Source organism: Marivita cryptomonadis (assembly GCF_002115725.1).
GTDB classification, from domain to species: Bacteria; Pseudomonadota; Alphaproteobacteria; order Rhodobacterales; family Rhodobacteraceae; genus Marivita; species Marivita cryptomonadis.
This window is the reverse complement of the sequence record NZ_JFKD01000017.1, coordinates 1-56,267: the sequence shown is the minus strand read 5'-3', so window position 1 is coordinate 56,267 and position 56,267 is coordinate 1. Positions and strand designations below refer to the sequence as shown.

At 60.4% G+C, this 56,267-nt stretch carries 55 protein-coding genes (1 of these 55 running past the window's edge); 22 read left to right on the top strand and 33 right to left on the bottom strand.

Going from position 1 to position 56,267, the window contains the following annotated elements:
• Together MCRY_RS17355 and MCRY_RS17350 are read right to left on the bottom strand one after the other, a co-directional pair.
• On the bottom strand, positions 1-810 hold the 5' portion of the coding sequence (locus MCRY_RS17355; RefSeq protein WP_085632282.1) for a phosphoadenosine phosphosulfate reductase. The gene continues 138 nt to the left of window position 1, outside the view; only the first 810 of its 948 coding nucleotides appear in the window; its start codon is at positions 808-810; its stop codon lies beyond the left edge, outside the window.
• A 101-nt stretch (positions 811-911) separates the two neighbouring features.
• Positions 912-1,967 (bottom strand): glycosyltransferase family 2 protein, encoded by a 1,056-nt coding sequence (locus tag MCRY_RS17350; protein ID WP_085632195.1) that lies wholly within the window; start codon positions 1,965-1,967, stop codon positions 912-914.
• 152 nt (positions 1,968-2,119) lie between these two features.
• Here MCRY_RS17350 and MCRY_RS17345 point away from each other — a divergent pair, with 152 nt between their 5' ends.
• Both MCRY_RS17345 and MCRY_RS17340 read left to right on the top strand, forming a co-directional pair.
• Positions 2,120-3,028 (top strand): AAA family ATPase, encoded by a 909-nt coding sequence (locus tag MCRY_RS17345; RefSeq protein WP_085632193.1) that lies wholly within the window; start codon positions 2,120-2,122, stop codon positions 3,026-3,028.
• 61 nt (positions 3,029-3,089) lie between these two features.
• Positions 3,090-4,340, top strand: a complete 1,251-nt coding sequence (locus MCRY_RS17340) for a vWA domain-containing protein (RefSeq protein ID WP_085632191.1) — start codon at positions 3,090-3,092, stop codon at positions 4,338-4,340.
• 59 nt (positions 4,341-4,399) lie between these two features.
• On the opposite strand, the gene MCRY_RS17335 is transcribed toward MCRY_RS17340, so the two are convergent.
• The 4 genes from MCRY_RS17335 to MCRY_RS17320 form a co-directional block, all read right to left on the bottom strand.
• On the bottom strand, positions 4,400-4,816 hold the full coding sequence (locus MCRY_RS17335; RefSeq protein WP_085632189.1) for a VOC family protein: 417 nt from the start codon (positions 4,814-4,816) through the stop codon (positions 4,400-4,402).
• A gap of 24 nt (positions 4,817-4,840) precedes the next feature.
• A complete protein-coding gene (purL, locus tag MCRY_RS17330) occupies positions 4,841-7,000 on the bottom strand; it encodes a phosphoribosylformylglycinamidine synthase subunit PurL (RefSeq protein WP_085632187.1) in 2,160 nt (719 codons plus the stop codon).
• 134 nt (positions 7,001-7,134) lie between these two features.
• Positions 7,135-7,704: a DUF6151 family protein gene (locus MCRY_RS17325; RefSeq protein ID WP_138487915.1), complete on the bottom strand. Its 570-nt coding sequence runs from the start codon at positions 7,702-7,704 to the stop codon at positions 7,135-7,137.
• 193 nt (positions 7,705-7,897) lie between these two features.
• A complete protein-coding gene (locus tag MCRY_RS17320; protein WP_085632183.1) occupies positions 7,898-8,818 on the bottom strand; it encodes a LysR family transcriptional regulator in 921 nt (306 codons plus the stop codon).
• Positions 8,819-8,983: 165 nt separating this feature from the next.
• Here MCRY_RS17320 and MCRY_RS17315 point away from each other — a divergent pair, with 165 nt between their 5' ends.
• The 5 genes from MCRY_RS17315 (at position 8,984) to ccmE (ending at position 15,910) form a co-directional block, all read left to right on the top strand.
• Entirely contained in the window at positions 8,984-12,406 is a 3,423-nt protein-coding gene (locus tag MCRY_RS17315; RefSeq protein WP_085632181.1) for an indolepyruvate ferredoxin oxidoreductase family protein, read from the top strand.
• Positions 12,407-12,565: 159 nt separating this feature from the next.
• A complete protein-coding gene (locus MCRY_RS17310; RefSeq protein WP_085632179.1) occupies positions 12,566-13,378 on the top strand; it encodes a lysophospholipid acyltransferase family protein in 813 nt (270 codons plus the stop codon).
• A 31-nt stretch (positions 13,379-13,409) separates the two neighbouring features.
• The gene (locus tag MCRY_RS17305; protein WP_085632177.1) at positions 13,410-14,222 is read left to right on the top strand and encodes a glutamate racemase; all 813 of its coding nucleotides are present in this window, start codon (positions 13,410-13,412) and stop codon (positions 14,220-14,222) included.
• Between the two features lie 49 nt (positions 14,223-14,271).
• Positions 14,272-15,300, top strand: coding sequence for an N-acetyl-gamma-glutamyl-phosphate reductase (gene argC / locus MCRY_RS17300; protein ID WP_085632175.1), 1,029 nt, complete (start codon positions 14,272-14,274; stop codon positions 15,298-15,300).
• Between the two features lie 160 nt (positions 15,301-15,460).
• A complete protein-coding gene (ccmE, locus tag MCRY_RS17295; RefSeq protein ID WP_085632279.1) occupies positions 15,461-15,910 on the top strand; it encodes a cytochrome c maturation protein CcmE in 450 nt (149 codons plus the stop codon).
• A 94-nt stretch (positions 15,911-16,004) separates the two neighbouring features.
• Here ccmE and eno read toward each other — a convergent pair whose 3' ends face one another.
• From eno to MCRY_RS17270, 5 genes are all read right to left on the bottom strand, one after another.
• Entirely contained in the window at positions 16,005-17,282 is a 1,278-nt protein-coding gene (eno, locus tag MCRY_RS17290) for a phosphopyruvate hydratase (RefSeq protein WP_085632173.1), read from the bottom strand.
• Between the two features lie 78 nt (positions 17,283-17,360).
• Positions 17,361-18,254 (bottom strand): DMT family transporter, encoded by an 894-nt coding sequence (locus MCRY_RS17285; protein WP_085632171.1) that lies wholly within the window; start codon positions 18,252-18,254, stop codon positions 17,361-17,363.
• 55 nt (positions 18,255-18,309) lie between these two features.
• Positions 18,310-18,720: a Fur family transcriptional regulator gene (locus MCRY_RS17280; RefSeq protein ID WP_085632169.1), complete on the bottom strand. Its 411-nt coding sequence runs from the start codon at positions 18,718-18,720 to the stop codon at positions 18,310-18,312.
• Positions 18,721-18,796: 76 nt separating this feature from the next.
• Entirely contained in the window at positions 18,797-19,642 is an 846-nt protein-coding gene (locus MCRY_RS17275) for a DMT family transporter (RefSeq protein ID WP_085632167.1), read from the bottom strand.
• Between the two features lie 15 nt (positions 19,643-19,657).
• Positions 19,658-20,443 (bottom strand): DUF533 domain-containing protein, encoded by a 786-nt coding sequence (locus tag MCRY_RS17270; protein ID WP_085632165.1) that lies wholly within the window; start codon positions 20,441-20,443, stop codon positions 19,658-19,660.
• 142 nt (positions 20,444-20,585) lie between these two features.
• Between MCRY_RS17270 and MCRY_RS17265 the strand changes: the two genes are divergently transcribed.
• A complete protein-coding gene (locus MCRY_RS17265) occupies positions 20,586-21,515 on the top strand; it encodes a DMT family transporter (RefSeq protein WP_338087194.1) in 930 nt (309 codons plus the stop codon).
• Here the strand turns inward: MCRY_RS17265 and MCRY_RS17260 are convergent.
• Positions 21,491-22,909 carry a protein adenylyltransferase SelO gene (locus tag MCRY_RS17260; protein WP_085632163.1) on the bottom strand — a complete coding sequence of 473 codons (1,419 nt, stop codon included), beginning with the start codon at positions 22,907-22,909 and terminating at the stop codon, positions 21,491-21,493. The genes MCRY_RS17265 and MCRY_RS17260 overlap by 25 nt on opposite strands.
• Positions 22,910-23,008: 99 nt before the next feature.
• Here MCRY_RS17260 and MCRY_RS17255 point away from each other — a divergent pair, with 99 nt between their 5' ends.
• On the top strand, positions 23,009-23,548 hold the full coding sequence (locus MCRY_RS17255) for a CBS domain-containing protein (RefSeq protein WP_085632161.1): 540 nt from the start codon (positions 23,009-23,011) through the stop codon (positions 23,546-23,548).
• A gap of 3 nt (positions 23,549-23,551) precedes the next feature.
• Here MCRY_RS17255 and MCRY_RS17250 read toward each other — a convergent pair whose 3' ends face one another.
• Both MCRY_RS17250 and MCRY_RS17245 read right to left on the bottom strand, forming a co-directional pair.
• On the bottom strand, positions 23,552-23,998 hold the full coding sequence (locus MCRY_RS17250; RefSeq protein ID WP_085632159.1) for a GNAT family N-acetyltransferase: 447 nt from the start codon (positions 23,996-23,998) through the stop codon (positions 23,552-23,554).
• Positions 23,995-24,936 carry a nucleoside hydrolase gene (locus tag MCRY_RS17245; protein WP_085632157.1) on the bottom strand — a complete coding sequence of 314 codons (942 nt, stop codon included), beginning with the start codon at positions 24,934-24,936 and terminating at the stop codon, positions 23,995-23,997. Before MCRY_RS17245 ends, MCRY_RS17250 begins: the two co-directional genes overlap by 4 nt.
• A 215-nt stretch (positions 24,937-25,151) precedes the next feature.
• Here MCRY_RS17245 and zwf point away from each other — a divergent pair, with 215 nt between their 5' ends.
• Genes zwf through pgi form a run of 3 tightly spaced genes read left to right on the top strand, consistent with a single transcriptional unit; the run spans position 25,152 to position 28,869 of the window.
• Entirely contained in the window at positions 25,152-26,606 is a 1,455-nt protein-coding gene (zwf, locus tag MCRY_RS17240) for a glucose-6-phosphate dehydrogenase (RefSeq protein ID WP_085632155.1), read from the top strand.
• Entirely contained in the window at positions 26,603-27,280 is a 678-nt protein-coding gene (pgl, locus tag MCRY_RS17235) for a 6-phosphogluconolactonase (RefSeq protein ID WP_085632153.1), read from the top strand. The genes zwf and pgl overlap by 4 nt, the downstream gene beginning before the upstream one ends.
• A 5-nt stretch (positions 27,281-27,285) precedes the next feature.
• Positions 27,286-28,869 carry a glucose-6-phosphate isomerase gene (gene pgi / locus MCRY_RS17230; protein WP_085632151.1) on the top strand — a complete coding sequence of 528 codons (1,584 nt, stop codon included), beginning with the start codon at positions 27,286-27,288 and terminating at the stop codon, positions 28,867-28,869.
• Between the two features lie 30 nt (positions 28,870-28,899).
• On the opposite strand, the gene MCRY_RS17225 is transcribed toward pgi, so the two are convergent.
• Positions 28,900-29,394, bottom strand: a complete 495-nt coding sequence (locus tag MCRY_RS17225; RefSeq protein ID WP_085632149.1) for an acyl-CoA thioesterase — start codon at positions 29,392-29,394, stop codon at positions 28,900-28,902.
• Between the two features lie 12 nt (positions 29,395-29,406).
• Positions 29,407-29,856 carry a cupin domain-containing protein gene (locus MCRY_RS17220; RefSeq protein ID WP_244897925.1) on the bottom strand — a complete coding sequence of 150 codons (450 nt, stop codon included), beginning with the start codon at positions 29,854-29,856 and terminating at the stop codon, positions 29,407-29,409.
• 88 nt (positions 29,857-29,944) lie between these two features.
• Here MCRY_RS17220 and MCRY_RS17215 point away from each other — a divergent pair, with 88 nt between their 5' ends.
• The 5 genes from MCRY_RS17215 (at position 29,945) to MCRY_RS17195 (ending at position 34,513) form a co-directional block, all read left to right on the top strand.
• Positions 29,945-30,568, top strand: coding sequence for a holin-associated N-acetylmuramidase (locus MCRY_RS17215; RefSeq protein WP_085632147.1), 624 nt, complete (start codon positions 29,945-29,947; stop codon positions 30,566-30,568).
• Entirely contained in the window at positions 30,559-31,083 is a 525-nt protein-coding gene (locus MCRY_RS17210) for a holin family protein (protein WP_085632145.1), read from the top strand. Before MCRY_RS17215 ends, MCRY_RS17210 begins: the two co-directional genes overlap by 10 nt.
• 124 nt (positions 31,084-31,207) lie before the next feature.
• Positions 31,208-33,175, top strand: coding sequence for a heme lyase CcmF/NrfE family subunit (locus MCRY_RS17205; RefSeq protein ID WP_085632143.1), 1,968 nt, complete (start codon positions 31,208-31,210; stop codon positions 33,173-33,175).
• Positions 33,172-33,663 (top strand): cytochrome c-type biogenesis protein, encoded by a 492-nt coding sequence (locus tag MCRY_RS17200; RefSeq protein ID WP_171046091.1) that lies wholly within the window; start codon positions 33,172-33,174, stop codon positions 33,661-33,663. Before MCRY_RS17205 ends, MCRY_RS17200 begins: the two co-directional genes overlap by 4 nt.
• Before the next feature lie 73 nt (positions 33,664-33,736).
• Complete coding sequence (locus MCRY_RS17195) at positions 33,737-34,513, top strand: enoyl-CoA hydratase-related protein (RefSeq protein WP_085632141.1); 777 nt, start codon at positions 33,737-33,739, stop codon at positions 34,511-34,513.
• A gap of 35 nt (positions 34,514-34,548) precedes the next feature.
• Here MCRY_RS17195 and MCRY_RS17190 read toward each other — a convergent pair whose 3' ends face one another.
• The 3 genes from MCRY_RS17190 to gltX all read right to left on the bottom strand — a co-directional run bounded on the left by MCRY_RS17190 (position 34,549) and on the right by gltX (position 37,889).
• Positions 34,549-35,058, bottom strand: coding sequence for a GNAT family N-acetyltransferase (locus MCRY_RS17190; protein ID WP_085632139.1), 510 nt, complete (start codon positions 35,056-35,058; stop codon positions 34,549-34,551).
• A 38-nt stretch (positions 35,059-35,096) separates the two neighbouring features.
• Positions 35,097-36,392, bottom strand: coding sequence for a citrate synthase (gltA, locus tag MCRY_RS17185; RefSeq protein WP_085632137.1), 1,296 nt, complete (start codon positions 36,390-36,392; stop codon positions 35,097-35,099).
• Positions 36,393-36,476: 84 nt separating this feature from the next.
• The gene (gltX, locus tag MCRY_RS17180) at positions 36,477-37,889 is read right to left on the bottom strand and encodes a glutamate--tRNA ligase (RefSeq protein ID WP_085632136.1); all 1,413 of its coding nucleotides are present in this window, start codon (positions 37,887-37,889) and stop codon (positions 36,477-36,479) included.
• 78 nt (positions 37,890-37,967) lie between these two features.
• Between gltX and MCRY_RS17175 the strand changes: the two genes are divergently transcribed.
• Positions 37,968-39,998 carry a ComEC/Rec2 family competence protein gene (locus MCRY_RS17175; RefSeq protein ID WP_085632134.1) on the top strand — a complete coding sequence of 677 codons (2,031 nt, stop codon included), beginning with the start codon at positions 37,968-37,970 and terminating at the stop codon, positions 39,996-39,998.
• Here the strand turns inward: MCRY_RS17175 and lexA are convergent.
• From lexA to MCRY_RS17140, 7 genes are all read right to left on the bottom strand, one after another.
• Complete coding sequence (lexA, locus tag MCRY_RS17170; RefSeq protein WP_085632132.1) at positions 39,992-40,690, bottom strand: transcriptional repressor LexA; 699 nt, start codon at positions 40,688-40,690, stop codon at positions 39,992-39,994. The genes MCRY_RS17175 and lexA overlap by 7 nt on opposite strands.
• 86 nt (positions 40,691-40,776) lie before the next feature.
• Positions 40,777-41,946, bottom strand: coding sequence for a molybdopterin molybdotransferase MoeA (locus tag MCRY_RS17165; protein ID WP_085632130.1), 1,170 nt, complete (start codon positions 41,944-41,946; stop codon positions 40,777-40,779).
• A complete protein-coding gene (moaC, locus tag MCRY_RS17160; RefSeq protein WP_085632128.1) occupies positions 41,943-42,419 on the bottom strand; it encodes a cyclic pyranopterin monophosphate synthase MoaC in 477 nt (158 codons plus the stop codon). Before moaC ends, MCRY_RS17165 begins: the two co-directional genes overlap by 4 nt.
• Positions 42,416-43,219, bottom strand: coding sequence for an indole-3-glycerol phosphate synthase TrpC (trpC, locus tag MCRY_RS17155; protein WP_085632126.1), 804 nt, complete (start codon positions 43,217-43,219; stop codon positions 42,416-42,418). The genes moaC and trpC overlap by 4 nt, the downstream gene beginning before the upstream one ends.
• Positions 43,216-43,863 carry a uracil-DNA glycosylase gene (locus tag MCRY_RS17150; RefSeq protein WP_085632124.1) on the bottom strand — a complete coding sequence of 216 codons (648 nt, stop codon included), beginning with the start codon at positions 43,861-43,863 and terminating at the stop codon, positions 43,216-43,218. The genes trpC and MCRY_RS17150 overlap by 4 nt, the downstream gene beginning before the upstream one ends.
• A gap of 124 nt (positions 43,864-43,987) precedes the next feature.
• Positions 43,988-45,004 (bottom strand): anthranilate phosphoribosyltransferase, encoded by a 1,017-nt coding sequence (trpD, locus tag MCRY_RS17145; protein WP_085632122.1) that lies wholly within the window; start codon positions 45,002-45,004, stop codon positions 43,988-43,990.
• Positions 45,001-45,582: an anthranilate synthase component II gene (locus tag MCRY_RS17140; protein WP_085632120.1), complete on the bottom strand. Its 582-nt coding sequence runs from the start codon at positions 45,580-45,582 to the stop codon at positions 45,001-45,003. Before MCRY_RS17140 ends, trpD begins: the two co-directional genes overlap by 4 nt.
• A gap of 152 nt (positions 45,583-45,734) precedes the next feature.
• Here MCRY_RS17140 and MCRY_RS17135 point away from each other — a divergent pair, with 152 nt between their 5' ends.
• Positions 45,735-47,477 carry a divergent polysaccharide deacetylase family protein gene (locus tag MCRY_RS17135; RefSeq protein WP_085632118.1) on the top strand — a complete coding sequence of 581 codons (1,743 nt, stop codon included), beginning with the start codon at positions 45,735-45,737 and terminating at the stop codon, positions 47,475-47,477.
• A gap of 60 nt (positions 47,478-47,537) precedes the next feature.
• Here MCRY_RS17135 and MCRY_RS17130 read toward each other — a convergent pair whose 3' ends face one another.
• The 3 genes from MCRY_RS17130 to MCRY_RS17120 all read right to left on the bottom strand — a co-directional run bounded on the left by MCRY_RS17130 (position 47,538) and on the right by MCRY_RS17120 (position 49,133).
• Complete coding sequence (locus MCRY_RS17130) at positions 47,538-48,179, bottom strand: DUF1638 domain-containing protein (RefSeq protein WP_085632116.1); 642 nt, start codon at positions 48,177-48,179, stop codon at positions 47,538-47,540.
• Entirely contained in the window at positions 48,163-48,336 is a 174-nt protein-coding gene (locus MCRY_RS22980; protein WP_171046092.1) for a hypothetical protein, read from the bottom strand. Before MCRY_RS22980 ends, MCRY_RS17130 begins: the two co-directional genes overlap by 17 nt.
• 95 nt (positions 48,337-48,431) lie before the next feature.
• Positions 48,432-49,133 carry a corrinoid protein gene (locus MCRY_RS17120; protein ID WP_085632112.1) on the bottom strand — a complete coding sequence of 234 codons (702 nt, stop codon included), beginning with the start codon at positions 49,131-49,133 and terminating at the stop codon, positions 48,432-48,434.
• A gap of 183 nt (positions 49,134-49,316) precedes the next feature.
• Between MCRY_RS17120 and MCRY_RS17115 the strand changes: the two genes are divergently transcribed.
• Positions 49,317-50,402, top strand: coding sequence for a PA0069 family radical SAM protein (locus MCRY_RS17115; RefSeq protein WP_085632270.1), 1,086 nt, complete (start codon positions 49,317-49,319; stop codon positions 50,400-50,402).
• A gap of 127 nt (positions 50,403-50,529) precedes the next feature.
• Here the strand turns inward: MCRY_RS17115 and MCRY_RS17110 are convergent, their stop codons facing one another.
• From MCRY_RS17110 to MCRY_RS17100, 3 genes are all read right to left on the bottom strand, one after another.
• The gene (locus MCRY_RS17110; RefSeq protein ID WP_085632110.1) at positions 50,530-50,787 is read right to left on the bottom strand and encodes an N-(5'-phosphoribosyl)anthranilate isomerase; all 258 of its coding nucleotides are present in this window, start codon (positions 50,785-50,787) and stop codon (positions 50,530-50,532) included.
• A gap of 50 nt (positions 50,788-50,837) precedes the next feature.
• Complete coding sequence (gene bmt, locus MCRY_RS17105; RefSeq protein WP_085632108.1) at positions 50,838-51,854, bottom strand: betaine--homocysteine S-methyltransferase; 1,017 nt, start codon at positions 51,852-51,854, stop codon at positions 50,838-50,840.
• 146 nt (positions 51,855-52,000) lie between these two features.
• Positions 52,001-53,209 (bottom strand): bifunctional alpha/beta hydrolase/OsmC family protein, encoded by a 1,209-nt coding sequence (locus tag MCRY_RS17100; RefSeq protein ID WP_085632107.1) that lies wholly within the window; start codon positions 53,207-53,209, stop codon positions 52,001-52,003.
• A 129-nt stretch (positions 53,210-53,338) separates the two neighbouring features.
• On the opposite strand from MCRY_RS17100, the gene MCRY_RS17095 reads away from it, so the two are divergent.
• Complete coding sequence (locus tag MCRY_RS17095) at positions 53,339-54,190, top strand: endonuclease/exonuclease/phosphatase family protein (protein ID WP_171046093.1); 852 nt, start codon at positions 53,339-53,341, stop codon at positions 54,188-54,190.
• On the opposite strand, the gene dddP is transcribed toward MCRY_RS17095, so the two are convergent.
• Positions 54,187-55,533, bottom strand: coding sequence for a dimethylsulfonioproprionate lyase DddP (dddP, locus tag MCRY_RS17090; protein ID WP_085632103.1), 1,347 nt, complete (start codon positions 55,531-55,533; stop codon positions 54,187-54,189). The two genes, MCRY_RS17095 and dddP, sit on opposite strands and share 4 nt — an antisense overlap.
• A 195-nt stretch (positions 55,534-55,728) precedes the next feature.
• Between dddP and MCRY_RS17085 the strand changes: the two genes are divergently transcribed.
• The coding region (locus MCRY_RS17085) for a heme-dependent oxidative N-demethylase subunit alpha family protein (RefSeq protein ID WP_176234521.1) at positions 55,729-56,267 on the top strand (539 nt) is incomplete at its 3' end.

The window sequence follows — 56,267 nt, the reverse complement described above, 5'->3', positions numbered from 1 at the left end:
TGTTGCAAACAGTTTCTTGCAATACAGCGCATGTGACCGGCGGTGTCGGTACAGCTGGGCGAAAAGCGCAGTGTCGAGCGTTCCGTTCGCAGCCGCTGTCACAAGCGGTTCGATCACACCCATCTGGGTCAGGCTCTGCTGCATGCCGCCACCCAGATGCCGCGCCCGGAACCGGGTGACACCCGAGCGTTGAAACAGCGCCGCATGCATCGCACCCAGCCGGTCGGCAGGATCGTAAATGACATAGGCGGCCGCGGCCGCTTCGAGCATATCCGGCGCAAAGCCGTAGCGGTCGGTAAAGTTGCTCCGACGCATGTGGACAAAACGGTCATCCCATTCTGTCAGGCGCGGGTCCAGCGTGGCCTGCGGTTCCAGCGCGAAAACCGTGGCACCGGGAGAGGCAACGGAAAAGGCACAGGCCGCATAGCCGCAGGGGCCAGCGCCGAAAAAGATAACCTGTTCAAAATCGTCGAAGAACCCGTCATCGGTCATCTGGTCGAAGAACCCGTAAATCTCGCCTTCGCGAAACCATGTGTCGCGGTTGCTGATCACGGTCAGGCAGGACCAGTCATTGGCCTTGGCCAGGTCAAATCCGATTGGTCGCGCATCTTCGGACAGCGACTGAATCGCGGGCAGGGATTCAAACGTGACCAGCAGCGTGTCGCCTTTTTCGATAAAGGCCGCGTTGTGACGAGGGCCAAGAGGTTCGAAGAAACCACAGGTCTCGCCGATATCCCGCATCTCCTCCAGCCACTGAGCCGGGCTCAGATCGCTTAGGGAAAGTGTATACGGATCGCTTGCGTCCTGCATGGTCCACATGTCCTCATTGTCGCGCGCCTGTTGACAGGTCTGTGTTTGACTTAGGGATTAATCAAGAATTTGGGCAGAATTGAGCCAAAATGCAGGGGAGACTATGAAGTTTCCTCATCCACCCGGGCCCCGGCTTGGGCAAACCGTGCAAGGTTCTGTGCGATTGTGTCCGGCAAAGGCTGTGACGGTGGCGTCATCAGCAACCTCCCGTACAGGTCTCGGAATATGTCCTGCTCCATAAGCCGATCGAATCGTGCCTTGCGCCATGCTGTGGCACTGTCATGCAAGTCTGCAAGCACCGGGTCAGCCGCAAGGTCGGCCCGAATGGGTGCGGCCCGATCCCATAGGTCAATCGCCGAGTGATCCTCTTCGGTGTTGAGGTTCCGCTCTACCCAGTAATCCAGCCCAAGTCGGTCTGAACTGTGGACGGCGCGGCCCCGATCAGCCTTGAGCACATAGCTTTCCACCGATCCCAGCGGATAATGATTGAGCTGCACCAACCCATGCTGCGCCATCCGGTAATCAGAGAAAATCCGCCCCGCCGCCATCTCGCGCGGCAGCGCACGGCCGTCCCCATCAAACCAGCGCGCCTCGGCAAGCCGTTCTTCCACGGGATTGCGCGGGCGGTGCACCCCAAGGTTCCGGTACGTCCGGTCATTGCGATAGAGCGTCTTGAACATTGCTGCTCGCCAAGGCCAAAGCAGCGGGCGCGGGCCTGCGTGGGTGAATTGCAAAGGCACCGGTCGGTCTTCGTAGTCCACCACTCCCGCATTGCCGAAATTGCGCCAGGTCAGCGTGATCGCGGTAGCGTCCGGAAGGGCCTTGATCAACGCGGGCAGGGTGCGGTCGCCCACATGCACAGTGACGAATTCGTCGATGTCCAGCGCCACCAGCCAGTCGGCCCGCTTCACCGCGTCCGCCTTGCCGGCCAGTTTCAATCCGCTGAATTGGATGCCCCCTTTGCCAAAGGGCGGCGCGTTGCGGATGTGGGTCAGCCACCCCAACGTCTCCAGCCGGTCCAGCACAAGGTCGGTGCCATCGTCGCAATCGTTCGACACCACAACGAAATCCGTGATGCCGATACTGCGGTGCCACGCCAGCCAATCCAGCAGAAACGCCGCCTCGTTGCGGACACACAGAACGGCGGTGATGGACACGGGTAACAGCGGCCTTGGCTTAGGAAAATCAACCGTCTAACTGTGTCAGGTCGCGCTGAAGGCGTCAATTCCGGCCCGTCACGTGCGACCTTGGCGCTATTGACCCCGGGGGCACCCACAGGGCAGCAAGGCCTGTGACAAAGGAGCACCTCATGCAGACACCTGAAAGTATCGACGCCGTTCAAACCATGCTGGCCGACACCGGCTATGTCTGCGGACGCGCTCTGGCCACAGTGGTGTTCCTGTCGCTGAAACTGGGCCGCCCCTTGTTTCTGGAAGGCGAGGCCGGCGTCGGCAAGACCGAGATCGCCAAGGCGCTGGCCGCCTCTCTGGGCCGCAAGCTGATCCGCCTGCAATGCTACGAAGGCCTGGATGCTTCCAGCGCCGTCTATGAATGGAACTTCCCTGCCCAGATGATCGCGATCCGCACCGCCGAGGCGTCGGGCAATGCTGACCGCGAGATGTTGCAGCGCGAGCTTTTCAGCCCGGATTTCCTTGTCGAACGCCCCTTGCTCGAGGCGATGCGCCCGGATGAGAACGGCGCGCCTGTGCTCTTGATCGACGAGCTGGACCGCACTGATGAGCCATTTGAGGCGTTCCTGCTGGAAGCATTGTCCGACTTTCAGGTCACGATCCCGGAGCTGGGCACCATCAAGGCGCCAGAGCCGCCGATCGTGATCCTGACTTCCAACCGCACGCGCGAGGTGCACGACGCTCTCAAGCGCCGTTGCCTCTATCATTGGGTGGACTATCCCGACTTCAACCGAGAATTGGAAATCCTGCACGCCCGCGCCCCAGAAGCTGCCGCGACCCTCAGTCGCGAAATCGTCGCTTTCGTCCAGCGCCTGCGCACCGAGGACATCTTCAAGAAACCGGGCGTGGCCGAAACCATCGACTGGGCCAAATGCCTCTTGGCGCTCGACGTGATCGACCTCTCGCCAGAAGTGATCTCGGATACGCTGGGTGCGATCCTGAAATATCAGGATGACATCCAGAAACTGCAAGGGTCCGAGGCCAAACGCCTGCTCGATGAAGCGAAGGCGTCTCTCGAACCGGCATGATGCTTCTTCTTTTTCCAAATATGCCGGGGGTCCGGGGGCAGCGCCCCCGGTCGGCCATGTAATGGCCGAATACATCCCTCTCGAACTGCCCGACAATCCCCGTTTGGCACAGAACATCATCCATTTCGCCCGTGCCCTGCGCCGGGCTGGGCTGCCCATCGGGCCGGGCCGGGTGATCGACGCGATACGGGCTGTCGAAGCGGCGGGTTTCACCGAACGGATGGACTTCTTTTGGACCCTTCACGCCTGCTTCGTGAACCGCCCGGAACATCGCGTGATCTATGCGCAGGTCTTCCGCCTTTACTGGCGCGACCCGCGCTATCTGGAACACATGATGTCCTTCATGCTGCCCGCGATCCGGGGGGTGCAGGAGGAAAAATCAGCTGCGTCCGGCGAAAAGCGTGCGGCACAAGCGCTGCTGGATGATCTTTTGCCCGACGTGCCCGAAAACGAACAATCCGAAGAAGGCACCGAGATCGAGATCAAGTCGACACTCACCATGTCGGCTGAGGAAAAGCTGCGCACACTCGATTTCGAACAGATGAGCACGGCTGAGGTGGCCGAGGCCAAGCGCATGCTGGCTCGCCTAAGTCTACCAGTGAAGCCGATCCCGTCGCGGCGCGGCAAGGCGTCGGTGCTCGGCAAACAGGCGGATTACCGGCGTACCCTGATGAAATCCATGCGGCAGGGCGGCGAGATCCGCTCCATCGCGCGCAAAACGCCGCGCCCGCGCTGGCCCAATTTGGTGGTGCTCTGCGATATCTCCGGCTCCATGAGCCAGTATTCCCGCATGGTGCTGCATTTCCTGCACGCCGTCGCCAACGAGAAAGGTGCAGGCTGGGCCAAGGTGCATGCGTTTACCTTTGGGACTCGCCTGACGAATATCTCCCGACACCTTGCGACTCGCGATGTGGACGCAGCGCTCAAAGCTGCCGGGGCTGAGGCGCAGGATTGGGAAGGCGGCACGCGGATCGGTCAGTGCCTGCACGCCTTCAACCGCGACTGGTCGCGCCGGGTGATGGGGCAGGGCGCGGTGGTGCTGCTGATCACCGACGGGCTGGACCGCGACGATGCGGGTGCGCTGGAAAAGGAAATGGAGAGACTGCACCTGTCGTCGCGCCGTTTGATCTGGCTGAACCCGCTTCTGCGCTGGGATGGGTTCGCGCCCAAGGCGACGGGCATCCGGGCGATGCTGCCGCATGTGGACAGCTTCCGCGCCGGTCATAATATCCAGTCACTCGAAGAACTGGCCATTGCCATCTCGCGCCCCGACGATCCGGGCGAAAAGGCGCGATTGATGGGGCTGCTATAGGGGCAGGGCGGGCGGTTTTCCGTCGACGGAAAGCCCGCACGCGCTGGCACCTGTCGCGACTAACCTACCTGCTGGTGCACTTCGATCACATTGCCTTCGGGGTCTTGAAAGAACACCTGATGCCATTCCTTGGCAAAGGCCGTTCCGTAATCCGAATAAGGGATTCCCTGCTCATCGAGAATGGCCAAAAACGCGGCCAGATCGTCAGTGCGAAAGGCGATATGGCCGCGGTCCACCGGATTGATGACCTGACCGTTTTTGAAAGCCACGGTCAGGTCCCGCTCGGCCAGATGAAACTGCATCTGACCATCCGTGGCAAATCGGATCTTGCCGTTGAACCCGCGATCCCCCGTCGCTTCGGTGCGCGGGAAATTCTCTTGCGGAACATCTCCCAGACCCAGAACGCGGGTGTAGAAGTCGTGCATCTTGTCCACGTCTTTCGAGACGTAATTGACGTGATGAAATTCGAGCTTCATATCCCCTCCAAGCCGGGTTTCGCGTCAGGCGAAATGCCCGGCAAACGCGCCTGCGTGAAGCGCTTTCAGCTCTGCCAAAGTTGCGTCCGCCCCACCGATTTTCACGGTGTCGCCAGTAAAGCGGCCCACAGTCGAAATGGGCACACCGGCCTGACCTGCCGCGACGAACAGCGCTTCGGCCTGATCGAAATTGCAGGCCACAAGGTAACGCCCCTGATCCTCACCAAAGAGCTTTGCTTGATCGGTCTCGTCGATCACCACGCCCACGCCCGACCCGCTGGCCATCTCAAAGGCAGCGAGCGCAAGGCCACCGTCAGACAGATCGGTGCAGGCCTTGATCAAATCGCGGTTTGCGCGGATGAAATCGCCATTGCGGCGTTCCGCGATCAGATCGACCGCGGGCGCATCGCCATCTTCGCGGTTGAACACCTCGTACAGCAAGGCCGATTGACCCAGATGGCCTTCGGTGTCGCCCACAACCAAAGCGACGTGTCCGTCGCGCGCACGGCCCAAAATCGGCTCTTCACCGGCGGCGATCAAACCCACCGCTCCAATCGTCGGTGTCGGGAGGATGCCCTGACCATCGGTTTCGTTGTAGAGTGATACGTTTCCGGACACGATGGGCATGTCCAGCGCTTCGCAGGCGCGGCCGATACCTTGAAGTGCTCCAACAAACTGGCCCATGATCTCGGGCTTTTCGGGGTTTCCGAAATTCAGATTGTCCGTGGTTGCCAATGGCTTGGCCCCTACGGCGCACAGGTTGCGGAACGCTTCTGCCACCGCCTGCTTGCCACCTTCGACGGGGTTCGCTTTGACGTAGCGCGGGGTCACGTCCGAGGTGAAGGCCAGCATCTTGTCGGTGCCATGCACGCGGATCACACCTGCACCCCAGCCCGGACCTTCAACCGTGTCGGCCATGACCATGCTGTCATACTGTTCGAACACCCAATTGCGGGCGCAGTAGTTTGGGCTGCCGATCAACGCCTTCAATGCGTCGATGGGATCACGTGCAGGCACATCTTCCATCACGGCAGGGGCCTCGGAAGGCACCCAGGGACGGTCGTATTCGGGGGCAGAGGATGATAGGCGCGACAGCGGCAGATCGGCTTTGACCTCGCCATTGTGTACGATCAGGAAGCGGTCTTCTGCGATGGTTTCGCCAACGATGGCAAAGTCCAGATCCCATTTCTCGAATACCGCACGGGCCTCGGATTCTTTCGACGGATCCAATACCATCAGCATCCGTTCCTGCGATTCGGACAGCATCATCTCGTAGGCGGTCATGTTCGCCTCGCGCTGGGGCACCTTTTCCAGATCGAGCCGGATGCCCAGCTTGCCCTTATCGCCCATTTCAACGGCCGAACAGGTCAGGCCTGCAGCCCCCATATCCTGGATCGAGATCACGGCACCGGTCTGCATCAGCTCAAGGCAGGCCTCCATCAGGCGCTTTTCGGTGAACGGATCGCCAACCTGTACGGTGGGGCGCTTTTCTTCGATGCTGTCGTCGAATTCAGCCGAAGCCATGGTCGCCCCGCCAACACCATCACGTCCGGTTTTTGCTCCGAGATAGACAACCGGGCGGCCGACGCCGCTGGCCGTCGAATAGAAAATCTTGCCGGCATCCGCGAGACCCGCCGCAAAGGCGTTCACAAGGCAGTTGCCATTATAGGCGCGGTGAAATCGGACCTCGCCGCCCACGGTGGGAACGCCGAAACAGTTGCCATACCCGCCAACGCCTTCGACCACACCATGCACCAGCTGTCGCGTCTTGGGGTGGTCTTTTTCCCCAAAGCTGAGTGCGTTCATCGCCGCAATGGGACGCGCGCCCATGGTGAACACGTCACGAAGAATACCGCCGACGCCCGTTGCCGCACCTTGATAAGGCTCGATGTACGATGGGTGATTGTGGCTCTCCATCTTGAAGACCACCGCCTGACCGTCGCCAATATCCACCACACCCGCGTTTTCGCCGGGGCCGCAAATCACCTGAGGGCCGGTGGTGGGCAAGGTGCGCAGCCATTTTTTCGAAGACTTGTAGGAACAATGCTCGTTCCACATGGCGGAAAAGATGCCCAGTTCCGTGAATGTGGGTTCGCGGTTCATGATCCGCAGAATCTCGGCGTATTCGTCGGCATTGATGCCGTGGGCAGAGATGATGTCTTCTGTGATGGCTGGGTCTTGCATGCGGATGTCCCCGTGGGTTGCGCAGATGGCGGCGGTTTAGGCGAAACCGTGCGGCGTGAAAAGCCCCGGCGCGGATTCGGGCGCTGTTGTGCAAGTTCTGCGAGCGAGGTTGGGGTCCGGCCCCCGCCCGCATTTTAGTCCAGTCGAGCAGCGTTGCGTTCGTGACTGCTCAGGACGCGGGGCACGATGATCGGTGTGCCGTTCTTGTCAAAGAACGGAGAGGTGCGATTGCCGCCGGGAAGCCGGGCACGGAGAATGCGGCCCATGATTGATAGGTGCGCCGCAAGAACGCCGGTTTCCTTGATATGGTTTGCTTTGCCCACGGTGTTCACAAGAGCCTTGATCGGCCCGTAGCCGTCCACGCCGGGCGGCAGGATCGCACCGACAAAAGGCAGGGTCGGGGTGGGGAGCGTGTTGGCGATCGGCGTCCCGCAGCACCCGGCATGCCAGCGCAGCAGCCCTTTGGGTCCAAGCCTGAGAACGGCAAGGTGGTCATGCCCGTCAAGGAATTCGAAATGCGCAGGCAGGGTTTGAAAGATCTCGGTGCCGCCATCGGAATCAAGCCGGGTGATCTGGTGTTTGAGAAACCGAGCTGCGGTCTGGCAGTCTTCACAATAGCAGACCAGATGGGTGCCGTGGGCCTTCTGCGCGATCCGCCAGCGCATCTTACCGCAGACACAGCTGTGCGTTCTGTCATCGGTCATATGATCCACCTCTCGGAAAAATTGCAAAAAAAAGGCCGAGCATAAGCTCGGCCGAAGTCCAACAGGGAGGTATGAAGATGATGCGCAATTCAGCACTCCATCTCATATGTGCTAAATATGTCAGCGCTCTGTGACATGGCAAGAGGGATAGCCTAGAACATATGTCATTCCCGCTATGCGTGAGGCGCATGGGTCACACTTCCGTGGATGCCCCAGCTTCCAGTGCCTTGCGGGTCTGGCGGTGGGCGAAAATCTCTTCCTGAACGAAATCCCGGAAGGCCGCGATCCGTTTGGACTGCCGAAGCTCCTCAGGATAAGCAAGGAAAACAGGCACTTCCGCCGATTCCACGTCAACCAATACGCGTTTGATGGTTGGAAAGTCCTCGATGATGTAATCGGGCAAAACGCCAATACCCAAGCCCGACAGGACCGATTGCAGCACGCCGAAGTAGTTGTTCACCGTCAGAGTCGACTTGATGTCATAGGCCAACAATTGTTGCACCATGATCATCCCTGCACTCACCTGTGCGGCGCGGGGATTCTGGCAAATGAGCCGGTGCTTGGCCATGTCCTCGATTGTTGCTGGGGTCCCGTTCTGGGCCAGATATTCAGGCGACGCATAAAGCCGCATGCGGATCGACATCAGCTTCTTGCGGATCAGGTCGGCCTGGCTTGGTTCCTTCATGCGCACAGCGACATCCGCCTCGCGCATCGGCAGGTCAAGAACGCGCTCTTCCAGCATCAGGTCGATGTTCAAGTCGGGGTATTTCTCGTAAAGTTTGGGCAGGCGCGGAGCGAGCCAAAGTGACCCGAAGCCGATTGTGGTGGTCACACGCAATTCACCGAACACTTCTTCTTCGCTGTCGCGGATCCGCGCGGTGGCGGCTTCGATCCGTTTGTTCATGGAGCGCGTCGCGTCGAACAGCAATTCTCCCTGCTCGGTAAGAATCAGTCCCCGTGCATGGCGATGAAACAGCACCGTGTTCAGCGATTCCTCAAGCGCCCGAACCTGCCGAGACACCGCAGATTGCGACAGGTGCAGCGTGTCCCCCGCATGGGTCAGACTGCCGGCATCAGCCACCGCGTGAAATATTCTGAGTTTGTCCCAGTCCATGAGATACACTTTCAATCGTTAAAGGCGGTTTACATGACACAATGCAATATATGAACGACAACTTTTCCCGACACTGAATTTTCGAAAGAATTTTCTAGCAAGGTCAGCATTTATGACCTAAATTTGTGCTAATCTATGGGCACATTTTACGCAGGGAGGCGTCAAATGACCAAAGCCGAGATCACTTTGAACGACCGCTTCGATTTGTCGAAATCGCCGGTGCTTCTGAATGGCACTCAAGCGCTTGTGCGCTTGATGCTGATGCAGAAGGCGCGCGATGTTGCGACCGGGCTGAACACGGCAGGCTATGTCACAGGCTATCGCGGTTCGCCGCTAGGTGCCGTGGACATGCAGATGCACCGTGCAGAAAAGTTCCTCAAATCCGCCGATGTCACGTTCAAGGAGGGTCTGAACGAAGACCTTGCTGTAACTGCACTCTGGGGCAGCCAGCAGGCCGAGTTGCGCGGCGAAGGGCGCTATGACGGCGTGTTCGGCCTTTGGTACGGCAAGGGGCCAGGGGTCGACAGGTCCGGCGACGCGATGAAACATGCCAACATGGCGGGCACTGCGCCTCATGGCGGTGTGCTGATGGCGATGGGCGACGACCACACAGGCGAATCCTCGACCGTGTTGCACCAGTCGGAATGGGCGATGATCGACGCCTATATGCCCGTGGTGTCGCCTGCGGGTGTGCAGGAAATCCTTGATTACGGTCTCTATGGTTTTGCCTTGTCACGGTTTTCGGGCCTGTGGGTGGGCCTGAAGACGATGAAGGACACCGTCGAAGTGACGTCCGTTGTCGATGGTCGCCCCGACCGGCTGTCTTTCGTCACACCGCAATTCGATATGCCTGATGGTGGGCTGAACATCCGCTTGGTTGATACGCCCCACGCGCAAGAGGCGCGGATGATCGACCACAAACGCTTCGCCGCCGAGGCGTTTTCCCATGCCAACAAGATGGATAAACGTGTCTGGGGCAAACCCGGTGCGAAGATCGGGTTCGTGGCAGCGGGCAAGAACTGGCTGGATCTGGTGCATGCGTTGTCGCTGCTGGGCATCGACGCGGACGAGGCGGAACGGCTGGGCATCACCACTTATAAGGTGGGGCAGACATGGCCGCTCGACATGCGGGGTTTCCACGACTGGGCCGAAGGGCTCGACCTGATCGTCGTGGTCGAGGAAAAGCGCAAGCTGATCGAGGTCCAGATCAAAGAAGCGATCTTTGATGACCGGCACGGACGCCGCGTCTGGGGCTGGCACAAGGGCGGTGGGGCCGGGTCGATGCACGGACCCGAACTCTTCCCGACACGCGGCGCGCTGGACCCGATCCTGATTGCCGAAAAGCTGGGCGAGATCCTGATCGATGAGGGGCGCGACACCGACCGCATCAAGGCCGGTATGCAAGCCATTGATGAGGCGAAGAAAGCGGATAACGCAGAAGAAATCGCAGCGCGTTTGCCATATTTCTGTTCCGGCTGCCCGCACAACTCCTCTACCAAAGTGCCCGATGGCAGTCGCGCCTATGCCGGGATCGGCTGTCACTACATGGTGCAGTGGATGGACCGCGAAACGCTTGGCTTTACCCATATGGGGGCGGAAGGGGCAAACTGGATCGGCGAGTCGCTCTTCTCGAAGACGCCGCATGTGTTCCAGAACCTTGGTGACGGCACCTACAATCACTCCGGTGTGCAGGCAATCCGCGCGGCCATCGCGGCGGGGACCACGATCACCTACAAGATCCTCTACAACGATGCCGTTGCCATGACGGGCGGTCAGAAAAACGATGGCGGATTGTCACCCCAGCAGATCGCGTCGGAACTGACCGCGATGGGGGTCAAGCATCTGGCGGTGGTCTATGACGAGAAAGAGGATGTGGACCTCAAGTCCTTCCCGCAAGGCATTGAATTCGCAGAACGCGCCGATTTGCAAACCGTACAGGCAAAGTTTGCAAAGACCACAGGCGTCAGCGCCATTGTCTACGTCCAAACCTGTGCCGCCGAGAAACGCCGCCGCCGCAAGCGGGGCCAGTTTCCCGACCCGGACAAGCGCGTCTTCATCAACACCGATGTCTGCGAAGGCTGCGGCGATTGCGGGGTGCAGTCGAATTGCGTGTCCATCGTGCCCAAGGAAACCGAATTGGGCCGCAAGCGGGCGATTGACCAGTCTTCCTGCAACAAGGACTTTTCCTGCCTCAAGGGGTTCTGCCCGTCATTCGTGACGCTGGAAGGCGCGCAGGTGAAAAAGGCAGCGACAACATCGCTTGATTTGCCAGACCTACCGCGGCCCGAATTGCCAACGATTGAAGGTACATGGAACGTGGTCGTCACCGGAGTTGGCGGCACAGGCGTTGTCACCATCGGGGCAGTGCTGGCGCAAGCGGCGCAGATCGACGGCAAGGGTGCCGGGATGATGGAAATGGCCGGCCTTGCCCAAAAGGGCGGCGCGGTACACATCCACCTGCGGCTTGCCAACACCCCCGAAGACATCAGCGCAATTCGCGTGGCGACAGGTGAAGCTGACGCCCTGATCGGCGGTGATCTGGTGGTCAGCGCTGGTGCCAAAACGCTGGGTCTGATGCGGACCGGGCGCACGGGTGGTGTGGTGAACAGCCACGAGATCATCACTGGGGATTTTACGCGCAACACCGAATTTACCCTGCCGACTGATCGGTTGACCGTATCGCTTCAGGCGCGGCTGCGAGAAAAGCTCGACCTCTTCGATGCGTCCGAGTTGGCCAAGGCAACCTTGGGGGACTCGATCTTCTCAAACATGATGATTCTCGGCGCCGCGTGGCAGCGCGGACTGGTGCCGCTGACCTATGACGCCATCGTTCAAGCCATCGAATTGAACGGCGCGGCGGCCGAAAAGAACATCCGCGCCTTCGAGATCGGTCGCTGGGCGGTGCTGCACCCGGCAGAGGCGGCACGCGTTGCCGAACCGAAGGTGATCGCGCTGCCAAAGACGCTGGATGAAAAGATCGCCTATAGATTTGACCATTTGGTAAAATACCAAAGCACGCGCTATGCAAAACGCTACCGTAAGCTGGTGTACGGAATTTCCGACCCCCGACTGAAAGAGGCGGTGGCCAAGGGCTATCACAAGCTATTGGCCTACAAGGACGAGTACGAAGTCTCGCGCCTACACCTCGAAACCCGCGCCAAGGCGGAAGAGCAATTCGGCGGCGACTTCAAGATGTCCTTCCACCTTGCCCCGCCAATGCTGACCAAGACCGGACCCGACGGGCGGCCGGTGAAAAAGCAGTATGGCGAAGGGATGCTGAAAGGCTTTGGCCTTCTGGCGAAGCTCAAGATGCTGCGCGGTACGCCATTTGATCCATTCGGTCGCACCGAGGAACGCCGCATGGAGCGCGCGCTGATCAAGCAATACGAGGCTGACATGCACGAATGGTTGCCTAAGGCCAAACCAGATACGGTGGATGCGCTTGTGGCGCTGGCGGAACTGCCGTTGCAGATCCGGGGCTTTGGCCCGGTCAAACACGCCAACGCCGCCAAGGCCGAGAAGCGCCGCGAAGAATTGCTGGTCGTGTTGCGCTCGGCTGCGGCTGGTTTGAAACAGGCGGCCGAGTGATGCGTCATATGGCCGTTAAGGAACTGTTACATCTTTGCGGGTAAATCAGAGCGCGCTAGCAGGGCGCGATCCAATGTATTCGGAGCTTGATTGGTGACGTCTTCCGCCGCCCGCGACATATCCTACTCGTACTCCGCCCGCTCCAAACCGGGACGCGCGATGATCCGCCTGATGGAAAACGCGACAGGACGCCTGACGCTGATCAAACGCGCGGCAGGCTATCAGGACGAAGTCGCCCAAGGCCGCGATTTCTGGGAGGTTATGGTTGATCGCTATGGCCTCAGCCTTGATGTGGTCGGCGGGTCGCTGGACAATATCCCGCGCACCGGTCCGCTGATCGTGATCGCCAACCATCCGTACGGCATCTTGGACGGGCTGATCCTGGGCCACATTCTGTCAGTCACGCGCGGCGATTTCCGCATTCTTGCGCACAAGATTTTCCGCAAGGCAGCGGATCTGGATCGCGTCATTCTGCCGGTCAATTTCGACGAAACCAAAGAGGCCATCGCGCAGAACATCGATACCCGCAAGGTGGCGCTGGATTATCTGCGCGAAGGTGGCTGTGTTGGGGTGTTTCCCGGCGGCACAGTGTCCACCGCCGTGACACCCTTTGCCAAACCTATGGATCCCGGCTGGCGGGGGTTCACCGCCCGCATGATCGCCAAGTCCAACGCCACCGTTGTGCCAATCTATTTCGACGGTCACACCAGCCGCCTTTTCCAGATGGCCAGTCATCTGCATAGCACGCTGCGCATGGGGTTGTTGATCAAGGAATTCCGCAAACGCGTCGACACGCCTGTCCGCATCGTCATCGGCGCGCCGATCCCAGCGCAGGAAATCGACATCCGCAAAAAAGACGCGCGAGAGCTGATGGATTTTCTGCGCAAAGCCACGTATGAGCTGTCTCCAACGCCGTTTACGTCTTACGACTACGGCTTTGAGTTTGAAGAGCGGCACCGGGTGCGCGATTAACGCCACCCCTTGCCGAGTGCGCGAGGGCGACATGGCGGTAGGCGTATTTGACAGCGGTCTAGGTGGGCTGACGGTGCTGGATGCAGTGTCCAAGCGGCTGCCTGACGTGCCGTTCGTGTATCTTGGCGACAACAAACATGCGCCCTACGGCGTGCGCGATGCCGACGATGTCTATACCCTGACCTGCGCTGCGACCGAACGGCTGTGGGACGCAGGCTGCGATTTGGTGATTCTGGCCTGCAACACCGCCTCTGCGGCGGCACTCCGGCGGATGCAGGAAAGCTGGATTCCGCGCGAAAAGCGCGTGTTGGGTGTGTTTGTGCCCTTGATCGAAGCGCTGACCGAACGGCAATGGGGCGACAATTCCCCGCCGCGTGAAGTTGCCGTCCAGCATGTGGCGCTTTTCGCCACTCCCGCAACCGTGCGCAGCCGCGCGTTCCAGCGGGAATTGGCCTTCCGTGCGATCGGCGTCGATGTCGAAGCTCAGGCCTGCGGCGGGCTGGTGGATGCCATTGAAGAGGGCGACATGATTTTGGCCGAAGCGCTGGTACGGTCCCATGTGGATGCACTCAAGCGCAAGATGCCGACCCCGCAAGCGGCCATTTTGGGGTGTACGCATTATCCGCTGATGCAGGAGATCTTTCAGGATGCGCTGGGGCCAGAGGTCGCTGTCTACAGTCAGGCCAATCTGGTGGCGGAATCCCTCGCCGATTACCTTGTCCGGCACCCCAACATGATGGGGCAGGGCGAGGCGTCGATGTTTCTGACCACGGGCGATGCAAAGCGGGTGTCGGATCACGCAACGCAATTCCTGCGACGACGAATCCAGTTCGAGGCCGCCTGAGCCTTTTTGCCCACGTTTTATCTTACCATTCGTCACGGGGAGTGACCCAATGACCTGTAAAATCGCCATCATCGGCGCAAGCGGCTATACCGGAGCCGAATTGCTGCGCCTCATCGCCACCCATCCTGATATGGAGATCGCCGCCTTGGCCGCGAACTCCAAGGCGGGTCAGACCATCGCGCAGGTGTTTCCGTTCTTGCGCCACCTTGATCTGCCAAAGCTTGTGACATGGGAAGAGATTGATTTCTCGGGCATTGATCTTTGCTTTTGCGCGCTTCCGCACAAGACCAGCCAAGAGGTAATTTCAAAGCTGCCGACACATCTGAAGATCGTCGACCTTTCTGCCGATTTCCGGCTGCGTGATCCTGCGGCGTATGAAAAATGGTATGGCAACCCACATGCCGCCGTCGAGATGCAGAAAGAGGCGGTCTATGGCCTGACCGAGTTCTATCGTGATGCCATCCGTGATGCACGGTTGGTGGCGGGCACCGGGTGCAACGCGGCCACGGGACAATACATCCTGCGGCCTTTGATTTCGGACAAGGTGATCGGCTTCAAGGACATCATCCTCGACCTGAAATGCGCGGTCTCCGGTGCGGGTCGGTCGCTTAAAGAAAACCTGCTGCATGCCGAAATGTCTGAGGGCACTAACGCTTACGCGGTCGGCGGCACGCATCGGCATCTGGGGGAATTCGATCAGGAATTCAGTGCCTTGGCGGGTGAAGAGGTGCGCGTTCAGTTCACGCCGCACCTGATCCCGGCGAACCGGGGCATCCTTGCCACCTGCTATGTCAGCGGCGATGCACAGGCGGTACATGCAACGCTGGTTAAAGCTTATGCGGGAGAGCCTTTCATCGAAGTGCTGCCGTTTGGCGAAACCCCATCGACCCACGATGTGCGCGGATCGAACTTCTGCCATATCGGTGTGACAGGTGACCGGATCGACGGGCGGGCGATCATCGTTGCCGCGCTCGACAACCTGACCAAGGGCTCATCGGGACAGGCGTTGCAGAACGCGAACCTGATGCTGGGGCTGGACGAAACGGCGGGCCTGATGCTCGCCCCATGCTTCCCCTAAGATTATTTGGGTCGCCTCGAGCGTCTTCGTTTGAAGACACTTAGACCCGTTTGGGTTCGGAAAAACAAAAGCAAACTGCGGCAAATTGATCTGCTGCAGTTTGCGAATGGGTTTTGGGTGTATATATAGTGCCAAAGCCGGTTGGGAGGATGCCATGGCCCTGAAATCGCTGAAAAAACAACGCCGTATTCAGGTGATCGCATTGGCGACGGTCGCTTTGATCCTGTCAACGGCGCTGATCGGCTACGGGATGCGCGATGGCATCAACTTTTTCCGGTCGCCCAGCCAGGTGATCGCAGAGCCGCCGGCACCCAACGAGACCTTCCGCATCGGCGGTCTGGTCACGGAAGGCTCCATAGTCCGCGGTCAGGGCTCGACCGTGTCCTTCAGCGTCACGGATGGTGGTGCGACCGTGCCCGTCACCTATTCGGGTGTGCTGCCGGACCTGTTCACTGAAAACGAAGGTATGGTCGGCACGGGGCGCTATATCAATGGCGTGTTTGAAGCGTCTGAGATTCTGGCCAAACATGACGAAGAATACATGCCCGCCGAAGTGGTGGACGCTTTGAAAGAGCAGGGCATCTACAAAGATCCGAACGCAGGCAGCTAAGCGGGCCTGTTCTTCTTCTTTTTATAAATATGCAAAAAAGCCGGGCGCGCAGCGCCCGGCCTGTCGGATTTTCCAAAGGAAAATTCGAAACAGATTATCCGCGCAGAATAGACCGACCCGCATATTCCGCGGTTTCCGCAAGCATTTCCTCGATGCGGATCAATTGGTTGTATTTGGCCAACCGGTCCGACCGCGCCAGCGATCCGGTTTTGATCTGACCGCAATTGGTCGCCACCGCGAGGTCTGCAATCGTCGCGTCCTCGGTTTCGCCCGAACGGTGCGACATCACGTTGGTGTAGCGCGCGCGGTGGGCCATATCGACCGCCTTGAGCGTTTCGGTCAGGGTGCCGATTTGGTTCACCTTGACCAACATGGAGTTTGCACATCCGCGTGCGATGCCGTCTGCCAGACGGACCGGGTTGGTCACAAACAGGTCGTCTCCCACCAGCTGTACCTTGTCGCCCAGCACTTCGGTCAACATTGCCCAGCCGTCCCAGTCGTCTTCGGACATGCCGTCTTCGATGGACAGGATCGGGTAGTCGTTCACCAGCGCCTGCAGGTAGGCGACGTTCTCGTCCGAGGTCAGTGTCTTGCCTTCGCCCGCATAGACGTAATTGCCGTCTTTGTAATACTCGGTCGCTGCGCAATCGAGGGCGAGCATGATGTCCTCACCCGGCGTGTAGCCTGCTTTTTCGATGGATTTCAGAATGAAATCAAGCGCCTCTCGGGTGGAACCCAGTTCGGGCGCAAAACCACCTTCGTCACCAAGTCCGGTGGACAAGTCTTTTGCCGACAGCTCTTTCTTGAGCGTATGGAACACTTCGGACCCCATGCGCACCGCGTCGCGGATGTTTTCCGCGGCCACCGGCATGATCATGAATTCCTGAATGTCGATCGGGTTGTCGGCATGTTCGCCGCCATTGATGATGTTCATCATCGGTACAGGCAACAAGCGGGCCGAGGTGCCTCCGACATAGCGGAACAGAGGCTGACCTGTGAAATCGGCGGCTGCCTTGGCCACGGCAAGGCTGACACCCAGAATGGCGTTTGCGCCAAGGCGGCCTTTGTTGTCGGTGCCGTCAAGTTCGATCATCGCCATGTCGATGCCGACCTGTTCGGTGGCGTCCAGACCAACGATTTCATCTGCGATTTCACCGTTCACGGCTGCAACCGCTTCGAGCACACCTTTGCCCATGTAGCGGCTCTTGTCGCCATCGCGCTTTTCGACGGCCTCGTAGGCGCCGGTGGACGCGCCCGAAGGTACGGCAGCACGGCCAATGGTGCCGTCTTCCAGTGTGACGTCGACTTCGACGGTTGGGTTGCCCCGGCTGTCGAGGATTTCACGGGCGTGGATGTCGATGATGGTGCTCATTGCGCTTGGTCCTAGTAAAGCTGCATTTGAGCGGCGGTATAACAGGGACGGACGCAAAGTAAACTGCGTCCGATAGCGCTAACGGGAAGGGGCTGCTTGAAGCCGTTCCTGTTCCATCGCCAGTTTGCGCTCACGATAAAGCGCATAAAGCCCCGCGCTCAGAATGATGGCTGCACCGAGGAGCGTCAGGCCATCGGGGCGTTCGCCGAAGATCAGGATGCCAAGGCTCATTGTGAAGATCAGCCTTGTGTAGCGGAAGGGTGACACGATGGCGGCAGGGGCCATGCGCATCGCTTGTGTGACCGCGTAATAGCCAAGCGCGGTGACGATGATCCCGGCCCCCATATGCCACACGGTGATCGCGGTGACATTGGTTGGGGCTTCGGACACAAGGATCAGGCCAAAGCCGATTGGGATGGTGGCGGTAAACCCCCATGTCGCCAAGGAAATCGACGGGATATGTGACGGCGAGAGCCGTGTGATCAGATCGCGCAAGCCCAATCCGCAGACACCCATCACAGCAAAAAGGGCGGCAGGTTCAAACCCGTCGGTTCCCGGTTTGATCACCAGCAGCATCCCGATGATCCCCACGAGGATGGCCAGCCAGCGGCGCAGCCCCACGGGTTCCTTGAGAAAGACCGCTGCACCCAGCGTTACGACCAGTGGTGCCATCTGCATAATCGCTGCGAACAGCGACAGTGGGATCACCCCGATGGACAGAACAAGCCCAAGCCCGCCCATGATCTCGAGCCCGCTTCGAGCCAGCACCCAAGGGTGAAATGCATCGCGGCTTAGCAGGTTTGCGCCTTGCCATCTGGCAATCAGCATAAAGCAGAGTGTGCCCCCGAGGCTGAGGAGAAACATCACGTAGCCTGGGGAAAAAACCTGTGAAGACAGTTTGATGAACACATCGCTGAGCGCGAGAAGCGCCATTGCAAGGATCATCAGGAGGATGGCGCGCATGGTTTGCATGCGGTTCAGCTACGCCTCTTTTCCGCAAGAGGCCAGAGCCCGCCATGCGCGTGTGTCACTTCTTGATAGGCACACCGTAAAGTTCGAGTTTGTGACCCTTCAGCTTGTAGCCGAGTTTGGCCGCGATCTTTTCCTGAAGCGCCTCAATCTCGGGATCGACGAATTCGATGACCTTGCCGGTGTGCAGGTCGATCAGGTGGTCATGGTGGTCCCGCTCGGCGTCTTCATAACGCGCGCGGCCATCGCCGAAATCGACTTTTTCGAGAATCCCCGCCTCTTCAAACAATTTTACCGTCCGGTAAACTGTCGCGATCGAAATGTTCGGATCACGTCCCGATGCACGGGCGTAGAGTTCCTCCACATCCGGATGATCGGTCGAATCCTCAAGCACCTGTGCGATGGTGCGCCGTTGTTCGGTGAGCCGCAGGCCCTGCGCTTCGCAGCGGGAAAGGATGGTTTCGGACATCGCCGGGCCTCTTGTCTTGCTGCGCATTGGTTTACCGAACTGCGCGGATCAATGCCAGAACGGGCGGTCGACTTTTTCACGCTCTGCGGCGGAGGTGCCAGAGATAGGTGGCCAGCGTTGCAACCACAATAGTCCCACCTGTCAGCATGGTTGTCGTGGGGGCTTCGTCGATCACGACCCAGACCCAAAGCGGCCCGAGCACGGTCTCGAGCAGAAGCACAAGGCTGACATTGACCGATGCGGTGTGCCGTGAGGCTTCGGACATCAGGTAAAACGAGGCGGGCAGCACGATAAAGCTGGCGATGGCGATGGCCCATGTGGTTCCGGATGCCATCTCTTGCGGCGAGGTGATCGCCAAGGCGGTCAACCCTGCAAGCAGCGATCCGGTTCCCACTGCGGTTAGCAGCGGCATGTCCGGGTTATGGCGCAACAACGTGAAACTGAGCGCAAGGCTGAGCGCCACGCCAAGGCCGCAGGCCACACCGATCAATGCGGTTGCGCTGAAGGCGATATCGCTTTTGCCGGACATTGCGATCACGATGCCCACGCTGACCACGGCGATGGTGATCCATGTCGCGGTGCCCGTGGGGTGACCGTAAAGCACGCGGGACAGGATCGCAGCCCAAATCGGCACCGTCGCCACCGCGATCAGCACCAAGGCCACGGGGGCCAGCGAAATGGCGGGCGCAAACAGCGACGCATTCGCCCATTGTGCCAGTACCAATGCCATGCCGACGCCAGAGGCCAGCCGGGGAAACAGCCGCAACTGGCCGGTGAGCGAGGCTGCGATCAGGAAAAGCGATCCCATTGCCAGTCCGCGCCACGCCACTAGGGGCGCCGCTTCGAGGCCGGACAGACGGATCAAAAGAGCGTCCGGTGTCAAAATAAGGACACCGAGGCACGCCAGCAAAATGCCTTTCATGGATGTGCGTCAGGTTCAGCTGTAGAGCGGCTGAATCCCCATCTGCATATGCAACGCGTTCACCGTCGGCTGATCCAACTCCATCGCACGCGCCAGCGCGTCAAGGTATTGAGCTTCGGGTTGGGTGTCGAGCCGGATCGCCATCAACGACGCGGAATAGACTTGCGAGCGCAACGGGGCAGGGGTGTCGGCGGCCAACGCATCGACATCTACAGGCGCGGCCAGTTGTTCCTGTACGAAGGCGATGTCGTCGGCGTCAGCATCGTCGCCTACAGTGTCGAGGATCTTGGCGCGTTCGGCCTCGTCGATGCCGCCGTCACACTTTGCCGCTTGAATCATTGCACGCAGCATCAGGGCTGCGGTTTCTTCGGCCTGCGGAGCGGCTGCGCCCGACTTTGCGAATTGGTCAAGCATTCCGCCCATGTTCTTGCCGCCCATTGCGGCCATGCCACCGGCTGCCGCCAAAAGCCCGGCAAGACCAGCACCACCGCCGCCACCAAGTTGAGACAGCAGCCCACCTTTGTCGCCTGCGTCCTGACCGGCAGCCCCGCCGCCCATCATCGAAGACAGGTCAAGCCCGCCGGATTGCATCTTTTCCATCATCCCGGCCAACGGGTTCGATCCACCGGCCCCGCCCATCATCTGGCCCAGCTGCGCCTGAATTTGTGCCATCGGGTTATCGCCGGACACCTGCGCGCCGCCCATCAGCCCGCCAAGGCCTTTGCCCCCCGAAAGCTGATCCACGCCTCGAGCTGTGGCATATCCGATGGCCACTTTGGCCAATGTTCCCATGAGACTCATAATTCCTACTCCCGGCAATCAGGTTGTCTGTGCTGTCTTCAAGATGCCCGATTCGCGAGCGAGATGTGGAAAAACCTTTGTGCTGTGCGGATTTGACTGTGACCTGCAGGCGCGTTTTCCGCTTGACCCAGAGCGCTGGTGGGTGTCCCTGACGCGAATGGAACGCAAGGATGCAATTGATCTGGGCGGCGCGATGGGCCTTGTGGTGTTCGCAACCGTGTTGGCGTTCAACCAAGTGGTCATCAAGGTCACCAATGACGGGTTTGGCCCGGTCTTTGCCGCTGGGTTGCGATCAGGTTTCGCGCTGCTGGTGCTTGCCCTGTGGCTCTGGGTGCGAGGGCGCAAACTGGAAGGGTTGCGGCGCACATTCTGGCCGGGCCTTTTGCTGGGTGGTCTGTTCACCATCGAATTCATTTTCCTGTTCATCGCGTTGGACCTGACCACCGTGTCTCGGGTGTCGATCGTGTTTTATTCGATGCCGGTCTGGTTGGCTCTGATCGCGCATTTCACATTGCCCGGAGAGACCCTGTCTTGGCGCCGCGTCTTGGGATTGGTCTTGGCCATGGCAGGGGTGATCTGGGCCTTGTTTGACCCGCAGTCGCGACAGGCGGGCAGCCTTCTGGGTGATGGGCTGGCTTTGCTGGCGGCCTTTGCATGGGCTGGAATTGCCCTGACGGTGCGGTTGACGAAGGTGTCGGAGCTGACACCCGAAAGCCAGTTGTTCTGGCAATTGTCCGTGTCGGTCGTTGGACTGTTGGCAGTCGCACCGTTGTTCGGAGATCTCTTGCGCGACCCAACGGCGTTGCACATTGCAGGTTTGGGCTTTCAGGCGGTGTTCGTGGCGAGCCTTGGGTTTCTGTTCTGGCTGCGGCTGATGACAATCTACCCCGCGTCGGACATTGCGGCGTTCAGTTTCCTGTCACCGGTTCTGTCGGTGGCCATGGGCTGGATGCTGCTGGACGAGCCGGTGGGGCCGGGCTTCATCGGTGCGATGTGCCTTGTCGCGGTGGGGATTGTGCTGATCAACCGGCGGCGCAAGCCTGCGGCTCAAGTGCCGCAGAACGTGGCTTGAACCACCTCTTCGGGGGCGGGCGGGCTACGCAGATCGTCGACATTGGAATTTGCGGCAAAGGGCGTCGCATATGCAGTCATCAGGCGCGCGAAGGGGGCATCGTCGCCGTTGACTGCCGCGGTGATCATCGCTTCGATTTGGTGATTGCGCGGGATCAGCAGCGGGTTGGCGGCACTCATCCGGCCCAATGGGTCTTCTTCGCTGACGATACGCGCCTGCCATCTGGCCGCCCATGCATCGAAGCCGGTCGGGTCGGTGAACTGATCGCGCGCCGTGCCGTCCACGAGACCGCGGAACGTATTGGTGAAATCCGTCTCGGCGTTCTGCATCAGGGTCAGCAGGTCACCGATCAGCGCGGCATCCTCTGGTGTTGGCTCAGCGATGCCGATCTTCGCGCTGAACTTGCGCAGCCATTCGGCACGGATCATGTCAGGCATGGTGTGGATTTGCGCGGTGAACGGTTCGACTGACGCTTCGGGGTCGGGCATCAGGTGCAACAGAGCGGTGGCAAGCTGCGCCATGTTCCAGACGATGATGTCCGCCTGTGCGGCATAGCTGTAGCGCCCGTACCGGTCTATCGAGGAATAAACGGTTTCCGGGTGGTAGCTGTCCATGAAGGCGCAAGGGCCATAGTCGATGGTTTCGCCTGAAATACTGCAATTATCGGTGTTCATCACGCCGTGGATAAAGCCAAGGCTGAGCCAGTGCGCCACCAAAGCCGCCTGACGGCGCATCACTGCGTTGAGGAAACTGACGGGGTCGGGCGCGTCGGGGTAGTGGCGGGCAACGGCATAGTCAAAGAGGGTTTGCAACGCCTTGGTGTCACCGCGGGCGGCGAATACCTGAAACGTGCCGACACGCAGGTGGCTTTGCGCCACACGGGTCAGGACAGCGCCGGGCAGTGGGCGTTCACGCACCACGACTTCGCCCGTCCGTACTGCGGCCAAGGCGCGGGTTGTCGGCACGCCCAGCGCATGCATCGCCTCGCTCACCACGTATTCGCGGAGTACCGGACCCAGCCACGCGCGACCGTCTCCCATGCGGGAAAACGGCGTGCGGCCTGACCCTTTGAGCTGGATGTCCCGGAGGATGCCGTCGGTGCCGATGGTCTCGCCCAAGAGGACGGCGCGCCCATCGCCAAGCTGCGGATTGTACTGACCGAACTGGTGTCCGGCATACAGCTGCGCCAAGGGCGATGCGCCGTCGGGGATCGCGTTGCCTGCAAACAGCGCTGCGAGGTTTGGATCGTCCAGTCCGTCGATGCCAAGATCGCGGGCAAGCGTTTCGTTGATTGCAATCAGCGTGGGCGCTTTAACCGGTTCCGGTTTCACCCGCGCATAAAAGCTATCGGGCAGGGCGGCATAACTGTTGTCGAAGGGAATGTGCAGGGTCATGTCGTGGATATAGGCAGGCTTGCGTCTCAACGCCAGTGGGTTGCCTTTGTCAAAACAGCCCTAGGGTCAATGCGGAGATAGAAAAAAGGAGTATCCCGCATGGTTGCGTCGGACACATATGGAATGACGCTCAAGGATCGCCCGGAATTCGCGTCCAAGCCAAAGCCTTTGTGCTTCCCGCCGACGGCGAAAGTCTCAGAAGCGGTTGTCGCAATGAGCGAACGGAATTTCGGATCGGTGGTTATCGTTGACGATGATCAGAAAGTGATCGGCATCGCCACGGAACGTGACGTGATGAAAAAGCTGGTGGCAGTGAACAAGGACGCGCAGCAAACGTCTCTGTCGGAGATCATGACTCATGATCCCCGCCTTGCGCGCGAGACCGACGATGTGGTCGACTGGCTGCGCATTATGTCGAACGAACGCTTCCGCCGTCTGCCGGTTGTTGATGACGAAGGACGCATTCAGGTGATCTTCACCCAAGGCGATTTCGTTAGCTACACATGGCCTGACCTGATCTATCAGGCCAAGGAATTGGCCAAGGCCAGCGTCGGGCGCAACTATCCGATCTGGCTGATCGGCGGCGGGATCATGCTGTATTCACTGCTGATGATCATCGTGGTTTCGTCTATCGGCTGAGGATCACAGCTCGCGTGACATGTAAGCATAGCCTTCTCGGGTGGCGAATTTGCAGCGCTGGTAAAACCGTTTCAGCGTATCGTCGTTCTGGTCGGCCTCAAGGTGCAGGGCCTTGATGCCACCCTCCTTGAGCGCCTTGGACAACCCATTGAGCGCGTCCGAGCCCATACCGCGTTTACGCACCGCACTGCGGACAAATAATTCATCCACGATGGCATCCATGCCACCATACTCGACCGACCAGCCGAACGAGACAACGACATAGCCCACAGGTGCACGGCGTGGGCCGATCAGCCAGATCGCGCCGTGGGGACTACCTTCGAGAAGCGGCAGAATGGCGTCGTGCTGATGCTCGAGGGAGGTGTTGAAACCCTGATGTTCATGAAAGGCCGAAACCAGTGGCAGTAGCTTGGGCAAATCCTCTGGAGAGGCCAGGTGCAAGGATTTCATAGCCGTCCCAGACGTTCGGTGAGCAGGGCAAAAAAGCCGTCGGCGTTGATGTCGCCCATGAAGGTTGCATTTGGCGCGCGATCGGTGACGCCCCACCAATCGGCGACTGTCATGCCCAGCGTCAGGTCAGACCCGGTTTCGATCTCAACATTGATGTGACGACCGGTGAACAGATCGGGCTGGATCAGGTAGGCGGTCACGCATGGGTCGTGCAACGGCGCGCCTGTACTGCCGTACTTTTCCTTGTCGAACCGTTCAAAAAAATCCGTCATCTCGGCAACGGCGATGCCGACGGGCGTGCCCAGCGCGCGGAAAGCTGCGTTGCGGTCGGCCGTGACCAGAGCCTTGTGGGTGACATCCAGAGGCATCACAGTGATTGGTGCACCGCAGGCAAAGACGGCCTTGGCCGCTTCGGGGTCGACATAGATGTTGAACTCGGCAGCTGGGGTGATGTTACCCACTTCGAAATAAGCCCCACCCATCAGCACGATTTCCTGAATACGATCCGCGATATCTGGTGCGCGTTTCAGCGCGACGGCAATGTTGGTCAGCGGCCCCAGTGGGCAGAGCGTGACCGTGCCTTCTTCCTCGGCGCGGAGGGTTTCGATGATGAAATCAACTGCGTGCTGGTCCTGCAAAGGCATGGTCGGATCTGGCAGGGTCGGGCCGTCCAGACCTGTCTTGCCGTGCACATGCTCTGCGGTGACCAGCTTGCGCGCTATAGGCGCGTCGCAGCCCGCAAAAACCAGGGTCTCGGGCTTTCCCGCCAGTTCGCAGACGATGCGGGCGTTCTTCTCTGTGAGAGGCAGGGGCACGTTTCCGGCCACGGCGGTGATGCCCAGAATCTCCAGATCGTCAGGAGAGGCGAGGGCCAGCAGGATCGCAACTGCGTCGTCCTGACCGGGGTCTGTGTCGATGATGATTTTGCGGGGGGACATCCGGGACTCCTTGCTTGCGGCGGTGGTGACATGCAGGGGGTCCGGGATCAAGCGTGTTGATGCGCACGAGCGGGGCTTTGCCCGTTCTTTCGGCAACGTGATTGCAGCGCGTTCTGGGGGTGTTAGACTGAAGTTCATTATTGCGAAATCAGTTTACATCTGCCTCGTTAGCGCTAACAAGGCGCTGAGCGAAGCAGAATCGGAAGGATCGGGCTATGGTATCCCGCGTTATTCCCGTCGACCCGTTTGACCTTGTGATCTTTGGCGGCACCGGAGATCTGGCACGACGCAAAATCCTGCCCGGCCTGTTCCGGCGCTTCTGCGCAGGGCAAATGCCCGAAGGATCACAGATTATCGGTGCGGCCCGGTCCGAGATGACAACGGATGAGTACCGCCAAATGGTGTCTGATGCGGTGGCTGAATTCGGCGGTGGCCTGACCTGCGAAGCAGGGACGCTGGATGCATTCCTCAACGCGGTGTCCTATGTGACGACAGATGCCAAGGGCGATGGCGGCTGGGTCGAGCTGAATGGCAAGATGCGCGATGACACTGTGCGTGCGTTCTATTTCTCGGTTGGGCCATCGCTGTTCGGTGATCTGGCCGAACGTTTGCACCGCTTCGGGATGGCGACGCCCGAGAGCAGGATCGTGGTGGAAAAGCCGTTTGGCCATGACCTTGAAACAGCGCGTGCGCTGAACGCCACGCTGGCGCAGCATTTTCACGAAACCCAGATTTACCGTATCGACCATTACCTTGGTAAGGAAACGGTACAAAACCTGATGGCTGTCCGGTTCGGCAACATGCTGTTCGAGCCGCTATGGAATGCCCAATATGTCGATCACATTCAGATCACCGTGGCCGAGACCGTGGGGGTCGGTGGGCGTGGCGGCTATTACGACAAGTCCGGCGCAATGCGGGACATGGTGCAGAACCACCTGATGCAGCTTTTGTGTCTGATCGCGATGGAACCTCCCGCCAAGTTCGACCCGGATGCCGTGCGGGACGAAAAGCTCAAGGTGATCCGGGCGCTTGAACCTGTGGATTGGCACCACATTGTGCGGGGCCAATATGGTGCTGACAAAAACGGGCCAAGCTACCGGGACGATGTGGAGGACCCCAAGTCGCGCACTGAAAGTTTTATCGCGATGAAGTGCCATATCTCGAACTGGCGCTGGGCTGGCACTCCGTTCTATCTGCGCACCGGCAAACGGCTTAAGGCGCGGGCGTCGGAAATCGCGGTTGTGTTCAAGGACGCACCGCATTCGATCTTTGGTGCGGATGCTGGACGGCACCGCAATGTGCTGGCGATCCGTTTGCAGCCGAACGAAGGCATGACGCTCGACGTGACGATCAAGGAACCGGGGCCGGGGGGCATGCGCCTTTTGGACGTACCACTCGACATGAGTTTTGCCGAAGCGCTGGGCCCGGATGCCGAGGAAGCGCCCGACGCCTACGAGCGCCTGATCATGGACGTGATCCGGGGCAATCAAACGCTGTTCATGCGCGGCGACGAGGTCGAGGCGGCATGGGCGTGGACCGACCCCTTGATCGAAGGCTGGCAAGCGCGCAACGATGTGCCAAAGACATACGACCCCGGAAGCTCTGGCCCCGAAGATGCGTTGATGCTGATGCACCGGGACGGGCGCAAATGGCGCGAGGTAAAGGCATGAGTTACGACTTTCAGACCTACCCAGATCGGGAATTATTGGCGATGGATCTGGCCAATAAGCTGGCGGGTGATTTGCGCACAATCCTGACCCATGAAGAGCGGGTTGTGCTGGCGGTGCCGGGCGGCACCTCACCGGGGCCGGTCTTTGACGACCTCTGCGCCGCCGATCTCGACTGGAGCCGCGTCGACGTGATGCTCACCGATGAACGTTGGGTGCCCGAAGACAGCGATCGCTCCAACACGCGCCTGCTGCGCGAGCGGTTGTTGGTTGATCGTGCGGAAGCAGCGCGTTTGCTGCCGCTCTATGTGCCCGCGCATGAACCCGAAGAGGTGTTGGCCGAACTCGAATCGCAGATCGCGCACGAATTGCCATTGGCAGTGGTTCTGTTGGGCATGGGAACCGACATGCACACCGCCTCGATTTTTCCGGGGGCTGACCAGTTGGACAAGGCGCTTGATCCACATGCGCCGATCCTTGTGGCCATGCGGGCACCGGGCGCACCCGAGCCGCGCATCACGCTCAGTGCGCGGGTGCTGAATGAAGCGATGCGCAAACATGTGCTGATCTTCGGGCAGGACAAGCGCGATGCGCTTGAGGCTGCGCGCGGTAAACTGCCGGAAGACGCGCCGATTAATGCGGTTCTAGATGGTGCAACGGTTCATTGGGCGGAGTGACAGCAATGTGGGATGATCTCAAAGCAGCAGCAGATGCGGGTCGGGACCAATCGATTCTTGGCATGTTCGAGGCGGATGCAGACCGCGCCGACGCGTTCAGCGTGACCGCGTTGGATCTGCTTTTCGACTATTCCAAAACCCAAATTGACGCGAACACGCGCGATGTGCTGCTCCGTCTCGCGCAAGCGGCGGACATCGAAGCGCGCCGCGATGCGATGTTTGCGGGGGCCAAGATCAACGAGACCGAAGGCCGAGCGGTGCTGCACACTGCGCTGCGCAATCTGGATGGCGATCCGGTGATGGTCGATGGTCAGGATGTGATGCCCGACGTTCTGGACACGCTGACGCGGATGGAAACCGTCGCGACCGAGGTCCGCGGCTCTGGCATCACCGATGTGGTCAACATCGGCATAGGCGGATCCGACCTTGGGCCTGCAATGGCGTATCTTGCGCTCGCGCCCTATTGCGACGGGCCGCGCTGTCATTTCGTGTCGAATGTCGATGCCGCCGACATCGCCGACACGTTGCGTGGCTGCGACCCGGAAAAGACGCTGTTCATCGTCGCCTCCAAAACCTTTACCACGATCGAGACCATGACCAACGCCCGCACAGCCCGTGCGTGGTTGCAGGATCACGGTGTCTCGACCGATGGTCGTTTCATCGCGCTTTCGTCCAATGCTGCAGCCGCAAGCGAATGGGGCATCCCGTCCGAACGCGTGTTGGGGTTCGAGGACTGGGTCGGTGGGCGCTATTCCATGTGGGGGCCGATTGGCCTTTCCCTGATGGTCGCCATTGGGCCGGACGGTTTCAAAGCCTTCTTGCGCGGCGGTCAGGCGATGGACCTTCATTTCCGCTCTGCCGCTCTGCCCGAGAATCTGCCGGTGCTGCTGGCGTTGGTCGGCATCTGGCACAATCAGGGTCTGGGCCACGCCACCCGCGCGGTGTTGCCCTACGACAACCGACTGTCGCGCCTGCCAGCTTATCTGCAACAGCTCGAGATGGAGAGTAATGGCAAATCGGTGGCGATGGACGGCACGAGTTTGACGGTCAATTCCGGCCCGGTGGTCTGGGGTGAACCCGGCACCAACGGCCAGCATGCGTTCTACCAGCTGATCCATCAGGGCACGCGGGTGGTTCCGTGTGAATTCATGGTTGCTGCCGAAGGGCACGAACCCGACCTGCGCCACCACCACGAATTGCTCATCGCCAATTGTCTGGCGCAATCCGAAGCGCTGATGCGTGGCCGGTCACTGGACGAGGCACGGGCCATCATGGCCAAGAAAGGCCTGACCGGAGACGAGCTTGAACGGCAGGCGCGGCATCGGGTGTTCCCGGGCAACCGGCCCTCGACGACGCTGATGATGCCGAAACTGACGCCCGAAGTGCTGGGCCAGATCATCGCGCTTTATGAACACCGTGTGTTTGTCGAAGGGGTGATCCTTGGCATCAACTCTTTCGACCAATGGGGTGTCGAGCTGGGCAAGGAACTGGCCACATCGCTGGGGCCATTGGTAAGCGGCGACGCACCGGCGGATGGCAAGGACGGCAGTACGCAAGCACTTCTCGGGTACGTGAAACGCTATTCTTAAGGCGGGTAAGACGGTTTGAAACGCGCTTGATCAAGGCGCGTCGACGCGCCTTGCGACGCCATCGATCTTGTGGAACCGTTCCCGCACTGGTGCCGGGATCGGCATCCGCCCGCTGCCATCGGGCTGCAACAGCACAATCACACAGTCAAAGGTCGCACGCACTGTTCCTCCCGACCAGATTTCCTGCCGAAGCGTGAAACTGGTGGTGCGGTACTCTACGGTCCGGGTGACGACGACATAGGTTTCGTCCGCACGCATTTCCTGCAGCCAATCGATCTCACCGCGGCGGATGACAATGCGCGGCTCGACTTCGGCTTTGTCATACGTCGACAGACCCACATGCTTGAAATAAGTTACCCGCGCGCCTTCGAACCAGATCAGATAGGCCACGTTGTTCACGTGGTTGAGCGGATCAAGCTCGGCAAAGCGCACACGGTCGGCCAAGGCCAGTGGCCACGGGTCTTGCAAGCCAAAGGCGCGTTGCTGGTCCGGGTCAAGCGGGGTCAGGAAAGGAATGTCTGTCATAGCTGCGCTGTGTCAATCGGCACGGGGAATGTCAAACCCCGTTGGCGCGAGTGTGAACCCTTCAAACTGAAACGCCGGGCTGACGGTGCACCCCACAAGCGTCCAATCGCCCGTGGTGCGCGCGGCCTGCCAATGGTGCGGGGGCACAAGGATCTGCGGCGACTGGCCATTGAACAAGTCCGGCCCAAGGACATGATCTTTCGCTGGTCCTTTATCGGTCTCTGACAGTGACAGGATCAGCGGCGCACCGGCATAGTGGTGCCAGATCTCGGTGGCATCTACCTTGTGCCAATGGCTGTGCTCGCCCGCGCTCAGCAGGAAGTAAATGCAGGTGCCCGAAGGCCGACCAGCCTCGTCCGCGATCCATGTCTGGCGGTAATGCCCGCCTTCGGGATGCGGGCTTAGTTCCAGATGGCGGATGATCTCCTGTGCTGATTTTGCTGCCAGATCAGTCTGTTTCACATCGCGTCTCCTGCATCGTACGCCGCGTTTCGAGTTGGTTAACCACAGCTTTGCAGTCTTTGCGCGAGGGAGCAATCAGGGGCAACGCATGGACGGGCAGAACCACAAGGTGCGGACCATCGCACAAGAGATCGTGGCCCGCGAGGGTGGCTATGTGAATGACCCCGATGATCCCGGTGGCGCGACGAAACATGGCGTGACGATACATACGATGCGCAGGCTTGGGATCGACCTGACGGGGGATGGGCAGGTCACGCAAGCCGATGTTCGGCAACTTACCCAAGAGCAGGCGGTCCAGATTTTCATTGATCATTACTTTGTGCATCCGCGCATTTCGGAGCTGCCCGAGCCGCTACATGCAACTGTTTTCGACATGTATGTGAACGCTGGTGCGAACGCGGTTAAGATCCTGCAGCGTCTGTTGGGCAAGATGGGCTACGCGGTGCGGGGCGATGGGGTGATTGGCCCCAAGACCATTGCCGCCACAGCGAGGGCTCATGCCAGCGCACCTGACCACATCATCGATGCCTACGGGATCGAACGGCGTAATTATTATTTCGATCTGGCCGACCGCCGCCCCGCCAGCCGCAAATACGCGCGCAGCCGGGCAGGCGGGAAGGGGGGGTGGATCACGCGGGCCGAGGCCTTCATTGCCCCTCGGTATCACCTCTCATCGGCTTCGTTTCAACAAAGGGTTTCGGCATGGGATTGATCGAACAGGTGTTTTCTCTGGTCTTCGGATCCGGGCGCAACGTGGTGCGAGACACGGTCGAAGTCTTCCGCCCGAATGCCGAAGCACAATCGCGGCGCGACCACGACCAGTATAGTGCATCTCTCCAGCAGTTTGCGGCAGAGTTCTACGCGCCACAGCGCGGCTGGTTCGACCGGTTGATGGACGCGCTCAACCGTGTTCCGCGCCCGGCGATGGCCTTGGGCACTTTGGGGTTGTTCGTATCGGCGATGGTGGACCCGGATTGGTTTTCCGCCCGCATGGTCGGGCTCGCGCTGGTGCCAGAACCGCTCTGGTGGCTGCTGGGGGCGATTGTCAGCTTCTATTTTGGAGCACGGCATCAAGCCAAAGGGCAGGAATTCCAGCGCGAGCTTGTCGAGCATATGGCGCGACCCGCACCTGATCGACCCTCGCGGCCGGAAACCGGAACGCCGACGCAGGAGCCACAACCTGACGCCAACGCAGCGCTTGAGGACTGGATGCGACAACGCCCCTGAGGGTGTCCTGGCGCGTCGACGCGTCTGAAGGTTTCCACGCTTGAAACCCGCTTGCGACAATGTGAACACTCCGAAGTTGCGAAACACATTGGCGGTGAACTCCGTGGGGCCTATACTCTGCCCCATGGTTACAGAACTCGGTCACTTCGCCCTCATCCTCGCGTTTCTTGTCGCGATCGTGCAATCCATCGTTCCGCTGGTCGGGGCGCATAAACGTTGGCCGGGCTGGATGGCTGTGGCCGAACCGGCTGCGACGGTGCAATTCCTGCTGACAGCCTTTGCCTTTGCGGCGCTGACTTATGCGTTCGTGACTTCGGATTTCTCATTGCGGCTTGTCTGGCTCAACAGCCATTCGGCCAAACCGATGATCTACAAAATCAGCGGTGTCTGGGGCAACCACGAGGGGTCGATGCTTCTCTGGGTGCTGATCCTGACGCTTTTCGGCGCGATGGCGGCATGGTTTGGCAAAGGTTTGCCGCCAACCCTGCGCGCCCGTGTTCTTGCTGTGCAATCGGCTGTGGCTGTTGCGTTTTTCGCTTTCATCATCTTCACATCCAACCCGTTCCTGCGCCTTGTTGTGCCGCCCTTCGATGGGCAGGACCTCAACCCGTTGCTTCAGGACCCGGGCTTGGCCTTTCACCCACCGTTTCTCTATCTCGGCTATGTGGGCCTGAGCATCTGCTTCAGCTTTGCCGTCGCTGCCCTGATCGAAGGTCGCGTCGATGCCGCATGGGGCCGTTGGGTGCGCCCGTGGACACTGGCCGCATGGGTCTTTCTGACCATCGGGATCGCGCTTGGGTCATGGTGGGCTTACTATGAACTTGGCTGGGGCGGCTTCTGGTTCTGGGATCCGGTTGAAAACGCATCTTTCATGCCATGGCTGCTGGCCGCCGCGCTGCTGCATTCGGCCATCGTGGTGGAAAAGCGCGAGGCGCTCAAAAGCTGGACCATTCTGCTTGCGATCCTTGCCTTTGGGTTCTCGCTGATCGGTACGTTCATTGTCCGGTCGGGCCTGCTCACCTCGGTTCATGCGTTCGCAAATGACCCCGAACGCGGCGTGTTCATTCTAATGATCATGGTGTTCTTCACCGGTGGTGCGCTCACGCTTTATGCGTTCCGCGCCACCGCAATGGAGGCAAAGGGTGTGTTTGGCGTGGCCAGCCGTGAAAGCGCGTTGGTGGCAAACAACGTGATTCTGGCCGTAAGCTGCTTTGTTGTCTTTGTCGGCACCATGTGGCCCGTTGTGGCCGAGATGTTCTTTGACACCAAGCTCAGCGTTGGCGCGCCGTTCTTCAACATGGCGTTCACCCCGTTCATGGTGGTTCTTGGCCTTCTCTTGCCGCTTGGGTCGATGCTCAGCTGGAAGCGGGCTAAGGTGGATCGTGCGATCAAACAACTTGTGCCCGGGTTTATCCTGAGTGTCCTGCTTCTTGGTCTTTTCTGGACCATGCAAACCGGCACCAGCCTGCTTGGCCCCGTTGGTGTCTTCCTTGCCGCTTGGGTGATCTCTGGGGCTGTGGTTGATCTGATCAACCGCACCGGCCAGACACGTGACCTGTCCCGTCTGCTGCGCTTGCCGCGCTCTGACTGGGGCAAGGCGACTGCACATATCGGGTTCGGCATCACAATGGTTGGCATCGCAGGGCTGATGGCATGGCAGGAAGAGGACATTCGCGTCGCGCAGATCGGCGAGCCGTTCCAGGTCGGCGATTTCGAACTGGAACTGACAGCCGTGAATCAAGTGCGCGGGCCGAACTACTTCTCCACCATGGGTGATGTGATCGTCCGCAGCGATGGTGAACAGATCGCCTTCCTCAACCCGGAAAAGCGCAACTATCCCGTGGCCCAGATGCCCACGACCGAGGCCGCCATCGACTACCGCTTTTTGCGGGACATCTATGTGGTGATCGGCGATCCGCAGGATAATGGCGGCTGGGTGATGCGCACCTATGTGAAACCGCTTGCCAACTGGATTTGGGCGGGTGCATTGCTCATGTCGCTCGGAGGCGTCCTGTCCCTCACAGATCGTCGCTACCGCGTTGCGGCAGGGGCGCGGCGTCAGGCGACACCGCAGGGGGTTCCGGCGGAATGACACGTCTGCGGAACTTGCTGCGGCTTCTGGTCGTGGTCCTGTGCCTTGCGGTAGCGATGCCTATGGCGTCACCCGCATTCGCTGTCCAACCGGACGAAGTGCTGGATGATCCAGCGCTGGAAAACCGTGCGCGTGAGCTGTCCAAAGGCCTGCGTTGTGTGGTGTGCCAAAACGAAAGCATCGACGAATCCAACGCCGACCTTGCGCGCGAACTGCGTCTCGTGGTGCGCGAACGGTTGGTGGTTGGCGATAGTGATGAGCAGGTGCTTGACTACCTTGTCGCGCGTTATGGCGAATTCGTGCTGCTCAAGCCCCGGACCGATGGCTGGAACATGATCCTCTGGCTTTCTGGCCCGGCGCTGTTCCTGCTAGCCCTTGGGGTCGGTGTGGTCTATGTTCGGGGCCGTGCGTCCGCCGCAGCACCAACCGAAGTCGGGTTGTCCGATGATGAGGCGGCGCGGCTCAAGGAAATCCTCAAGAATTCGTGACGCCGCGTTGGGCTTTGCCAAACCGGCTGCTTGTGTATTTGATGCCGCAAGCAGAAGCAGGAGTGCCCGGCGCATGAATTACGAGACCATCACCTTTGACATCACTGACAATATTGCCACGGTCACTTTGAACCGTCCCGAAGTGATGAACGCCCTGAATACCCAGATGCGGGCCGAAATCACTGATGCGGTGCTTGAAGGTGGCAAGTCCGCGCGGGTGGTCGTGCTGACGGGCGCAGGGAAATCCTTTTGCTCGGGGCAGGATCTGGGTGACCGGGCGAATGCGGCCAATCTTGATCTAGAACGCACGCTGCGCGACGAATACGTGCCCATGCTGCGCGCGATCTATGACTGCCCGGTCCCGACAATCACCGCCGTCAACGGGGCCGCAGCTGGGGCAGGGGCCAACCTCGCACTGGCGGCGGATGTGGTGATCGCCACCGAATCCGCCTTTTTCCTACAAGCCTTTACCCGGATCGGTCTGATCCCGGACGCGGGTGGCACCTATTACCTGCCGCGCCAGATGGGACTGGCCAAAGCGATGGGAGCGGCGCTGTTCGCCGACAAGATCACTGCGCGTCAGGCGGATGACTGGGGCATGATCTACGAAGCGGTGCCCGATGCGCGGTTTCCCGACCACTGGAAGTCGCGCGCTCTGCACCTCGCCAAGGGGCCGACCGCCGCCTACCAGCGCGTCAAGCAATCCATCCGCGCATCCTTTGACAACGACTTGGAACAGCAACTTGCTCTGGAAGCCAAGCTGCAGGGCCAGTGCGGCCAGACCCGAGATTTCAAGGAGGGCGTGATCGCGTTCCTCGAAAAGCGCCCGGCGCAATATGAAGGCCGGTAAACCGTCTCCCGGCAGGCCGGACCAAAAGGTTCGGCCTATGCCGCCCGATGCTTTGGCTTTAGCGTAAAATACACGCTGTCAGACCAGACCCCATCGACGCAAAACGTGTTCTTTGCCTCGCCGGTTTTGACGAACCCGGCAGATGTAAGCGTCGCCACCGAAGCCGCGTTCATCGGGTCCGCATCTGCCGTCAGTTGCGTATAGCGCAGCTCATCAAAGAAATAGGGGATCAACGCCCCCAATGCCTCGGACATCAGTCCTTGTTGCCAATGATCTGACCGCAGCAGGAACCCCACCTCGTCGCCCATATGTACGCCTGCGCAGCCAATGGCATGGCCGGCACGTTCGATGATGAAATAGGTCACCACAGGCTCGGAGGACGCGATCAGTCTTTTCAGGTTGCGATGGGTGAGAGCGATATCGTCATGCGGTGGCGTAGACCAGTAGCGCATCACCAATGGATCGCTGTAGACCGCGTGCAGATCTTCCAGATCTGCGATCCGGGCTTTCCGCAATACCAGCCGTTGTGTTAGCAAATGGGTCATATGAAAAAGGCCGCCCGAAGGCGACCTTTCCTTAAGAATTAGCGCTTTTCGATATCGACATAGTCGCGCATCGTTTCGCCTTGATAAAGCTGGCGCGGACGGCCGATCTTCATCTGCGGATCAGCAAGCTGTTCTTTCCACTGGGAAATCCAGCCAACGGTCCGGCTCAGTGCGAAGACCGGTGTGAACATGGATGTTGGGAAACCCATCGCCTCAAGGATAATGCCCGAATAGAAGTCCACATTCGGGAACAGCTTTTTCTCGGCAAAATACGGATCAGCAAGAGCCGCCTGTTCCAGTTCTTTGGCGGTGGCAAGGATCGGGTTGTTCTCGACCCCCATCAGTTCCAGCACCTCGTCTGCGGATTGCTTCATCACGGTCGCGCGCGGGTCGAAGTTCTTGTAGACGCGGTGACCAAAGCCCATCAGGCGGAACGGATCGTTCTTGTCCTTGGCGCGGGCGATGTATTCCGGAATACGGTCGGGCGTGCCGATTTCCTTGAGCATCTCAAGGCACGCTTGGTTTGCACCGCCATGTGCCGGACCCCAGAGGCAGGCGATACCAGCCGCGATACAAGCAAACGGGTTGGCCCCGGACGAGGACGCCAGACGCACGGTCGATGTGGATGCGTTCTGTTCGTGATCGGCATGCAGGGTGAAAATGCGGTCCATCGCGCGGGCAAGGATCGGATCGACCTGATATTGCTCGGCCGGAACTGCAAAGCACATGTGCAGGAAGTTGGCCGCGTAATCGAGATCGTTTCGCGGATAGACGAAGGGCTGACCGATCGAATACTTGTACGCCATCGCCGCGATGGTGGGCATCTTGGCGATCAGGCGGTGCGACGCGATCTCGCGTTCGAGCGGATTATTGATGTCGGTGCTGTCGTGATAGAAGGCCGACATGGCGCCAACCACCCCCACCATCGTGGCCATTGGATGTGCATCGCGACGGAACCCACGGAAGAAGTTGTGCATCTGCTCGTGGATCATCGTGTGCTGGGTGATCGTCCGCTCGAATTGTTCCAGCTCGCTTGCCTTGGGCAAGTATCCGTAAAGCAAAAGAAAACACACTTCGAGGTAATGCGATTTTTCGGCCAGCTGGTCGATCGGGTATCCCCGGTGCAGCAATTCGCCCTTGTCGCCGTCGATAAAGGTGATCGTGCTGTCGCATGCAGCGGTCGAGGTGAAGCCGGGATCGTAGGTGAACACGCCCGCTTGGCTATAGAGCTTGCGAATGTCGATCACATCCGGTCCAGCAGTGGGGGTGTAGATCGGCAGCTCGTAAGAGCTGTCGCCAATGGTCAGCGTCGCGGTTTTAGAGGTGTCAGACATACGTGGTCCCTTCGTCTCAATGCTCCGGGCAAAGCGCCCAGAGCCAGCTATCCCAAGCCTAGAAACCGCGTCGCCGAGCTGGCGTCAATCAGTCCCTTCGGCAGCTGCTTCTATCAGGCGGGCGATCGTTTCGTCACGCCCAAGAACCAGCATCATATCGAACACACTCGGCGTCACGGCCCGGCCCGCAAGCGCCGCCCGCATCGGACCCGCCAGCTTGCCGAATTTGGTCCCGTGCTCTTCTGCAATTCGGGATGTGACGGCTTCAAGCTCGTCGCGCGTCCAGCTAGCATTTTGCAAGTGCGGCGTCAACGATTGCAGTATACCACGGGATACCGTATCCAGTGCCTTCGCAGCTTTCTCTTCGATCTCAAGAGGTCGAGAAGTAAGAACAAAGTGCGCCTTTTCAATCAGTTCCGGGAATGTGCGTGCCCGCTCCTTGAGGCAATACATCGCACGAAAGATACCATCGGATTGCGCTTCCGTTAGGGCAGGTTCCCCCGCCGCCTCAAGATAAGCCGCCAATTCATGCAGCAGTGCAGCATCCTCTGCGACAGCAATATGCTGGCCGCTCAGATTCTCGAGTTTCTTGAAATCGAACCGCGCCGGAGATTTTCCGATGCCGTTCAGGTCGAACCACTCTTTTGCCTGATCATCCGTAAAGAATTCGTCATCGCCGTGGCTCCAACCCAGACGCGCAAGGTAATTGCGCATCCCTGCGGCCGGATAGCCCATCGCCTGATATTCCTCGACGCCCAATGCGCCGTGGCGTTTGGACAGCTTCTTGCCGTCCGGTCCGTGGATCAACGGAATATGCGCCCAGATCGGCACGTCCCAGCCCATCGCGGTGTAGATGCCCATCTGACGCGCCGCGTTGTTCAGGTGGTCATCCCCCCGGATCACATGGGTCACGCCCATATCATGGTCATCGACAACAACTGCCAGCATGTAAACCGGTGTGCCGTCCGAGCGTAACAGAACCATGTCATCCAGCTGATCGTTGCGGATCGTGACATCGCCTTGCACTTCATCGCGGATCACGGTTGTTCCGTCAGACGGTGTCTTCAGGCGGATCACAAACGGCGCATCAGGGTGCGTGCTTGGGTCTGCATCACGCCACGGGCTTTGGAACAACGTCGACTTGCCGTCGGCCCTTGCCGCCTCGCGGAAGGCCTCGATCTCGTTTTGGGTCGAGAAACACTTATAGGCCGAACCCTTGGCCAGCAATTCATGCGCGACTTCGGCGTGGCGATCTGCACCGGCGGCCTGGCTCACCACGTCGCCGTCATGATCCAACCCCAGCCAATCCAATCCCTTGAGAATCGCTGCTGTTGCCTCGGGCGTTGATCGCGCCTTGTCTGTGTCTTCAATCCGCAGCAGGAACTTTCCGCCGCGCCCGCGTGCATAAAGCCAGTTGAACAGCGCCGTGCGCGCCCCGCCGATATGCAGGTAGCCGGTGGGGGACGGGGCGAAACGGGTGACGATCTGGCCGGACATTGGGCGCATTTACCTTTCGATAACTGTCTTGGGGATAGCTTAAAGCTCTCTTAACCAGCACCATCCACGGGGGCAAGTATGGCGCGGGTCCGGGATCTGATCCCAGACATGCTTCTGGCGCAGCGCGGCACGCTGTTTCCCTTTGCCCCGGTCTGCCTTGGCACCGGGATCGGCCTTTATTTCGCGCTCCGCGTCGAACCGCCGATCTGGATGCTTGCAAGTCTGGCAGTGGCGGGTGCGGGACTGCTGGTCTGGCACATGCGCAGCACTTCGGCATACGCGCCGGTGATCTGCGCCGTGGCGATGGTGGCGCTGGGGCTGGCGCTTGCCGGAACGCGGGCGCATCTGGTGGCGGGCCCCGTGATCGACTGGCGCTACTATGGCCCTGTAACGGGCAGGGTGGTCGACATCGACCGCTCTGCCTCGGACGCGCTGCGCATCACGCTTGACCGCGTCTGGCTGACCAATGTGCCGCTGGCAGAAACGCCGACCCGGGTGCGCCTGTCGCTGCACTCCAAGATTCTCGGCATTGCGCCCGAACCCGGCCAGACCATCAGCACCACCGCCCATCTTGGCCCGCCCGGCGGCGCGGTAGAGCCCGGGGGCTTCGACTTCCGACGCCACGCGTGGTTTCTGCGATTGGGCGCTGTCGGCTATACCCGCGTGCCTCTGGTGCTATGGGAAGAGGCGGGGCACGACCGTTTCATCTTCCAAACCCGCATGGCGATCTCTTCCCGCGTGCAGACAGCACTGCCCGGCGAAACAGGCGCCTTTGCAACTGCAATCATCACAGGCGACCGCAGCGCCATTCCCCAACCCGTGCTGCAAGCCTTGCGAGACACCAACCTGGCGCATCTACTGGCCATCTCCGGCCTGCATATGGGGTTGGTCAGCGCCTTTGCCTTTGCCGTCTTGCGTCTTGGATTGCTGCTGACGCCCATCGGTCAGCGCTGGCCAATCAAGAAAATCGCGGCGGCAGGGGCTTTGGTGGTCGCAGCGGTCTACCTCGCGCTGTCCGGGGGGAATGTTGCGACCGAACGGGCCTTTGTGATGGTGGCCGTCATGCTTCTTGCGATTATGGTCGACCGTCGCGCGATCTCATTGCGGGCGGTTGCCTTGGCAGCAATGATCGTACTGGCCTTGCGTCCGGAAGCAATGATCGGGCCGGGGTTTCAGATGTCCTTTGCAGCGACCACCGCGCTGGTCGCCGTGTTCGGCGCGATCCGCGACAGTCGGCATGACCTGCCACGTCACCGTATCTTGCGCGGGGTTGCGTCGGTGGTCATGTCATCGGCTGTGGCCGGGGCGGCGACCGCGCCCTTTGCCATGGCACATTTCAACCAGATCGCGCAGTTTGGGTTGGTGGCGAACCTTCTGACCGTGCCACTGATGGGAATTCTGGTGATTCCGGCGGCGGTTCTGGGCATCTTGCTCATGCCCTTTGGGCTGGAGGCGCTCGGACTGATCCCAATGGGGCTGGGTCTTGAGTGGATTCTGCATATCGCGCAATCATTGGCGCTCTGGGACGGCGCGGTGCGGCCGGTCATGACGCCGGGAACTGTCGTTTTGCCACTCATTACGCTTGGAGGGCTATTTGTTGTGCTATGGCAAGGTCGCGCGCGTCTGCTTGGTCTTGTACCCTTGTGCGTCGCGGTGGCGCTTTGGATCAACGCAGAACGCCCAAAAGTCCTTGTGGCCGAAGGCGGTGCGCTGGTGGGCGTGATGACAGACCGGGGTCGCGCGCTGTCGCGGTCCAAAGGGTCGGGCTTTATTGCCGAGGTCTGGCTCGAAAACGACGGGCAAGGCTTGGATCAACGCGCCGCCGCCGCGCTGTGGAATACTCAGAACATGCCAATCCAGCATATTCACGGCAAGCGGAACGCTGAGAGCTATCGGGGCTGTACGGATGGCAGCTTGGTGATTGCCAGCGCAGATTTGCCGGACAAGCCAAAAGCGGCAAACTGCGCCGTGTTCGATGCCGCCGCGCTCAAAGGGCAGGGCAGTTTGTCCATCACTTATACTGATACCGGCACATGGCAGATCGAAAAAGCGCGCGACCGGTCGGGCGCGCGCCTTTGGAACGATGAAACCCTGCGACAGGCTCAGTAAGTGCGGATCAGTCCGACAAGTCGCCCCTGCACCTTGACCGCGCCCACAGGCAGGATGCGCGGCTCATACGCCGGATTAGCAGCTTCGAGGATGATGCTTTCGCCTTTGCGCTTGTAGCGCTTGAGCGTTGCTTCATAGCCTTCGACCTGTGCCACGACGATGTCGCCATTATCGGCACTGGATGTCTCGCGGATGACGACAACATCGCCATCATTGATGCCCGCCTCGATCATCGAATCGCCTTTGACTTCAAGCGCATAGTGCTTGCCATTGCCCGACAGCATCGCGCCAGGAACCGCGACCGAAGGCGGCACGTCATTGATCGACTCGATCGGGACACCGGCAGCAATCCGGCCCATCAGTGGCAGTTCCAATGCATGAACATTTTCGACCGCCATCGCATTTGCGGGCGGCGGCAAATCTGGCAGATCGCCATCAATCACCTTTGGCGTGAACCCCGGCTGTTTTGCTGCCAGCGTGTCAGGCAGTTTCACGATCTCGATCGCGCGCGCCCTGTGCGCCAGACGCCGGATGAACCCACGTTCCTCCAATGCGGTGATCAGGCGGTGAATTCCCGATTTGGAGCGCAAGTCCAGCGCTTCTTTCATTTCGTCAAAGCTTGGCGGCACGCCGTCACGCGCCACACGTTTGCTGATGAATTCCAGCAGGTCGAGTTGTTTCTTGGTCAGCATTGTCTGCCTCCGCTCGCATGATCCTCACCGTTTGTTCTACTGTTGTTCTTGTTTTGTGTCAAGAATCAGTAAACGAGCGCGAGAAGTCACCGCAGCGGCAGGTATTCCACGGTCTCACCTGCCGCCCGTGGCGCATCCTTTGGGCTGCGGAGGATCAGCGCATCGGCTTGCCCAAGGATGCTGAGCAGTGAGCTGTCTTGCGATCCAAACGCAACCAAACCGCCATTCTCGAACCGCGCCCGCATATAATGCTCGCGCGGGCCGTTGGCGGGCAGCGCTTCCGCCAACACACCCGTGCGGCGCGGCGCAGGCTGCGCGGGCAAGCCCAGCATGGAACGCACGACGGGGGCCACAAAGACATGTCCGCAGACCATCGCCGATACCGGATTGCCGGGTAAGCCAATCATCATCGCATCGCCAAAACGACCAGCCATCAAAGGTTTACCGGGCCGCATGGCGACTTTGTAAAAGCTCTGATCAAACCCAAGCTGCGGTGCCAGATTGGCCACCACATCATGGTCGCCCACCGACGCGCCGCCGATTGTCACGATCAGGTCCGCACCTTTGGCCAGCTCAAACGCCGTCCGCAAAGAGGCTTCGTTGTCCCGTGCAATCGGCAGCAGTCGTGGCTCTGCGCCCAGATCACGCATCAGGGCATGCAGTCCAAAGGTGTTCGACGCGATGATCTGATCGGGACCGGGGGTCTCACCGGGCATCACCAACTCATCGCCGGTCGAGATCAGCGCCACGATCGGCCGCCGTGTCACCGGCACGTCAGCGATATTCATCGACGCCAACAGTGCAACGTCATTGGAGCCCAGCACGCGCCCCGCGCGCACCGTATCGCCGATCTTGAAATCGCCACCCGCAGGGCGGATGTGGTTATTGTCCTCGGGGCTATCACCAATGGTGATCCAGTCGCCGTCGCGGCTGACATCCTCTTGAATCACAACCGCTTTTGCGCCCTCGGGCACCGGCGCGCCGGTGAAAATTCGCACTGCCTCGCCAGATTTTACCGTTTGGTAAAATCCATGCCCGGCCGCGGATTCACCGACCACCTTGAGTCGTCGTCCTGGCGCAACCTCGGTCACGGCATAGCCATCCATCGCGGATCCGTCGAAAGGCGGTTGGTTCCGCGTCGCCGCCACATCTTGCGCCAACACACGTCCATGGGCTTGCAAAAGTGGCACAGTTTCGATGCCAAGCGGCCGCGCCAAGGCGAAGAGTTGCTCAAGCGCTTCCGCGACAGAAATCATGACGCCTCGTACCGCCCTGATTTTCCACCATCTTTCAACACAACGCGAATGCTGGTGATCTCCATCGCCTTATCCACCGCCTTGGCCATGTCATAGACCGTCAGCGCCGCTGTCGACACAGCGGTAAGGGCCTCCATCTCGACCCCGGTCTGCCCGGTGGTCTTGACCGTCGCTTCAATCCGCAGGCCGGGCAGGTCAGGCGCTGGGGTCAGCTCCACCGCGACCTTGGTGATGGGCAGGGGGTGACATAGCGGGATCAACTCGGGCGTCTTCTTCGCTCCCATGATTCCCGCCAACCGCGCCACGCCGATCACATCGCCTTTCTTGGCGCGGCCTTCGGTGATAATGTCAAAGGTCTCCTGCGCCATGCGGATATAGCCCTCGGCCACGGCAACCCGCGATGTAACGGCCTTGTCGGACACATCGACCATGTGCGCATCGCCCTTGGCGTCGAAATGCGAAAGACCGCTCATGCCGCCACCGGATCAGCCAGCAGTGTGCGCGTGGCTGCCGCAACATCTGCCTGCCGCATGAGGCTTTCACCAATCAGGAAACTGCGCGCGCCACATGCGGCCATATCGGCAAGGTCTGCCGGCGTGAACAGCCCCGATTCAGAGATCAGAATCCTGTCGGCTGGCACATGTTTTGACAGTTCACGTGTTGTCTCAAGAGTGGTTTCGAAGGTCTTGAGATTGCGATTGTTTACACCGATCAGCGGCGACTTCAATTCCAGCGCCCGATCCAGCTCCTCACGGTCATGAACCTCGATCAAGGCATCCATGCCCCAGGCAAAGGCGGCGTCTTCCAATTCCGCTGCCTGCGCATCAGACACGCTGGCCATGATGATCAGAATGCAATCGGCATGCAGGCTCCGTGCCTCGGCCACCTGATAGGTGTCGTACATGAAATCCTTGCGCAGCGCTGGCAGCGACGTGGCCTGACGCGCTGCCACCAGGTAGGACTTGTCACCCTGAAAACTGGGAGTGTCGGTCAGCACCGACAGGCAGGTCGCGCCGCCTTCGTCATACGCTTGCGCCAGACTGGCCGGTTCGAAATCCGCCCGGATCAATCCCTTGGAGGGCGATGCCTTCTTGACCTCGGCAATCAGCCCGTAGCCCGTACTTTGTGCCATGCGCAATGCAGCCCCGAACGGTCGGACTGGATCGGCCGCCCGCGCGGCCTCTTCCACAGCCGACAGCGGCACGCGGCCCTTGTCGGCCGCCACTTCTTCAAGCTTATAGGCTTTGATCTTGTCGAGAATGGTTGCGCTCATGGGTCCGTCCAATTGATCGGCTGTTGACCCTGTTCTTTAAGCCACGCGTTCACGGTGGAAAAGGGGCGCGAGCCGAAAAACCCGCGCCGGGCCGAAAGCGGAGAGGGATGGGCGCTTTCCAAAACCAGATGCCCATGCGCCGCAAGGCGCGGAGCATGCGCCCGTGCGTCATTGCCCCATAGCACAAAGGCGCGCGGTCGGTCGGACAGTGCCTCCAGCACCTGCGGCACCAGTTTCTGCCACCCCAACCGTCGATGTCCGCGCGCCTCTGCGGCTGGAACCGTTAGCACATCATTCAACAGCAACACGCCTTGGTTGGCCCAGAATCGCAGGTCGCCATTGGGGGGCGTGCAACCGATGTCCGAGCGCAACTCCTTGAAGATATTTCTTAAAGATCGGGGGAGGGGGTGCACATCCGGGGCAACTGAAAAGGCCAGACCATGCGCATGGCCGGGCGTCGGATAGGGGTCTTGCCCTAAGATCACCACGCGCACCGCGTCAGGTGTGCATGCGTCAAGCGCCGCAAAAACCTGTTGCTCGGGCGGCAGGATAACACGGCTGTCCGCTGCCAGTGCACTGCGAATATCCGGCAGGACCTCCCGGAAAAAAGGCAAATCCCGCCATCTCTGCGGCACAGTCAACATGCCGAACCGCCTTGGTTTCTTTGGGCTCGAAATACCTCGGGGTCTGGAGCAGAGCCCCAGGATTTTCCGTCGACGGAAAATCGACGATGCGTCGACGCATCGTTCGTCGCCTCATACTTGGAGGTCACGCGCCTTGGGTGACGCGGGCCAAAGCTTCGACCCGTGCCTTGGCAGCACCACTGTCGATGCTCTCGGCCGCCATCTCGGCTCCGGCCTTGAGGTCTGCCACTTTGTCCGCGACAACAAGCGCCGCCGCTGCATTGAGCAGCACGGCATCGCGATAAGCGCTCTTTGCGCCATCCAAGAGATCGCGGAGGGCTTGGGCGTTCTCTGCCGGTGTCCCACCAAGGATGTCTCTGAACGGATGCACCGGCAGGCCCGCATCCTCCGGATGCACTTCACGCCCACGGATCTTGCCGTTCTCCAGCACCGCCACCTGCGTTGGGGCCGAGATCGAGATCTCGTCGGTGCCGTCGCCGCCATGCACCAGCCACGCCTTCTCGGACCCCAATTCCATGAGCGTTTCTGCCATGGGAAAGATCAGGTCGATGGTGAACGCGCCGGTCAGCTGCCGCTTCACGCCTGCCGGGTTGGTCAGCGGGCCGAGAATGTTGAAGATCGTCTTGGACCCAAGCTCCTGTCGTACTGGCATGACGTGTTTCATCGCAGGGTGATGCATCGGGGCCATCATGAACCCAATCCCGGCTTCCGTCAGGGCGCGCTCCACGATCTCTGGGCCGACCATGACGTTGATGCCCATTTCGGTCAGCGCATCCGCCGCGCCTGATTTCGACGACAGGTTGCGGTTGCCGTGTTTGGCCACTGGCACACCTGCGCCGGCCACCACGAAGGCGGTTGCGGTCGAAATATTGAGTGTGCCCATCCCGTCGCCACCGGTGCCGACGATGTCCATTGCACCTTCAGGCGCTTTGACCGCCGTGCATTTGGCGCGCATGACCCCTGCGGCCGCCGTGTATTCCGAAACCGCTTCGCCACGGGCGCGGAGGGCCATCAGGAACCCGCCGATTTGCGCAGGTGTTGCTGCGCCGTCGAACAGGATTTCAAAGGCCTGTTCCGCTTGCGACCGGCTGAGAGGGCCTTCGGAGGCGGCGTAGATCAGGGGCTTCATCGCGTCGCTCATGCGGGCACCTTCATATCGTTCACAAAATTCTGCAGCAGCGCATGCCCATGTTCCGAGGCAATGCTTTCGGGGTGGAACTGCACCCCGTGTATCGGCAATTCGCGGTGGCTCAGCCCCATCACCGTGCCATCCTCGAGCCATGCCGTCACCTCAAGGCAGTCCGGAATGGTGTCTTTGTCGACCACAAGCGAATGATACCGTGTCGCCTCGAAAGGCGATGGCAGTCCCGCGAAAACACCTTTTCCGGCGTGATGCATCACACCCATCTTGCCATGCACGATCTCGGAATGGCGCACGACGGTGCCTCCAAAGGCCTGTCCTAGGGTCTGGTGTCCAAGGCAGACACCCATCAGCGGGGTGCGGGTTTCGGCAGCGGCCAGCGTCAAAGGCAGGCAGATGCCAGCCTGATCGGGGTCGCAAGGGCCCGGGGACAGCAGGATGCCCGCAGGGTTCATTCCCATTGCGTCCTGCACGCTGAGCGCATCGTTGCGCACCACCTTTACGTCTGTGCCAAGCTCACCCAGATAATGCACAAGATTGTATGTAAAACTGTCGTAATTGTCGATGAGCAGCAGCATGGGTCTTTCTTCTATCTCGGGGCTGGCGGGGTGGGGGCCAATCGCGGTATACATGCGCAGGCAGACCAAGGCGCGTCAAGGGCGCGGGTGGGTCAACCGGCACGGATGAGATGCCGGGGGCAGCCATGTGGGGCAAGACGAGGGCGTAGAGCATGTCACGAGGGATTTTGTCAGGAGCCATCTGGGGCACGGTGCTGTCCATTGGTGGCTTGGGGGCGTTGTCCGTTATGGCTCCGGATCGTGTGGTGGCCCCGGTCGAGGACGTCGCAGCGCCCGTTGAAGCCGACGTGCCTGTCGTTGCAGAGGGGGAACCGGCTGAGGTCGCGACCGCGCCGCAAGGCGAGGCAGAGACACCACCCGCTATGTCCGAGACCACACTTCCAGTGCAAGATGCCCCGCAACCCGAAACTGCGGCAGAGACTTCAGAACCCGAAGCCACAGCGCCGGAGGCTCCGACTGAGGAGGCCGTTGAGACCACCGATCCTGTCGTGGAACCCGCGCCTCAGCCGGATGGCTCCGGGGACGCGTCTGGCAGTGCTGTGACTGCACCGGGCGTGCGTCCTAAAGACGTGACCGCCGTGACACCGGATGCCTCTGTGCCGCTCCTCGACGCACCGGTCGCTGAACAGAGTACAATGCCCGCAGAAACCGAAGCGGCCCCCGTTCCGGCCCCGGAAACCGGCGAAACCATCGCGGCGCTTGCCCTGCCCGAAACCAGCACGGCGCCCGTCGCTCCGTCAGGCGCTGAGGATCAGGGCGCACCGGGTGGTGTTCAAGCGCCCGTCCTGAGTGTGCCGGAAAACGAAGCCGGGCTGAGCGTTTCCACAGAGCCTGCCCAATCTCCGGTGCCGCCCGTGCCGGATGTGGAGGCACCACTTGTACCCGCGCCCGACACCGGCGAGACAGAGCCCGCCGAATCTGAAACCACAGAGGCCGCTGAAGAAAGCTCTGCAGAAGAAAGCGCCACAGAAGAAAGCGCCAAAGAAGATAGGACTGTGCCCGAGCGACCTGCCGTACGTCGCCTTGTGCCTTCCGTACCCGAAACCGCGCCCGTTGACACTGAGACATCCACAGCGGCGCTGCGCCCTGCCATCGGCACACCAGCCGCGTCCCTGACCGAACGCAGCCCCGGCAATTCTAGCCGCTTGCCCTCGATTGGCGCGGAGCAGGACGCGGCACCCGATGACACACCCTCCGCCCGTGCCGATACCTCTGGCCTGCCGCCGCTCCAGCGCTTCGCGGCTCAAGTCGACAGCGACCCCAGCCTGCCGAAAATGTCCATTGTAATGATCGACGACGGAACAGGTCCGCTTGGGCCGGACACGCTCGAAGGGTTTCCCTTTCCGGTAACCTTCGCGATCGACCCAGCGCAGCCCGGAGCAACCGACCGCATGGCCGCCTATCGCGCGCTTGGCTACGAGGTGGCGGCGCTTGTCGCGCTGCCTGCGGCGGCGCAACCAACCGATGTAGAGCAGATCCTTGGCGGTGCGGTCGCCGCCGTACCAGAAGCCGTGGCGCTGATCGAGGCACCGGGCGGAGGGCTGCAAGCCGACCGCGCCGTCACCGAACAGGCCACCAGCTTTGCCGCAGATAGTGGCCATGGTTTGGTGTTCCTGCCCAATGGCCTCAATACTGCGCAGGCAATCGCGCAGCGCGAGGCTGTGCCAGCCCTCAGCATCCTGCGTGATTTCGACGGCGAAGGGCAGGACGCACGCACCAAGCGGCGGTTTCTGGACGGGGCTGCTTTCCGCGCACGGCAGGATGGAGCAGTGGTCATGCTGGGACGGCTGACGCCCGACACCCTTTCGGCTCTGGTGTTGTGGGGACTGCAGGACCGCGCCTCCATTGTCTCCATGGTGCCGGTCTCGACGCTTTTGCTCGGGCAATCTAACTGAGACCGGGATGGACGCGTCCATGCGTCCCGGGAGTCCGACGACGCAAATCAGGCCCAATGATCAGGTCTTGGCCCAACCCTCCAGACGAGTCGCCAAGTCGCCATACCCTGTGAACCGGCGTTCGAACCGCAACCCCAGCCGGTCGGCACAGGTTTCTGCCAATGCCGTCAGCGCCGGATCATTGGTCTGGGCCTGATAGACCAGCCGGTCGTAATGTCCGAAATACATGTCCCGCAACTCAGGATGGCGGTCTAGTCCGAGGGGTTTCCAGACAAACGCATCGAATTGCCGGACGAGGAAATCGGTCAGGTAGAACGCCGTGATTTCATCCCGCGCGGCAAAGGTCTCGGTGCCTTCGAAGAAACTGTAGCAATGGGGCCCGGCGATCATCTCGACGTCCAGATCGCGGCAGGCGGCCTCGAGCAGCCCTCCAGTGCCGCAATCGGCATAGGCGACATAGATCGCCTCGTATGAGCCCCGATGCTCTGCAACGCTGTTGCGGATTGCCGGGACAATCTTGTCGGGTGTGTTGTGATAAATCGCCGGAAGACAGGTCAGATCCAGATGGCTCCAACCATTGGCGTCACGCAGGTCCAGGATTTCACGGGCCAACGCGCCACAAGCGATAATAAGGACGCGCCCGGCACCCCGAGCGTCAAGTCCCGCCTTCGTCACCGTCAGGTCGTCAGGCGGGTTCGTCATCACCGGGCACATGGGCCAGACCCCAACGCGCCAGAAGGGCCACGGCAATCAGGGCGGGCAACACCTTGAGAATGCCGAACTGGGCGAAGGCCAAAACCGTCAGCCCTGATGCCGCAATCACGGCCAAGATCATCGAAGCGAATGTCGTCACTGGCATGTCGATCTCCTTGCCCTGAAAATATGGGACAGTTTGATCCATATGAAAAGGCCCCGCCGCATGGCGAGGCCCAAAAAAGTGTCATTTCGTCGATCTTACCCAGCGGCAAGCTGATTGTGCTTGCGACCGACAAAGGTTTTTGCGGTTTCAACTGCTACGGCAGCATCGCGGCAATAGGCGTCTGCACCGATGGCCTTGCCGAATTCCTCGTTCAGGGGCGCACCGCCCACCAGAACGATATAATCATCGCGAATGCCTTTCTCGACCAACGTGTCGATGACCACTTTCATGTAGGGCATGGTTGTGGTCAGCAGGGCGGACATTCCGAGGATGTCGGGCTGTTCTGCCTCGATCGCATCGAGATAGGCGTCTACGGCGTTGTTGATACCCAGATCGACCACTTCAAAGCCAGCGCCTTCCATCATCATGCCGACAAGGTTCTTGCCGATGTCGTGGATGTCGCCCTTGACGGTGCCGATCACCATCTTGCCGACGCGCGGCGCACCGGTTTCGGCCAGCAACGGCTTGAGAATGAACATGCCGCCCTTCATCGCGTTGGCCGCCAAAAGCACTTCGGGCACAAACAGGATACCGTCGCGGAAGTCGTTGCCGACGATGGTCATACCGCCGACCAGCGCCTTGGTCAGGATGTCGTAGGGCTGCCAGCCGCGTTCCAGCAGGATGTTGACCGATTCCTCGATCTCTTCCTTCAGACCATCATAAAGATCGTCGAACATCTGTTCGACCAGCTCCTCGTCATTCAGATCCGCGAGGATGATATCTTCTTCGTCAGCCATGTATGTCACTCCAGACGCTGGCGGAACCGCCAGTGATTGTTTTGTCGACTAATCGTCGTTTTCCGACGCTGCCACTTGGTGAAATCCGACATGCGCGCGAACGCAACCGACGCGGGCCGGGCCAACGCGGTCTGTCAGGGCATGTGTCTTGCGGGTGTTCTTATTTTGTTCTACTTTTGCGCCATGACCCAACCGGACCGATATGTCGCGCCCGATTTGCGACGCGGGCGTGGTGCCCAAAGCCGCGATTGCGGCCGCTTCGAGCGGTTGCGCAGGGTCGACGAAGGCGATGGATGGGACAGGCCCGAAGACGACCCGGCCGTGCGTACGCAGGTGTCCGAGGAACGCCCCAGACGCCTGATCAACTATGTGTCCTCGCCGGATCTGTTTTTCGACCGCACCATCAATCCCTACAGGGGATGCGAACATGGATGCATCTACTGCTTTGCCCGTCCCAGCCACGCTTGGCTCGGACTGTCGCCGGGTCTTGATTTCGAGACCAAGCTTGTTGCGCGCCCGGACGCGGCTGAGGTGCTGGACCAAGAATTGCGCGCCCGCCGCTACCGCGTGGCACCGATCGCGATCGGAACGAACACTGACCCTTACCAACCGATTGAGCGGGATCGCAGAATCATGCGCGATTGTCTGAAGGTGTTGCTGGCGTTTCGTCATCCGGTGATGATCGCCACCAAAGGCTCCTTGATCGAACGGGATATCGACGTTCTGTCCGAAATGGCGGCGCAAAATCTGGTGCGCGTTGGCATCACGATCACGACGCTGGACGCCGACCTCAACCGACGCATGGAACCGCGTGTGCCCAGCCCGGTGCGGCGGCTGGCGACGATCCGCCGCCTGTCCGAGGCGGGCATCCCGGTGCGGGTGATGCTGTCGCCAATCGTGCCGGGCCTGACCGATTCCGAGATCGAACCGATCTTGACAGCCGCGCGCGACGCGGGTGCAACTGCCGCGACATGGGCGATGCTGCGCTTGCCTCTGGAGGTGGCGCCGCTTTGGGAGGCTTGGATGGATGCGCATTATCCCGACCGGAAATCCCGCGTGATGTCCAAACTCCGAGAGATGCATGGTGGCAAGGTCTACGACGCGCAGTTCTTCAAACGGGTGCGCGGCGAAGGGGCGTATGCCGCCCTGATCGCGCAGCGGTTTACCAAAGCGCGCAAAAGACTTGGGCTGGATGGCGACATGCCTGACCTGGATCGCACCATCTTTCAGCCGCCCTTCCGCGCCGGGGATCAGCTGAACCTGTTCTGAAGCGGATCGCAAACCCTTCGAAGGGTTTGTCCAAGTCCTTCGAAGGACTTGCCCCCATGCACTACGAATGCTGCACAGCAAAGCCTTCGAAGGCTTTGTCTCGTCTTTTCGAAAAGACGTGGCCGCCTTATTCGAAGACGTGCACAGGTTCGGTGTTGCAGAAGATAACGACCTGTCCACCATTGACCACAGCGCGAAAGCCGCGGCGCTGCAACTCGTAACGGAACCGCTCCCAGCCCAGAATGCGTTCGATATCACGCGCTTGTCGGCGCACGACACCGCCCTTGGCAGCGGCCTGCGCGGAAAAAACATGGGCAATCCACTGATCCGGCGACAGGGCCGGAGGAGGGCGACGGGACGGGGGTGGGGCAAAGATATCACGCATACCCCCTATCTGTCCGACTGGTGGTTAACATGGCGTAAAGGACAAGCGGATCAGGCGCGACGGCGTCCACGCCGTTCGCGCTTGGGTGCACCGCTCTGGTCGCCGGTGCCGTCGCTGTCCGAACTGAACGGGCCGATCTCGGCCACGATCTGGTCCAGCGTTGGCGCGTCGCCCTTGGGGGTGCTCTCCAAGGCTTCGCGCATGGCGCGCAGGTGTTCGGGCATGGTGCCGCAGCATCCTCCGATGATCTTGGCCCCGGCATTCCGGGCAAGGAGCGCGTACCGCGCCATCAACTCCGGTGTGCCGTCATAATGGATGTGACCGTCGACATATTTCGGAATGCCCGCATTACCCTTGGCGATGATCGCCCGTTCGGTTCCGGTCGCGGTAAAGCCCAGTACCGTTCGGAGAAGATCCGACGCGCCGGTGCCGCAATTGGCACCAAAGGCCAGCGGTGGATTTGGCAGAAACGTGATCATCTCGGCCATGCCTTCCGAGGTCATGCCCATCATCGTGCGCCCGGCGGTGTCGAAACTCATCGTGCCGCACCATGGAACATCCGCCAACGCAAACGCCTCGGCGGCGGCGCGGAATTCTTCGGGGGCGCTGATGGTCTCGACCCACATCACGTCGGCGCCGCCTTCCTTGAGCCCCTCAGCCTGTTCGTGGAACATCTCAACCGCGCTGGCATGGGAGAGCGTGCCTACGGGTTCCATGATTTCGCCAGTCGGCCCGACCGAGCCGGCGACAATCACTTGACGACCGGCGCTGTCTGCCACCTCGCGGGCCAGCTCGGCCCCGATGCGCGACAGCTCGCGGGCGCGGTGGCCGGCATTGTGCAGCTTGAGACGCGAGGCGTTGCCGCCAAAGGTGTTGGTCAGGAACAGGTCGCTGCCTGCGTCGACTGCGCCGCGATAAAGCGCGCGAATGTTGTCGGGCTTGGTCTCGTTCCAGAACTCGGGTGGATCGCCGCTTTCCAGACCCATGTTAAACAGATTGGTCCCGGTCGCGCCATCGGCCAGAAGCCAGTCGCGGGTGGACAGAAGATCGTGCAGCGGATTTGTCATGACAGGCCTGTCGGTCAGAAAGTTTGACCCTGCCTGTCACACTTGGCGTCTTGAGACAAATTCATAATTCTCAAGACCATTATGAACAGGGCGCAATGCGATCCGTCGACGGATCGCAAGAAACGCGTCGACGCGTTTCAGCGCGCTCAGACCAGTTCGGTTTCGACTCGGCTGGAGGCTTCCAAGGTTTTGTGAACCGGACATTTATCCGCAATTTCCAATAGCTTCTGACGCTGGTCCGAACTCAGATCGCCCGTCACAGTGATCCTGCGTCGGAAAAGGTCGATATTTGCATTTGTCGGCGTCAGGGCGTCTTGCGCATGCACCTTGTCGTGGCTCACATCCACGGATACGGTTTTCAGCGGCCAGCCCTTGCGCCGGGCATACATGCGCAGCGTCATGGATGTGCAAGCTCCCAGACCAGCAGCGAGCAATCCGTAAGGTGACAGCCCCCGATTGGTGCCGCCATAGGCCAGCGGTTCATCCGCCAGCAGATGATGGGGTCCTGCCTGAACGTCCTGCAAGAACCCCGTTGGATCGGCCTCTGAGACGCGCACGATTCCTTCGGGTGCGCCGATTGGGGGGGCAGGTGGGGTAAGGTGCAAGTACCGTCCCGCCCATGCTGCGATCACATCCGCTGCGTATTCTGCATCTCGCGCCTGCGTGATCAGGTGGTCGGCATCGTCCAATGTGACAAAGCTTTTCGGGTGGCGCGCAGCGGCAAAGATGTTGGTGGCGTTTTCGATCCCGACCACGCTGTCGCGCGGCGCGTGCATCACCAAAAGCGCGGCCTTCAGTTCCTTGATCACCGGTCCAAGCATCTGCGCCTTCACGTCTTCGACAAAGCCTTTGCCGATAGTGAACGGGCGTCCGCCCAGATCAACTGTCGCCCTGCCCACGGTCGAGATATCCTCAAGCGCATCCGAGAAGTTATGCGTGACATGCTCGGGATCATAGGGTGCGCCGATGGTAACGACTGCCTTGATGCCCGCCATGTCGCCTGCGGCGCGCAAGGCCGCAGCCCCGCCCAGCGAATGACCGATCATCAACGTCGGCGCCATGCCGCGCCCGGCCAGATATGCCGCGGCCGCATGCAGATCGCCGACATTCGACGTAAAGGTCGTGTTGGCGAATTCGCCCTTGGAGTGGCCAAGCCCCGTAAAGTCGAACCGCAGCACCGCGATCCCCATTGACGCCAGACGCGCGGCGATCCGCCGGGCGGCCGGAATGTCCTTGGAACAGGTGAAGCAATGCGCAAAAAGGGCGGTGGCCAGATGCGGCCCATCAGGCAGGTCAAGCCGCGCCGACAGGGTGTCTCCGGAATGGCCGGGAAATGTGATGCGTTCGGTGGTCATGGTTTTGGTCCTTGGGGCCGGGGCAGGGCAGCCCTTTGGCATTTCGTATGAACCAAGAGTGTGGGGTGTGTCCCCCATGCGCAAGCATTGTGTCGGGAGCGTCACAGGATGGTGAGAGCCGGACAAGGGATGGTGAGCATTGTTGCAGCCTTGCTGTGCGCAGCCTTTGTTGGCGGGTTCGCTGGCGCTCTGCACCCGCTGGGCGATAGTTTGGCTGTGTTCCGTGTTCCTATCGCCGTGGTGTTTGCGCTTTGGGTGATCTGGTCGCCGTGGCCTGCGTGGATCAGGTGGAGCATCGCTGTTATGTGCCTTGCGGCGATGGGGCAGATCGTGGCGCAGAAATACGTGTCACATCCTGAAGGACCGATCACGATCTACCAGAAGAACCTGCTGTTCCAGAACGACCAAGTCGCAGCCCTTGCCGCCGACATCCGCGCCACGCGCCCCGACATCGTGACGTTGCAGGAACTGACCTCGCGCAATGCGCCGCTGGTGCGCGACCTGCGGGCCGAGTACCCCCATCAGGCCAGTTGTGCGCTGGTCGAATGGGCACGGGTCGCAATCCTGTCGCGCTGGCCGGTTGAGGGCGAGATTTGCCTTGAGGGGCAGGGTCTGGTCGGTATTCAGGTGATGTCGCCCGATGGACCGTTCTGGGCCTTCAGCTTGCATGCGTTCTGGCCCTGGCCGCATGGGCAGGCAGACCAGCTCAACACCATCCTTCCGATGCTTGGCGACCTTGAGGAACCGGTTGTGATCGCAGGCGATTTCAACATGGTGCCGTGGTCTTATGCCCTTCGGTCTATCGAACGCAGCATTGGCGGCACGCGGGCCGGGCCGTTGTTTTCGACCCTGACCAAGATGGGTGCACCTTTACCCATCGACCATGTCTATGCGCCGGGTGGAGGGCAGGCGGTGGCACGACCCTTGCTGGGATCGGATCATAGTGGGGTCTTGGCCAAGGTCTTCGTGTTCGATCCTTAAAACGTCACTCCCATCAACGCTGGATCAAACGGGTATTTCGACAGGTTCTCATAGCCAGTCTCAGTAATCAGCACCTGATCCTCAAGCTTGATCGAAAAATCGCCCCCAACCTCGCCCACCAACACTTCGACACAGAGCGTCATGCCCGGCTCAAGCGGGTAGTCGAAAGCGCCGGGAACCGCGTGATCGGGATAAGACACCAAGGGCCATTCGTCACAAAGGCCCACGCCATGCATCAGGCAGCCGTATTTCTGGGCTTGGTATTTCTCGTGCAGCACATGGGTGCGCGCGGTCAGTTCGGGTATCGTCACGCCGGGTTTGAGCATCTCCATATTGGTCATGATGTGTTCGTAGGAATGCTGCATCGCGTCGATCATGTCTTGGCGTGGTGCACGGTCGCCAATCCACCAAGTGCGGCTCATATCTGTGCAGATGCCATAGCTGCCAATGAGGTCGGTGTCGAAAGCGACAATCTCGTTGTTCTGCACGATCCGTCCGCCGCATTCCTGAAACCACGGATTGGTGCGCGGGCCAGAAGTCAGAAGCCGGGTTTCGATCCATTCACCACCGCGGCGGATGTTCTCGGCGTGCAGCACCGCCCAGATGTCGTCCTCGGACACGCCGCCACCCGGCACATGGGTGCGGGCAAAGCGTTCCATCTCGGCCATGGCAACCTCGCAGGCATGTACCGAACAGCGCATCGCCTTGATCTCGTCGGGGCCTTTGATAGCGCGAGACTTCTCGGTGACCTCTTCACCCTCCATGATCTCGAACCCTTGCGCCTCAAGCGCGCGCAGGCCGTGCAGCATGATCTTGTCCACCGCCAAGCGTGTGTTGCCCGGCGCGTGTTCGGCCAGCAGCGTGCGGACATCGTTGGCGAACACGTCCGCCGCCACATCGACCTTGTCGCCCCGGTCGAAGTAGAACAGATCCGCCCCCGACCGGGCTTCGCGCACCAAGGGGTTGAACGCCGATAGGAAGGGCGAGTTCTTGTAATCCCAGATCACCATGTACCCATCCGCACACAGCAACACGGCGCGGAACGGGTTGTGGGTGTTCCAAAGCTGCATGTTGGTGCTGTCCGTCGCGTAGCGGATGTTCAGTGGGTCAAACATCAACAGACCCGCATAATCCCGTTCGACGATATGCTGCGTCAGCCGCGCCCAGCGGTAGCGGCGCATCTCCTGCAGGTCGGGCAGGTCCAAGCCCGCTGCTGCCCATTCGCCATAAGCAAGCTGCGTCGGGCCGATCTCGACGCGGTTCTGGTCGTTGGGCGTGTTGTCGCCCGTGGTGGCACCACGGGTCGGGTCGATCTTACGTGTGTCGCGGAAAAGGGTGTTCATGGCAGCGCCTCCTTCGCATGATGCTGAACAGGACGCGCCTCACAAACGCGCCGATTTGCGACCTTGTTCGGCGGCGGGCATGACGCTTTTGATCTTGCTGCACATGCGCTCGGTCGAACGCCGTGTCTTTTCTCTCTCCTGAGGCTGGGCTAGTCCTGCGGCATGATCCTGCAACGCACCTTGCCCTATGATGTAATGAGACCCCGGCCGCTGCCGGGAATCGCGCCCTTGGGGGACGATCCTTGGTTTTTGGTGGACGAGGCATACGCCCCGCAAATGGCGGAACGGTTGCACCTGATGGCGTCGCGGCGGGATGATGTGATCGCCACCGCCGAAGCCGATCCGGCGAACCTGTCCAAGATGATGGATGCGGTGTTGGACCATCTGCCACCCGGCTTCGCGCGGAAAGGCGATCAGGTTAAATGCCCTGATGGACGGGCTGTGCAGATCGATATATCAGATCCGTTCGGCACCCTTGGCCAGATCGTGCAGAACGACATCTGCCTGATGGAAAAGCGCGGCGACGAACACGTGCTGACGGGCGCGGTGCTGTGTTTTCCGGCAAGTTGGCGTTTGCGCGAAAAGATCGGTCATCCGCTGACCCATATCCACATCCCGGTCAAAACCTATACTGACGATATCGCCCGCAGGGTTCAGCGCCTGTTTGACGGGGTGCGGCCCGGGATGCCGATTTGGCGGTTCAACGCGCTTTGGTACGACGACCCGAGCCTCCC

Coding starts and splice junctions, on each gene's coding strand:
- eno (WP_085632173.1), bottom strand. CDS start 17,282: ATGAGCACCATCATCGACATCCACGCCCGTGAAATCCTCGACAGCCGG.
- purL (WP_085632187.1), bottom strand. CDS start 7,000: ATGCAAGACCCAGCCATCACAGAAGACATCATCTCTGCCCACGGCATC.
- argC (WP_085632175.1), top strand. CDS start 14,272: ATGACCTGTAAAATCGCCATCATCGGCGCAAGCGGCTATACCGGAGCC.
- trpC (WP_085632126.1), bottom strand. CDS start 43,219: ATGAGCGCAACCATTCTCGACAAGATCAAAGCCTATAAGCTTGAAGAA.
- zwf (WP_085632155.1), top strand. CDS start 25,152: ATGGTATCCCGCGTTATTCCCGTCGACCCGTTTGACCTTGTGATCTTT.
- trpD (WP_085632122.1), bottom strand. CDS start 45,004: ATGAGCGACGCGATGAAGCCCCTGATCTACGCCGCCTCCGAAGGCCCT.
- MCRY_RS17340 (WP_085632191.1), top strand. CDS start 3,090: ATGGCCGAATACATCCCTCTCGAACTGCCCGACAATCCCCGTTTGGCA.
- MCRY_RS17100 (WP_085632107.1), bottom strand. CDS start 53,209: ATGACCACCGAACGCATCACATTTCCCGGCCATTCCGGAGACACCCTG.
- MCRY_RS17270 (WP_085632165.1), bottom strand. CDS start 20,443: ATGAGTCTCATGGGAACATTGGCCAAAGTGGCCATCGGATATGCCACA.
- MCRY_RS17130 (WP_085632116.1), bottom strand. CDS start 48,179: ATGACGAACCCGCCTGACGACCTGACGGTGACGAAGGCGGGACTTGAC.
- lexA (WP_085632132.1), bottom strand. CDS start 40,690: ATGCTGACCAAGAAACAACTCGACCTGCTGGAATTCATCAGCAAACGT.
- MCRY_RS17250 (WP_085632159.1), bottom strand. CDS start 23,998: ATGAAATCCTTGCACCTGGCCTCTCCAGAGGATTTGCCCAAGCTACTG.
- gltX (WP_085632136.1), bottom strand. CDS start 37,889: ATGTCCGGCCAGATCGTCACCCGTTTCGCCCCGTCCCCCACCGGCTAC.
- MCRY_RS17205 (WP_085632143.1), top strand. CDS start 31,208: ATGGTTACAGAACTCGGTCACTTCGCCCTCATCCTCGCGTTTCTTGTC.
- pgl (WP_085632153.1), top strand. CDS start 26,603: ATGAGTTACGACTTTCAGACCTACCCAGATCGGGAATTATTGGCGATG.
- MCRY_RS17285 (WP_085632171.1), bottom strand. CDS start 18,254: ATGCAAACCATGCGCGCCATCCTCCTGATGATCCTTGCAATGGCGCTT.
- MCRY_RS17110 (WP_085632110.1), bottom strand. CDS start 50,787: ATGCGTGATATCTTTGCCCCACCCCCGTCCCGTCGCCCTCCTCCGGCC.
- MCRY_RS17225 (WP_085632149.1), bottom strand. CDS start 29,394: ATGACAGACATTCCTTTCCTGACCCCGCTTGACCCGGACCAGCAACGC.
- MCRY_RS17245 (WP_085632157.1), bottom strand. CDS start 24,936: ATGTCCCCCCGCAAAATCATCATCGACACAGACCCCGGTCAGGACGAC.
- MCRY_RS17115 (WP_085632270.1), top strand. CDS start 49,317: ATGACCCAACCGGACCGATATGTCGCGCCCGATTTGCGACGCGGGCGT.
- bmt (WP_085632108.1), bottom strand. CDS start 51,854: ATGACAAATCCGCTGCACGATCTTCTGTCCACCCGCGACTGGCTTCTG.
- MCRY_RS17190 (WP_085632139.1), bottom strand. CDS start 35,058: ATGACCCATTTGCTAACACAACGGCTGGTATTGCGGAAAGCCCGGATC.
- MCRY_RS17345 (WP_085632193.1), top strand. CDS start 2,120: ATGCAGACACCTGAAAGTATCGACGCCGTTCAAACCATGCTGGCCGAC.
- moaC (WP_085632128.1), bottom strand. CDS start 42,419: ATGAGCGGTCTTTCGCATTTCGACGCCAAGGGCGATGCGCACATGGTC.
- MCRY_RS17260 (WP_085632163.1), bottom strand. CDS start 22,909: ATGACCCTGCACATTCCCTTCGACAACAGTTATGCCGCCCTGCCCGAT.
- MCRY_RS17305 (WP_085632177.1), top strand. CDS start 13,410: ATGGCGGTAGGCGTATTTGACAGCGGTCTAGGTGGGCTGACGGTGCTG.
- MCRY_RS17325 (WP_138487915.1), bottom strand. CDS start 7,704: ATGACCGATGACAGAACGCACAGCTGTGTCTGCGGTAAGATGCGCTGG.
- MCRY_RS17135 (WP_085632118.1), top strand. CDS start 45,735: ATGTCACGAGGGATTTTGTCAGGAGCCATCTGGGGCACGGTGCTGTCC.
- MCRY_RS17195 (WP_085632141.1), top strand. CDS start 33,737: ATGAATTACGAGACCATCACCTTTGACATCACTGACAATATTGCCACG.
- dddP (WP_085632103.1), bottom strand. CDS start 55,533: ATGAACACCCTTTTCCGCGACACACGTAAGATCGACCCGACCCGTGGT.
- MCRY_RS17320 (WP_085632183.1), bottom strand. CDS start 8,818: ATGGACTGGGACAAACTCAGAATATTTCACGCGGTGGCTGATGCCGGC.
- MCRY_RS17335 (WP_085632189.1), bottom strand. CDS start 4,816: ATGAAGCTCGAATTTCATCACGTCAATTACGTCTCGAAAGACGTGGAC.
- MCRY_RS17255 (WP_085632161.1), top strand. CDS start 23,009: ATGGTTGCGTCGGACACATATGGAATGACGCTCAAGGATCGCCCGGAA.
- MCRY_RS17095 (WP_171046093.1), top strand. CDS start 53,339: ATGGTGAGCATTGTTGCAGCCTTGCTGTGCGCAGCCTTTGTTGGCGGG.
- MCRY_RS17165 (WP_085632130.1), bottom strand. CDS start 41,946: ATGATTTCTGTCGCGGAAGCGCTTGAGCAACTCTTCGCCTTGGCGCGG.
- MCRY_RS17210 (WP_085632145.1), top strand. CDS start 30,559: ATGGGATTGATCGAACAGGTGTTTTCTCTGGTCTTCGGATCCGGGCGC.
- MCRY_RS17275 (WP_085632167.1), bottom strand. CDS start 19,642: ATGAAAGGCATTTTGCTGGCGTGCCTCGGTGTCCTTATTTTGACACCG.
- MCRY_RS17310 (WP_085632179.1), top strand. CDS start 12,566: ATGATCCGCCTGATGGAAAACGCGACAGGACGCCTGACGCTGATCAAA.
- MCRY_RS22980 (WP_171046092.1), bottom strand. CDS start 48,336: ATGCCAGTGACGACATTCGCTTCGATGATCTTGGCCGTGATTGCGGCA.
- pgi (WP_085632151.1), top strand. CDS start 27,286: ATGTGGGATGATCTCAAAGCAGCAGCAGATGCGGGTCGGGACCAATCG.
- MCRY_RS17175 (WP_085632134.1), top strand. CDS start 37,968: ATGGCGCGGGTCCGGGATCTGATCCCAGACATGCTTCTGGCGCAGCGC.
- MCRY_RS17280 (WP_085632169.1), bottom strand. CDS start 18,720: ATGTCCGAAACCATCCTTTCCCGCTGCGAAGCGCAGGGCCTGCGGCTC.
- MCRY_RS17150 (WP_085632124.1), bottom strand. CDS start 43,863: ATGTTGACTGTGCCGCAGAGATGGCGGGATTTGCCTTTTTTCCGGGAG.
- MCRY_RS17200 (WP_171046091.1), top strand. CDS start 33,172: ATGACACGTCTGCGGAACTTGCTGCGGCTTCTGGTCGTGGTCCTGTGC.
- MCRY_RS17140 (WP_085632120.1), bottom strand. CDS start 45,582: ATGCTGCTGCTCATCGACAATTACGACAGTTTTACATACAATCTTGTG.
- MCRY_RS17120 (WP_085632112.1), bottom strand. CDS start 49,133: ATGGCTGACGAAGAAGATATCATCCTCGCGGATCTGAATGACGAGGAG.
- MCRY_RS17215 (WP_085632147.1), top strand. CDS start 29,945: ATGGACGGGCAGAACCACAAGGTGCGGACCATCGCACAAGAGATCGTG.
- MCRY_RS17315 (WP_085632181.1), top strand. CDS start 8,984: ATGACCAAAGCCGAGATCACTTTGAACGACCGCTTCGATTTGTCGAAA.
- gltA (WP_085632137.1), bottom strand. CDS start 36,392: ATGTCTGACACCTCTAAAACCGCGACGCTGACCATTGGCGACAGCTCT.